Origin of the sequence: Streptomyces sp. NPDC096136 (genome assembly GCF_044763325.1) — a bacterium.
Lineage (GTDB): Bacteria > Actinomycetota > Actinomycetes > Streptomycetales > Streptomycetaceae > Streptomyces.
This window is the reverse complement of sequence record NZ_JBIWFZ010000005.1, coordinates 112,336-167,468: the sequence shown is the minus strand read 5'-3', so window position 1 is coordinate 167,468 and position 55,133 is coordinate 112,336. Positions and strand designations below refer to the sequence as shown.

55 protein-coding genes and 1 tRNA gene (2 of these 56 only partly in view) are annotated in these 55,133 nt (G+C 73.1%); 28 read left to right on the top strand and 28 right to left on the bottom strand.

Features of this window, described 5'->3' with window-relative positions; genetic code table 11:
* The 15 genes from ACIRBY_RS12655 to ACIRBY_RS12585 form a co-directional block, all read right to left on the bottom strand.
* On the bottom strand, positions 1-819 hold the 5' portion of the coding sequence (locus ACIRBY_RS12655) for a M16 family metallopeptidase (RefSeq protein WP_403899950.1). 585 nt of this gene lie to the left of the window's left edge; the window shows 819 of its 1,404 coding nt (coding positions 1-819); its start codon is at positions 817-819; the stop codon falls past the left edge of the window.
* The gene (locus ACIRBY_RS12650; RefSeq protein WP_403899948.1) at positions 816-2,126 is read right to left on the bottom strand and encodes a M16 family metallopeptidase; all 1,311 of its coding nucleotides are present in this window, start codon (positions 2,124-2,126) and stop codon (positions 816-818) included. The genes ACIRBY_RS12655 and ACIRBY_RS12650 overlap by 4 nt, the downstream gene beginning before the upstream one ends.
* A 24-nt stretch (positions 2,127-2,150) precedes the next feature.
* The gene (locus ACIRBY_RS12645; protein WP_403899946.1) at positions 2,151-3,026 is read right to left on the bottom strand and encodes a thiopeptide-type bacteriocin biosynthesis protein; all 876 of its coding nucleotides are present in this window, start codon (positions 3,024-3,026) and stop codon (positions 2,151-2,153) included.
* Entirely contained in the window at positions 3,023-5,680 is a 2,658-nt protein-coding gene (locus ACIRBY_RS12640) for a hypothetical protein (RefSeq protein ID WP_403899944.1), read from the bottom strand. Before ACIRBY_RS12640 ends, ACIRBY_RS12645 begins: the two co-directional genes overlap by 4 nt.
* Positions 5,677-7,209 carry a SagB family peptide dehydrogenase gene (locus ACIRBY_RS12635; protein ID WP_403899942.1) on the bottom strand — a complete coding sequence of 511 codons (1,533 nt, stop codon included), beginning with the start codon at positions 7,207-7,209 and terminating at the stop codon, positions 5,677-5,679. The genes ACIRBY_RS12640 and ACIRBY_RS12635 overlap by 4 nt, the downstream gene beginning before the upstream one ends.
* Before the next feature lie 17 nt (positions 7,210-7,226).
* Positions 7,227-9,476, bottom strand: a complete 2,250-nt coding sequence (locus tag ACIRBY_RS12630) for a TOMM precursor leader peptide-binding protein (RefSeq protein ID WP_403899940.1) — start codon at positions 9,474-9,476, stop codon at positions 7,227-7,229.
* 356 nt (positions 9,477-9,832) lie between these two features.
* Entirely contained in the window at positions 9,833-9,964 is a 132-nt protein-coding gene (locus tag ACIRBY_RS12625; RefSeq protein WP_403899938.1) for a hypothetical protein, read from the bottom strand.
* A 198-nt stretch (positions 9,965-10,162) separates the two neighbouring features.
* Entirely contained in the window at positions 10,163-10,294 is a 132-nt protein-coding gene (locus tag ACIRBY_RS12620; RefSeq protein WP_403899938.1) for a hypothetical protein, read from the bottom strand.
* An 80-nt stretch (positions 10,295-10,374) separates the two neighbouring features.
* Entirely contained in the window at positions 10,375-10,515 is a 141-nt protein-coding gene (locus ACIRBY_RS12615; RefSeq protein ID WP_403899936.1) for a hypothetical protein, read from the bottom strand.
* 3 nt (positions 10,516-10,518) lie between these two features.
* The gene (locus ACIRBY_RS12610; protein ID WP_403899935.1) at positions 10,519-10,653 is read right to left on the bottom strand and encodes a hypothetical protein; all 135 of its coding nucleotides are present in this window, start codon (positions 10,651-10,653) and stop codon (positions 10,519-10,521) included.
* Positions 10,653-10,784 carry a thiocillin family RiPP gene (locus tag ACIRBY_RS12605; protein ID WP_403899933.1) on the bottom strand — a complete coding sequence of 44 codons (132 nt, stop codon included), beginning with the start codon at positions 10,782-10,784 and terminating at the stop codon, positions 10,653-10,655. The genes ACIRBY_RS12610 and ACIRBY_RS12605 overlap by 1 nt, the downstream gene beginning before the upstream one ends.
* A 57-nt stretch (positions 10,785-10,841) precedes the next feature.
* Entirely contained in the window at positions 10,842-10,988 is a 147-nt protein-coding gene (locus ACIRBY_RS12600; protein WP_403899931.1) for a hypothetical protein, read from the bottom strand.
* Positions 10,989-11,030: 42 nt separating this feature from the next.
* On the bottom strand, positions 11,031-11,174 hold the full coding sequence (locus tag ACIRBY_RS12595; RefSeq protein WP_366449882.1) for a hypothetical protein: 144 nt from the start codon (positions 11,172-11,174) through the stop codon (positions 11,031-11,033).
* A 237-nt stretch (positions 11,175-11,411) separates the two neighbouring features.
* Positions 11,412-11,603 carry a hypothetical protein gene (locus ACIRBY_RS12590; protein WP_403899929.1) on the bottom strand — a complete coding sequence of 64 codons (192 nt, stop codon included), beginning with the start codon at positions 11,601-11,603 and terminating at the stop codon, positions 11,412-11,414.
* 135 nt (positions 11,604-11,738) lie between these two features.
* On the bottom strand, positions 11,739-12,101 hold the full coding sequence (locus ACIRBY_RS12585) for a hypothetical protein (protein WP_403899927.1): 363 nt from the start codon (positions 12,099-12,101) through the stop codon (positions 11,739-11,741).
* Positions 12,102-12,249: 148 nt separating this feature from the next.
* On the opposite strand from ACIRBY_RS12585, the gene ACIRBY_RS12580 reads away from it, so the two are divergent.
* Complete coding sequence (locus ACIRBY_RS12580) at positions 12,250-13,221, top strand: LuxR C-terminal-related transcriptional regulator (protein WP_403899925.1); 972 nt, start codon at positions 12,250-12,252, stop codon at positions 13,219-13,221.
* Positions 13,222-13,324: 103 nt separating this feature from the next.
* Here the strand turns inward: ACIRBY_RS12580 and ACIRBY_RS12575 are convergent, their stop codons facing one another.
* Positions 13,325-14,263 (bottom strand): alpha/beta fold hydrolase, encoded by a 939-nt coding sequence (locus tag ACIRBY_RS12575; RefSeq protein ID WP_403899923.1) that lies wholly within the window; start codon positions 14,261-14,263, stop codon positions 13,325-13,327.
* 125 nt (positions 14,264-14,388) lie between these two features.
* On the opposite strand from ACIRBY_RS12575, the gene ACIRBY_RS12570 reads away from it, so the two are divergent.
* Positions 14,389-15,009 carry a TetR/AcrR family transcriptional regulator gene (locus tag ACIRBY_RS12570; RefSeq protein WP_403899921.1) on the top strand — a complete coding sequence of 207 codons (621 nt, stop codon included), beginning with the start codon at positions 14,389-14,391 and terminating at the stop codon, positions 15,007-15,009.
* 59 nt (positions 15,010-15,068) lie between these two features.
* Here the strand turns inward: ACIRBY_RS12570 and ACIRBY_RS12565 are convergent.
* Positions 15,069-15,139 (bottom strand) — tRNA-Gly (locus ACIRBY_RS12565).
* A 470-nt stretch (positions 15,140-15,609) separates the two neighbouring features.
* Here ACIRBY_RS12565 and dcd point away from each other — a divergent pair.
* Both dcd and ACIRBY_RS12555 read left to right on the top strand, forming a co-directional pair.
* Positions 15,610-16,197 (top strand): dCTP deaminase, encoded by a 588-nt coding sequence (dcd, locus tag ACIRBY_RS12560; protein ID WP_007265045.1) that lies wholly within the window; start codon positions 15,610-15,612, stop codon positions 16,195-16,197.
* A complete protein-coding gene (locus ACIRBY_RS12555) occupies positions 16,194-16,691 on the top strand; it encodes a phosphoribosyltransferase (protein WP_344159849.1) in 498 nt (165 codons plus the stop codon). The genes dcd and ACIRBY_RS12555 overlap by 4 nt, the downstream gene beginning before the upstream one ends.
* Positions 16,692-16,793: 102 nt before the next feature.
* Here ACIRBY_RS12555 and ACIRBY_RS12550 read toward each other — a convergent pair whose 3' ends face one another.
* The 3 genes from ACIRBY_RS12550 to ACIRBY_RS12540 all read right to left on the bottom strand — a co-directional run bounded on the left by ACIRBY_RS12550 (position 16,794) and on the right by ACIRBY_RS12540 (position 21,899).
* Entirely contained in the window at positions 16,794-17,717 is a 924-nt protein-coding gene (locus ACIRBY_RS12550; RefSeq protein ID WP_403899918.1) for a Yip1 family protein, read from the bottom strand.
* Between the two features lie 400 nt (positions 17,718-18,117).
* Positions 18,118-21,180 (bottom strand): heterodisulfide reductase-related iron-sulfur binding cluster, encoded by a 3,063-nt coding sequence (locus ACIRBY_RS12545; protein WP_403899916.1) that lies wholly within the window; start codon positions 21,178-21,180, stop codon positions 18,118-18,120.
* A gap of 110 nt (positions 21,181-21,290) precedes the next feature.
* Positions 21,291-21,899, bottom strand: coding sequence for a sugar transferase (locus ACIRBY_RS12540; RefSeq protein WP_403899914.1), 609 nt, complete (start codon positions 21,897-21,899; stop codon positions 21,291-21,293).
* 274 nt (positions 21,900-22,173) lie between these two features.
* Between ACIRBY_RS12540 and dnaK the strand changes: the two genes are divergently transcribed.
* Genes dnaK through ACIRBY_RS12520 form a run of 4 tightly spaced genes read left to right on the top strand, consistent with a single transcriptional unit; the run spans position 22,174 to position 26,358 of the window.
* A complete protein-coding gene (gene dnaK / locus ACIRBY_RS12535; protein WP_366449854.1) occupies positions 22,174-24,018 on the top strand; it encodes a molecular chaperone DnaK in 1,845 nt (614 codons plus the stop codon).
* On the top strand, positions 24,018-24,677 hold the full coding sequence (grpE, locus tag ACIRBY_RS12530) for a nucleotide exchange factor GrpE (RefSeq protein WP_403899912.1): 660 nt from the start codon (positions 24,018-24,020) through the stop codon (positions 24,675-24,677). The genes dnaK and grpE overlap by 1 nt, the downstream gene beginning before the upstream one ends.
* Positions 24,678-24,716: 39 nt before the next feature.
* Entirely contained in the window at positions 24,717-25,892 is a 1,176-nt protein-coding gene (gene dnaJ / locus ACIRBY_RS12525) for a molecular chaperone DnaJ (RefSeq protein ID WP_403899910.1), read from the top strand.
* A 1-nt stretch (position 25,893) separates the two neighbouring features.
* Positions 25,894-26,358 carry a heat shock protein transcriptional repressor HspR gene (locus ACIRBY_RS12520; RefSeq protein ID WP_403899908.1) on the top strand — a complete coding sequence of 155 codons (465 nt, stop codon included), beginning with the start codon at positions 25,894-25,896 and terminating at the stop codon, positions 26,356-26,358.
* An 88-nt stretch (positions 26,359-26,446) separates the two neighbouring features.
* Here the strand turns inward: ACIRBY_RS12520 and ACIRBY_RS12515 are convergent, their stop codons facing one another.
* A complete protein-coding gene (locus tag ACIRBY_RS12515; RefSeq protein WP_403899906.1) occupies positions 26,447-27,514 on the bottom strand; it encodes a helix-turn-helix transcriptional regulator in 1,068 nt (355 codons plus the stop codon).
* 85 nt (positions 27,515-27,599) lie between these two features.
* On the opposite strand from ACIRBY_RS12515, the gene ACIRBY_RS12510 reads away from it, so the two are divergent.
* Both ACIRBY_RS12510 and ACIRBY_RS12505 read left to right on the top strand, forming a co-directional pair.
* Positions 27,600-27,848, top strand: coding sequence for a hypothetical protein (locus ACIRBY_RS12510; protein ID WP_403899904.1), 249 nt, complete (start codon positions 27,600-27,602; stop codon positions 27,846-27,848).
* Positions 27,848-28,162, top strand: a complete 315-nt coding sequence (locus tag ACIRBY_RS12505; RefSeq protein WP_042820115.1) for a (2Fe-2S)-binding protein — start codon at positions 27,848-27,850, stop codon at positions 28,160-28,162. Before ACIRBY_RS12510 ends, ACIRBY_RS12505 begins: the two co-directional genes overlap by 1 nt.
* A gap of 174 nt (positions 28,163-28,336) precedes the next feature.
* Here ACIRBY_RS12505 and ACIRBY_RS12500 read toward each other — a convergent pair whose 3' ends face one another.
* A complete protein-coding gene (locus ACIRBY_RS12500) occupies positions 28,337-28,756 on the bottom strand; it encodes a pyridoxamine 5'-phosphate oxidase family protein (RefSeq protein ID WP_403899902.1) in 420 nt (139 codons plus the stop codon).
* Between the two features lie 124 nt (positions 28,757-28,880).
* Between ACIRBY_RS12500 and clpB the strand changes: the two genes are divergently transcribed.
* Both clpB and ACIRBY_RS12490 read left to right on the top strand, forming a co-directional pair.
* Positions 28,881-31,472: an ATP-dependent chaperone ClpB gene (gene clpB, locus ACIRBY_RS12495; protein ID WP_403899899.1), complete on the top strand. Its 2,592-nt coding sequence runs from the start codon at positions 28,881-28,883 to the stop codon at positions 31,470-31,472.
* A 123-nt stretch (positions 31,473-31,595) separates the two neighbouring features.
* Positions 31,596-32,132, top strand: coding sequence for a YbjN domain-containing protein (locus ACIRBY_RS12490; protein WP_042820112.1), 537 nt, complete (start codon positions 31,596-31,598; stop codon positions 32,130-32,132).
* A 21-nt stretch (positions 32,133-32,153) separates the two neighbouring features.
* On the opposite strand, the gene ACIRBY_RS12485 is transcribed toward ACIRBY_RS12490, so the two are convergent.
* Together ACIRBY_RS12485 and ACIRBY_RS12480 are read right to left on the bottom strand one after the other, a co-directional pair.
* Positions 32,154-33,311, bottom strand: a complete 1,158-nt coding sequence (locus tag ACIRBY_RS12485; protein WP_403899897.1) for a hypothetical protein — start codon at positions 33,309-33,311, stop codon at positions 32,154-32,156.
* Positions 33,312-33,319: 8 nt separating this feature from the next.
* Positions 33,320-34,504 carry a pyridoxal phosphate-dependent aminotransferase gene (locus ACIRBY_RS12480; RefSeq protein WP_403899895.1) on the bottom strand — a complete coding sequence of 395 codons (1,185 nt, stop codon included), beginning with the start codon at positions 34,502-34,504 and terminating at the stop codon, positions 33,320-33,322.
* A gap of 696 nt (positions 34,505-35,200) precedes the next feature.
* On the opposite strand from ACIRBY_RS12480, the gene ACIRBY_RS12475 reads away from it, so the two are divergent.
* The 9 genes from ACIRBY_RS12475 (at position 35,201) to ACIRBY_RS12435 (ending at position 44,980) form a co-directional block, all read left to right on the top strand.
* Positions 35,201-35,719 (top strand): DUF2617 family protein, encoded by a 519-nt coding sequence (locus tag ACIRBY_RS12475; RefSeq protein ID WP_042820105.1) that lies wholly within the window; start codon positions 35,201-35,203, stop codon positions 35,717-35,719.
* Positions 35,720-35,834: 115 nt separating this feature from the next.
* Positions 35,835-37,475: a polyamine aminopropyltransferase gene (locus tag ACIRBY_RS12470; protein ID WP_403899892.1), complete on the top strand. Its 1,641-nt coding sequence runs from the start codon at positions 35,835-35,837 to the stop codon at positions 37,473-37,475.
* Positions 37,476-37,532: 57 nt separating this feature from the next.
* A complete protein-coding gene (locus ACIRBY_RS12465; protein ID WP_403899890.1) occupies positions 37,533-38,399 on the top strand; it encodes an SRPBCC family protein in 867 nt (288 codons plus the stop codon).
* 55 nt (positions 38,400-38,454) lie between these two features.
* Positions 38,455-39,243, top strand: a complete 789-nt coding sequence (locus ACIRBY_RS12460) for an aldose 1-epimerase (RefSeq protein ID WP_403899888.1) — start codon at positions 38,455-38,457, stop codon at positions 39,241-39,243.
* A 21-nt stretch (positions 39,244-39,264) separates the two neighbouring features.
* The gene (pyrE, locus tag ACIRBY_RS12455) at positions 39,265-39,804 is read left to right on the top strand and encodes an orotate phosphoribosyltransferase (protein WP_403899886.1); all 540 of its coding nucleotides are present in this window, start codon (positions 39,265-39,267) and stop codon (positions 39,802-39,804) included.
* A gap of 332 nt (positions 39,805-40,136) precedes the next feature.
* Positions 40,137-41,159 carry a class II fructose-bisphosphate aldolase gene (gene fbaA, locus ACIRBY_RS12450; protein ID WP_403899884.1) on the top strand — a complete coding sequence of 341 codons (1,023 nt, stop codon included), beginning with the start codon at positions 40,137-40,139 and terminating at the stop codon, positions 41,157-41,159.
* A gap of 224 nt (positions 41,160-41,383) precedes the next feature.
* The gene (locus ACIRBY_RS12445) at positions 41,384-42,115 is read left to right on the top strand and encodes a ScbR family autoregulator-binding transcription factor (protein ID WP_403899882.1); all 732 of its coding nucleotides are present in this window, start codon (positions 41,384-41,386) and stop codon (positions 42,113-42,115) included.
* 103 nt (positions 42,116-42,218) lie between these two features.
* Positions 42,219-42,926 carry a BTAD domain-containing putative transcriptional regulator gene (locus tag ACIRBY_RS12440; RefSeq protein ID WP_403899880.1) on the top strand — a complete coding sequence of 236 codons (708 nt, stop codon included), beginning with the start codon at positions 42,219-42,221 and terminating at the stop codon, positions 42,924-42,926.
* 98 nt (positions 42,927-43,024) lie between these two features.
* Positions 43,025-44,980 carry a helix-turn-helix domain-containing protein gene (locus ACIRBY_RS12435; RefSeq protein ID WP_403899878.1) on the top strand — a complete coding sequence of 652 codons (1,956 nt, stop codon included), beginning with the start codon at positions 43,025-43,027 and terminating at the stop codon, positions 44,978-44,980.
* On the opposite strand, the gene ACIRBY_RS12430 is transcribed toward ACIRBY_RS12435, so the two are convergent.
* Positions 44,953-46,185, bottom strand: a complete 1,233-nt coding sequence (locus ACIRBY_RS12430; RefSeq protein WP_403899876.1) for a transposase — start codon at positions 46,183-46,185, stop codon at positions 44,953-44,955. The two genes, ACIRBY_RS12435 and ACIRBY_RS12430, sit on opposite strands and share 28 nt — an antisense overlap.
* A 260-nt stretch (positions 46,186-46,445) precedes the next feature.
* Between ACIRBY_RS12430 and ACIRBY_RS12425 the strand changes: the two genes are divergently transcribed.
* From ACIRBY_RS12425 to ACIRBY_RS12405, 5 genes are all read left to right on the top strand, one after another.
* Positions 46,446-47,675, top strand: a complete 1,230-nt coding sequence (locus ACIRBY_RS12425) for a CE1758 family FMN-dependent luciferase-like monooxygenase (protein WP_403899874.1) — start codon at positions 46,446-46,448, stop codon at positions 47,673-47,675.
* 17 nt (positions 47,676-47,692) lie between these two features.
* Entirely contained in the window at positions 47,693-48,106 is a 414-nt protein-coding gene (locus ACIRBY_RS12420; RefSeq protein ID WP_403899872.1) for a DUF3151 domain-containing protein, read from the top strand.
* 129 nt (positions 48,107-48,235) lie between these two features.
* Entirely contained in the window at positions 48,236-49,084 is an 849-nt protein-coding gene (locus ACIRBY_RS12415) for a tryptophan 2,3-dioxygenase family protein (RefSeq protein ID WP_403899870.1), read from the top strand.
* The gene (kynU, locus tag ACIRBY_RS12410) at positions 49,077-50,279 is read left to right on the top strand and encodes a kynureninase (protein WP_403899868.1); all 1,203 of its coding nucleotides are present in this window, start codon (positions 49,077-49,079) and stop codon (positions 50,277-50,279) included. The genes ACIRBY_RS12415 and kynU overlap by 8 nt, the downstream gene beginning before the upstream one ends.
* 172 nt (positions 50,280-50,451) lie before the next feature.
* On the top strand, positions 50,452-51,327 hold the full coding sequence (locus ACIRBY_RS12405) for an alpha/beta hydrolase (RefSeq protein ID WP_403899866.1): 876 nt from the start codon (positions 50,452-50,454) through the stop codon (positions 51,325-51,327).
* A 21-nt stretch (positions 51,328-51,348) separates the two neighbouring features.
* Here ACIRBY_RS12405 and ACIRBY_RS12400 read toward each other — a convergent pair whose 3' ends face one another.
* Entirely contained in the window at positions 51,349-51,813 is a 465-nt protein-coding gene (locus ACIRBY_RS12400) for a carboxymuconolactone decarboxylase family protein (protein ID WP_403900545.1), read from the bottom strand.
* Between the two features lie 205 nt (positions 51,814-52,018).
* Complete coding sequence (locus ACIRBY_RS12395; protein ID WP_366449829.1) at positions 52,019-52,756, bottom strand: helix-turn-helix domain-containing protein; 738 nt, start codon at positions 52,754-52,756, stop codon at positions 52,019-52,021.
* Positions 52,757-52,996: 240 nt separating this feature from the next.
* On the opposite strand from ACIRBY_RS12395, the gene ACIRBY_RS12390 reads away from it, so the two are divergent.
* Both ACIRBY_RS12390 and ACIRBY_RS12385 read left to right on the top strand, forming a co-directional pair.
* Complete coding sequence (locus ACIRBY_RS12390; RefSeq protein WP_403899864.1) at positions 52,997-53,668, top strand: DUF4097 family beta strand repeat-containing protein; 672 nt, start codon at positions 52,997-52,999, stop codon at positions 53,666-53,668.
* Between the two features lie 86 nt (positions 53,669-53,754).
* Positions 53,755-54,831: a serine hydrolase domain-containing protein gene (locus ACIRBY_RS12385; protein WP_403899862.1), complete on the top strand. Its 1,077-nt coding sequence runs from the start codon at positions 53,755-53,757 to the stop codon at positions 54,829-54,831.
* A gap of 83 nt (positions 54,832-54,914) precedes the next feature.
* Here the strand turns inward: ACIRBY_RS12385 and ACIRBY_RS12380 are convergent, their stop codons facing one another.
* On the bottom strand, positions 54,915-55,133 hold the 3' portion of the coding sequence (locus ACIRBY_RS12380) for an adenylosuccinate synthase (RefSeq protein ID WP_390688174.1). Its footprint extends 1,065 nt past the window's final position; the window shows 219 of its 1,284 coding nt (coding positions 1,066-1,284); the start codon falls outside the window, past its right edge; its stop codon occupies positions 54,915-54,917.

Below are 55,133 nucleotides of genomic sequence, written 5' to 3'. Positions count from 1 at the left end.
CCGGTCGACGAGGACCACGCGCGTGCGGTCGTCGGCGGTGACGGCGGGCACGGCGGTGAGGGGCGCGGCGGGGGCGCGCCAACGGCCCAGGGTGCGCTCCAGGACCCGGGTCAGCTCCGCCTCCGGGAGGTCGGCGGCGACGGCCGCCGAGGCGGTGGCGGGACGGACGTACGCGTCGAAGAAGGCGCGGACGGCGGTGTGGTCGATCCGGGCGACGCTCTCACGGGTGCCCGCGCCGGCCCGGCCCGCCCGCTGTCCGGGGCCGAACAGGGCGGACTGCATGCCCAGGAACCCCCGCACGTGCGGGGCGGCGCTCTCGTGGCCGATCTCGTCCATCCGCTGGGCGCGCAGCCGGGCCACCTCGCCGGCCGGGAAGGCGGGGTCGCACAGGGTGTCGGCCAGCAGGCCCAGCACCGCTTCGAGCCGGGACTGGGGGACCTGGAGGGCGATGGCGATGCCGTGCGGCCCGGCGATGCTGTCGAAGCTCGCCCCGCAGCGCTCGATCTCCTCGGCGAAATGGGCCCCGTGCAGGGCGGCCGAGCCCTCCTGCAAGGCACGGGAGGTGAGTTCGGCGATGCCGTCCAGTCCCTCGGGCTCGGCGTCCAGCGGGGTGTCGAGGAACAGCCCGACGGCGGCCAGCCGGTGGCCGGGCCGGGCGATGTGCCCGACGCGCAGGCCGTTGGCCAGCCGGATGTCCGCGGGAGCGGGGAAGCTCCACGGGCGGGCGGGGGCCGCCAAGGGGCGGTCCGCGACGAGCACGCCGGCCGGGGGCGCGGCCGGTACGGCGGCCGGGGCGGGCGCGAGGGGGGCGATGGTCATCGGGTGGCATCCTCTCCAGGGACGGTGGCGGCGACGCCCGGCTCGAAGACCAGGACCGCCCGGTTGGACGGGTGCAGCCGGGTGGCCGCGAAGGCGTGCACCTCGTCGGCGGTGACGGCGTCGAGCTGCGCCAGGGCCGTCGAGGCGATCCGGCCGCGCTCGACGCGCCCGAAGAAGGTGGCCTGGCGGCAGAGTTCGTCGGCCCGGCCGCCCACGCTCTCCAGCCGCGTCAGCAGCTGCCGTTCCAAGTGGGCCCGCGCCCGCACGAGTTCCTCCTCGGTGGGCCCGGTGATGGCGAAGCGGCCGAGCTCCTCGTCGAGGCTCGCCTCCAGTTCGGCCGTGGTGGTGGCGGCCGAGGCCTTGATGTCGAGCCAGCCCAGGGACGGCGCCCCGGTGAGCCGGATCAGGCCGCTGGAGAGGCTGGAGGCGCTGCGGTCGCGGCGGACCAGCCGCAACTTGAGGCGGCTGTTGCGGCCCGAGCCGAGGACGGCGAGGGCGACGGCCGCCGCCTCCGCCTCGCGGGTGCCGTCCCGCGGCATCCGGTACGCGTGCAGCACCGCCCCGGACGGCACGTCGGCGCGGACCACGGTGCGGCTCCCCGAGCCCATCAGCTCGGGCAGCACGGCCGCGGGTGGCGCCGCGGTGTACGAGGGGCCGGCGATCCCGCCGAAGTACCGCCGGATCCAGCCCAGGGCCTGCTCGGGGTCGAAGTCGCCCACGACGGCCAGGACGGCGTTGTCCGGCGTGTAGTGCCGGACGAAGAAGTCCCGGGCGTCCTGGAGCGAGGCCGCGTCGAGGTCGGCCATGGAGCCGATCGGCAGGTGGTGGTAGGGGTGGCCGGGCGGGTAGGCCATGGCGACCAGGCGCTCCCAGGCGGTGCCGTAGGGCAGGTTGTCGTACCGCTGGCGGCGTTCGTTCTTCACCACGTCGCGCTGGTTGTCCAGGGACTCCTGGGTGAGCGCGTCGAGCAGCCCGCCCATCCGGTCCGCCTCCAGCCACAGGGCCAGTTCGAGGTGGTGGGAGGGGACGGTCTCGGTGAAGTTGGTCCGCTCGAAGTTCGTGGTGCCGTTGGGCCGGCTGCCCGCCTCGTGGAGCAGGGCGAAGTGGCCGTTGCCGGGGACGTTGCGGGACCCCTGGAACATCAGGTGCTCGAAGAGGTGGGCCATGCCGGTGCGGCCGGGCCCCTCGTGCCGGGAGCCGACCCCGTACCAGACGCAGACGGCCGCCACCGGATTCAGGAGGTCGGGGGCCAGGACGATGCGCAGCCCGTTGTCGAGCCGGTGCTCCTTCACGCTGAACGTCTCCATGGGTGCGGCGTCCTTTCCGTCGGGTCAGAGGGCGTCGTGCGACGCGCCGGCTCCGTACTCGGCGCGGATCCAGCGGGCGAGGACGGCCTCCTCCGCGGGTGTGACGCCGAGCCGGTTGTTGGTGAGGTGGATGAGGTGGAACAGGAGGTGGGGGCCGGTCCGGGGGATCCCCGCGGCCCGGTGCCGGGCGAGCAGGTCCCGCAGGCCCAGCCCGTACGCGTCGTGGACGCCCCGGTACGGGCCGCCGCGGACCTGGGCGAGGAGCCGGCGCAGGTCCGGCGCGAGGCGCCGGGCGGCGGCGTCCACCCGGGCGCGCAGGGGCCCGGAGCGGTCGCCGTTCTGCCCGGTCCAGTACCAGGTCATGTGGTAGACGAAGGAAAGGCGTTGGCCGGCGGGCAGCAGGTCCAGGGCCGACAGGGTGGCGGCCAGCGCATGGCCCAGCCGCAGCCGGGGGAAGTCGGGGCCGATGAGCTCCAGGACCGCCTCGCTGGCCGCCTGGGAGGCCCGTTCGGCGAGCCGGACCCCGGCGGCGCCGCCGAACTTGGCGTACTCGGGCTCGTACAGGCTCTTGGCGTGCCCCCGGTAGGCGCGGGCCAGCTCCGGCGGCATCGCCGCGGTGTCGGCGAGGATCCGGTCGGCCGCGGCCTCGACGGCGGCGACCGCGTCCAGCCGGCCGTGCAGGCGCAGCCGGACCTGCGTGCCGCACTCGTCGACGAACCGGAGGAAGAACCAGCCTCCCCGCGGGTCGATCACGTGCGCGGCCGCGACGACGCGGCGCACGGTGTGGTCGACGAGCGGGGTGAGGTCGCGCCGGTCCCGGACGAAGATCCGGTAGTACAGCCAGTCGTGCTCCACGGCCTCGGAGCCCGGGCGGGTGGGGGCGGGGGTCGGCGGGGTCACCTCGGGGTCTCCTGGGGGTCGGGGTGGTCCAGGCGCAGCAGGGCGGCGAGTTCGACGGCCCGGGGGCGGCCGTCGGCGTCGGCGAGCCAGTGCGCACCGGGGCCGGGCAGCAGTTCGGTGAACTCGAGCGCCCCGCCGTCGGGGCCCACGCTCTTGAGCAGGGACGCGACGGCGTGCGGGGAGCCGAGGTGCGTCCAGAACGGCTTCTCCGGAAGGACCCCGGGGGCGGCCTCGGCGCGGACGAAGCCCTGCTGGGGCATGCCGTGCTCCCGCCGCCAGCCGTCGAGCCGGTCGAGGAAGGCGGCGGTGCCCTCGCCGCTCCCGGGGCGCGGCAGGGCGGCGGCCGGCAGCCGCCAGGAGGCGCGGGCGGTCACCAGGCGGCCCTCACGGGTGCGGGGGGTCGCGATGACGCCGTCCGGCGGGGGCCGGGTCGGGTCGTGGGGCAGGCGCTCGCCGTCGGTGAGGTAGCGGGTGCTCCAGGGCTGGGACAGGGTCGCCAGGACCCTGACCGGGCCGTGCAGCACCTGGAGGGGCATCACGCCGAGGTAGGGCAGCGCGACGTTCGCGCCGTCCCGGTCGTACAGCTGGAGGGTGTCGGAGGCGGGGTCGTGGGACAGGACCAGGTCGGCGAGGTCGAGCCCGGGGTGCGGCCCGCCGGGCGCCGCCGGGTCCGGCGCGCGCAGGTCGGAGGGCCAGCGCAGGTACGGGAAGAGGGGGCCGGCGGGGGCCTGGAGGGTGGAGTAGTCGCCCCCGGCGGACAGCTGCCGGACCGCGCACCCGGGGTACAGGTCGCCGATCCAGCGGCGCAGGGGTTCGCGCATCGCCCCGCCGGCGGCGGGCACCGCCCCCCAGCGGGCGAGGAGTCCGCCCGGTCCGGGACTGACCCGGTTGACGGTCATGAGGTACTCGCCCCGGGCCAGTGCGTCGGCGTCCGCGGCGGCCAGCTGGTGGAAGACCGTCACGGCGGCGGCGCCGACGGTACCGTGCGGGGCGGGGACGCACGGGGTGCCGGTGCCCGCGCGGTCGGCCTCCGCGGCCCGGCGGACCAGGCGGTGGTGGTCCTCCCGCCGGCAGAAGCCGTACAGGAAGTCGTAGAGGTCGTGGCAGGTGCCGCCGGTGCCGTAGCGGGCGGTGAAATGGGCGGTCAGCACGTCGTACAGGGCGCTGCGGAAGGTCTGGGCCCGGACGCGGCGGCCCAGGGCGCGCAGGTCGTGCCCGAGCTCCTCGGCGGGCAGCACCGGGACGGGGGTGCCGGTCGCGGGGACGTTCTGGTGGAAGAGCGGCGCCGAGGCGAGCCAGTGGGGCTGCGGGGCCCCGAGCGCGGTGAAGACGTCGGCGGCCGCGGCGCGGGCCCGGCCGTCCAGGCGCAGCCGGGTCGCGGCGTCGGCGGCGGGCAGGGCGCGCTCGGCGCCGGCGAGCACGGCGAGCGCCCCCGCGACACGGGGGCCCTGCGGGCCGGGCGGGGACCCGGTGCGGTCGGCGAGGGCCGCCAGGCAGGCGCGGTCGTGGGGCTGCCAGGGCACGTCGGGGAGCAGCAGGCCCATCGCCGCCCAGCGTCGGACGCGGGCGCGTTCGGCGGGGGTGCCGGAGCCGCTCCAGGCGGCCGGCGGGCCGGAGCGGCCGGCCGCCCCGGCGAGGAACGGCGCGTACAGGTCGGCGGTGGCGAGGAGGTCCGCGTGGTGGGGGAGGGCCTGGTTCAGGTACTGCGGCAGCAGGACCTGCCAGGTGTCCGCGAGCCGGTGCAGGCTCGGGTTGACCCGGAGGTCCACCGTCTGCGACAGGTCGGGGTCGGCGGCGAAGGCGCGCAGCAGTTCGACGGCCAGGTGCCGGGGCGAGACGGTGTCGGCCGCGGGGACCGCGGCGGCTGCGGAGAGACCCGCCGGGGCCGGTCCGAGGGAGGCCGTGCCCAGGGTGACCAGGCTGGCGAACGGACTGGTCTTGACGGCGGTACGGGCCAGGTACGACAGCGCCGTGCGGGCCAGGCGGCTCCCCGGGGCGGGCGGCCGGGCCGGATCGGTGCGCAGCAGCTCCCGGGTGAACGCCGGGCTGGCCAGGGCCAGTCCGGCCGCGAGGTCGGGGCGGCGCAGCAGGGTGAGCATCCACGCGCCGGCGGTACGGGCCTCCTCCTGTACGAGGCGCTCGGCGCGCTCGGCGGCCTCGGCGAACCGTTCGGCCGCCGCGGTCCAGGCGGTGAGGGCGGCCCGCCCGGCCCCGTCCAGGGCGGGGCGGACGGCGGCCGCGGCGTCGGCCGTGTGCCGGCCGCCGCGGGCGCCCCGGGTGTCACGGCGCAGGCGCAGGGCGGCGCGGCGGACGGCCGGCGCGTCGTCGAGGGTGGGGACGAGGGCGTACAGGACGTCGGACAGGACCCGCCCGGCCTCGGCCGCCTCCTCCCTGCCCGCCCGCAGGGAGGCCAGGGCCCCGGCCAGGGCGGGCCCGGCCAGGGGCTCCAGATCGGCGGGGCCGAGGGCCGTCACCCGGGTGGACAGCAGCGGGAACACGGTCGCCGGGCGGCGCGCCGCGGGGGCGGCGGCGCGGGCCGGAGCCGGTACCGCCGCGGGTGCGACGGCCGGGGCCGGTACCGCCGCGGGTGCGACGGGCGGGGCCGGTACCGCTGCGGGTGCGACGGGCGGGGCCGGGGCGGCGGCCGTGGTCACGACGGGGTTCCGGGGCGGCCCGGCGCGGTGGCGGGGTGGAGGTCGCGCTCGCAGCGCAGGTGCCAGTCGGCGTCGTTCACGGGCGTCCAGGAGAGGTGTCCGGCCGGCGGGAGCTCCGCGGGAGCGGGACGCGAGCCGAGGAGGAACTCGCCGACGGAGGACTCCTGGAGGTAGTCCAGGCCCAGCGTCCTGGCCGCGAGGTCCGAGTCGCCGCCGCCCAGGGCGCACGGCGCCAGCCCCATGCCCGTGGCCACCAGGTACATGGTCTGGTAGAGCACGCCGACGTTCTTGAGCGTGGCGGCGTAGGCGAGGCTGCGGTACTTCCACGACAGGCGCTGGAACCGGGAGGTGACGGTGATCAGCACGTCCGGGGCGTCGATCCCGCCCGCCGAGACCCGGGCGATGCCGATCATGGCGTTGCGGTCGTCCTCGTCGGCGTTGACCAGGACCAGCCGGTGCCCGCCGGCGTCGTAGAAGTACATGCCCGGCTCCAGCCCCGCGACGCGGTGCACCGACAGGTACAGCTCCAGGTCGTACGAGGCCCCGCCGGTCGGGTAGGGCCGCGAGGACGCGGGGTAGGGCATCCCCTCCTCGGGGCGGGCCGCGGTGACCGCGCGGACGCGGGCGCAGCGGTAGAGGAACTCGCCCAGCCGGTCGAGGTCCAGCGGCGTCTCGGCGTGCGTGCGGACCGACCGGCGGCCCTCCAGGACGGCGGTCAGCGAGGGGTCGTTCGCCGCGATGTCCTCCAGCCGGGGGCGGGGCAGGGCGACCACGGGGCCGGCGGGCAGGGGCCGGACCGCGGGCCGGGGCTCGATGGTCCCCGTGTACGGGAAGACCCCGCCGAAGGGGTAGTCGTGGCGGCCCATGCGGCTGCGGCTGTGGAACAGCAGGTCGTGGAAGTCCCACTGGCGCAGCACGTCGTCCCGGTCGGCGGCGAAGGAGCCGTCCTCGTCGGCGGTGTCCACCAGCGAGGCCCCGGCCAGGTGGCCCAGCAGCTCCTGGACGACCGTGACGGGCAGGTCCAGGGCGAGGGCCTGCTCGCGCGCCGTGGTGCCCGCGCCGAGGGCCGCGGCCAGCTCCCGCACCGGGTCCGCCTGGAGGCGGGCGCGGCGCGGGGAGAGCGGGGACTCCAGGACGAGGTCGCCCTCGTGGACGCGCAGGAAGGCGAAGCGGTTGAGCCGGACGGGGGTGTCGGCGCCGACGTCGGCCGGGGAGTGGCCGAGGCCCGGGACCAGGGGCTCCAGGCGCAGGGCCACGGTGTCGCCGAGCACGATGTGGTGCTCCAGCAGCCGGATGACGCGGTTCAGGACCGCCTCCAGCTGCTCCTGCGGGGGAGAGGGCACCGGCTCGGGCGCCGCGAGGGAGCCCGTCATGCCCTCCAGGGCCGTGACGACCTCGCGGGACGCGCCGCGGATGCGGAACTGGGTGCGGCCGTCGCGGGTGACGTCGAGGTGGCCCTCGCGGTCGCGGACGCGTACCCCGGCCACGAACGCGAGGCGGGTGAGGGTGCGGCGGGTGGCCGTTTTCATTGCTGCCTCCGGACGGGCTACAGGAACATGCCGATGGGGTTGAGGTCTTCTTCGGGGGTGGGGGCGTCGAGCCAGCCGAGGCGGACGGGGGCGTCGAACAGCCGGCCCGGGGCGTAGCGGGGCCAGAAGTGCCGCAGACCGGGCACGATCACCTTGACGACGGGCAGGCCGACGTCCGGGCGGGTCTGGTTCAGGAGGAGCATCTCCAGGCCCTGGGCCTCCACGGTGCGGCGGGCCCGCTCCAGGTCGTCCAGCAGGTCGTCGCCCTGCTCGTAGGGGTGGTCCGCGTAGGTGTGGACGCGGCCGGGCAGCGGGAGCAGGTAGGGCTGGTTCTCGATGGTGGCGGTGCTCCACCAGCGCTTCTGGTCGGGGTCGTCGAAGGCGTACTCGCCGGACCCGTCGCTCTTCATCGGCAGGACGGCGCCGATGAACTGGTTCATCTCCGTCAGCGCCCGGGAGACCGCGATCTTCATGTCGAAGTGGGCGCCGAACGCGATGAGGATGTCCTCGACGGGCTTGTCGGTGCGCCGGGAGACCGCGGCGGCGACCGGGATGCCCAGGTCGGAGGTGAGGTCGAGGACCCAGGTCTCCCGGTCGAGGTCCCGGTAGGCCTGCTTCCAGCGGCCGAAGTACGGTTCGCCGAAGCTGTCGAGGTCCAGTTCGGGCCGCTGGACGCGGTTGTACCACCACAGGGCGACGCTGTCGCGTTCGACGAGCTCCATGAACCCCTGGACGGCGGCGTCCTCCAGGCTGGACCCGGCGGCGTTCCCGTTGGAGTCCGCGGCGACGTACGCCGGACCGGGACCGCCCTTGTAGTGGTAGTAGAGCTGGCCGGTCGGCAGGTACTTGTGCCGTTTCTCGGTCAGGGACCAGACGGGGGTCCACTCGATCCGGGCGTCCTCGTCGAACGGGTCGGTGACGCGGTGGAAGTGGGAGTCGCGGGCGTTCCAGTCGGCGCGCTCGCGCTGCTGGCGCTCGCTGTAGAGCTGGGTGCTGTCCGGGTGGACGGCCCGGTCGCCCAGTTCGCGGTAGGAGGCGGTGATCCGGGCCTCGTCGCCCTGGAACACGCCCGAGTACCGCTCGATGGACTCGGCGACCGCGCTGGCCCTGGCCTGGAGGTCGCTCATGCCCTTGCCGGCGCTCTGGCTGCGCAGCCCGGCCCGCAGGGCGCCCAGGCCGCCGGAGCCGACCGCGAAGTTGGTCCCGGCGAGGTAGCAGTGCAGGAGGTCGGTGCCGGTGTCGTGCTTGACGAGCTGCGAGATGACGCCGGTGACCGGGCTGATCAGGTGGTCGTACGCGGACAGCAGCGCGGCCGGGTCCTTGGTGCGGTGCCCGCCGTCGTAGACCGCGGCGGCCTTGCGCCGGCTCTGCGGGACGACCGGCTCGTGCGCCTGGCGGGCCTGGATGCCCGGGTCGCCGCAGGCGGGGCACTGGGGGCGGCGGGACAGCTTGTGCCGCCGGCCCTCCATGGTGAGGGTGTGCAGGCCGAACACCTCGGCCAGGGCCTCGCCGCGCAGGCCCGCGAACCACTTCGCGGCCTGTACGGCGGCCAGGTGCGCGGCGGCGGCGACGGTGCCCGGAAGGCCGGCGAGGGCGGTCACGGGGGCGCGGTCGGCGGCGGCGCTCCTCTGGACGAAGGAGGTGACCAGCTGGTTGCCGCTCAGCCTGTGGGCCAGGCAGTCCCAGCAGCCGGTGTCGCCCGGCTGGAACAGCGGACCGACCCACACCTCGGTCCCGACCGGGCGGACCAGGAGCCAGGGGCGGCCGGCCGCGAGGGCCTTCTTGTTGACGTCGGCGAGGTCGGGGTGGAGGTAGTCGTCGGTGAGGACGACGGTCAGCTCCGGTTCGCCGGACTCGGGGGCGAGGCCCATGGCCTCGGCGGCGGTGGCGAACCAGGCGGGGTCCGTGCCGCCCAGGGCGACGATCTCCACCGCACCCCCGGCGACCTGGTGCCGGGCCTCGTCGGCGTCCACGCCGGCCAGCTCCCAGAACCCGCCGGTCCGCGGGTCGGTGCCGGCCTCGGCCTCGACGACCAGGCCCGACGCGACGAGCTTGTCGATGTTGCGGGTGACCCGGTCCTCGCCGAAGGAGGGCGCGAGGGCCTCGACGACGGCTTCTCGGGTGTGCTGTCCGTCCAGGAGCGGGGCGAGCTGCTCGGCGAGAGCGCCCCGCAGGACGGACTGGCGCTGTTCGGAGAGCAGGAACACCCCTTCTCCGGCAACGACTTGGGCGGTTGCTGACCTCTTGAACCGCAGGGTGCGGGACATGCGTCGACTCCTCGGGAAGGGGGACGGGAAGGCGCGCCGGGGCGGCGCTGTGGGTTCCGGGACCTCCCGGGGAGGGGGTTCCGGGCAGGGGAGGGGGACGGCCGGGCCGTACGTGGTGAGGTGTGCGGCCCGGCCGTTCCAGGGCCTCGGGTCGCCGCCCCCGGTCATGGGGCCGCTCAGCGGCCCTGCGGGGTGTCGGGCGATCGGTCGGCGGGCACGACGTGCGCCGTCCGACGGGCGGTTGGGCGCCCTACCCGATGGCATGGGGCCCGGTGATCACGCGGACGGCGGTGCCGGGTCCGCGGACTTCCCCGCAGGAGTGCGGGGGTACTGCGTGGTGCGGTGTGCGGGGTGGTTCAGCTGACGGGGCAGGTGAAGCAGCCCGCGGTGCCGAGGGTGTAGGCGGCGTCGGCCCCCTTGAGGTCCTCGACCTCAACCTCGGTGTTCTCGTCGGCCCGGACGTCGGTGGGGTCGGTCTTGTCGCTCATGATGCTCCTTCGTGTGTGGGTGCGGATGGTGCGGATGGTCGTGCGCGGTGGTTCAGGACGAGTAACAGCCCAGCGAAAGCCAGGTGGGGAATGCTGCGCCCTGTTCGAGCTCTTCGACGTCGACCTCCTCCGCCTCCACGGCGGTGGGGTCGGGGGTGGTGTCGCTCATGGAAGGTCCTCCGTCGGGTGCGGGGTGGTTCAGCTGACGGGGCAGGTGAAGCAGCCCGCGGTGCCGAGGGTGTAGGCGGCGTCGGCCCCCTTGAGGTCCTCGACCTCGACCTCGGTGTTCTCGTCGGCCCGGACGTCGGTGGGGTCGGTCTTGTCGCTCATGGCGCTCCTTCGTGTGGTGGGTGCCGTGCGGTGCGGTCCGGGGCCGGTGGGGCCGTCGGACGCGCCGGGTGGCGGACTGCTCAGGCGGCCCAGCAGGGCAGACCGGAGCCGACCGTGTAGCCGGCGGCGGCCGTGGAGCCGCCGTCGAGCTCCTCGATCTCGATCTCGATTCCGGTGCCCTCGGCGTGCAGGGTGACCGGGTCGGGTGCGAAGTGGTTCATCGCTCAGCTCTCGAAGCAGAATCGGGTGCCGATGGTCCCGGCACAGGCGGCGCCGCAGGACTCGGCCAGGTCTTCGACCTCGACCTCGATCCCCGGCTCGGGGCGGTCGACGGTGTCGGCGTTCAGACGGCCGTCCATCAGCTGTTCAGCGAGCTGATGGTGCCGATGGTGCTCGCGCAGCCGAGCGCGGCGGACGCTTCCAGGTCCTCGACCTCGACCTCGGGCTCGTCGGCCCGGACGGTCAGCTTGTCGGCGGTCTTGTCGCTCATGGTGGTGCCTTCCTTCGTGGGGAGCGGGTGGGGGGAGCGGGCGCGGACGCGCGGTGCTCAGGCCTCGGTGTTGGAGAAGCTGCCGGAGCAGCCGATGGTGAAGACGGTGGCGGTGGCCGCCTGGCTGCTGGCCTTGAGGTCCTCGACCTGGACGTCGGAGTCGCGGTCCTCGGCGCCGTTGGAGACGGTCTCGGGAGTGGTCATCGTTCTCTCCTTCTGGTGTGTGGAACGTGGGGTGGCGAGGTGTCAGGAAGCGTTGGTGCTGGAGCAGCCGAAGGTGCCGAAGGTGCTCACGGCGGTGGTGCCCTGCTCGCCGTTCAGCTCCTCGATGGCGAGGTCCTGGGCCAGGTCCACGGGGTTCTGCTCGGCGTTCTCGATGTTCTCGGACATGTCCGTCTCCTGTCGGTTGCGGGCCTGGTCCGGGTCAGACCAGGACCCATTCGGATTCGTCGGGACCCGCCGGCCATTGACCGGAACCCAGGGGAAGGTCCTCGGAGAGCGGGTCGGAATCATCGTGAAAACGCGGGGCCGACCATGCCTCAATACTGTTCACGTCCGGATTCCTTTCCACAGATTCGGTGCGGACGGCGGGCGGTGCGGTGCGGGACCGGGGCCGGTCCCGCCGGCTCAGTGACCCCAGGTCACGTCGTCGCTCAGGATGGGGTCCTCGAGCCGGGTCGAAGGGCCCGAAGAGTCCGTGATGGTCGTACCCGCCACGATGACCGGCAGGGTGTCGGCGCTGGCCTGGCCGGCGGTGAGCGTCGCCGCCACCACCGTGGACAGCGTCGCGACGGCCATGAGGAAACGGGTGCGAGTCACGAGTGGTACCTCTTCTTCTCGAAATCTTTGAAAACTTGGGGCAACGTGCGCGGCCGATTTCCCGTCCGCGCTTCTTCGACTCGGTGCCGGTGGGTTTGTCGCCCCCCGGCTGATGTCCCCAACTCTGTCCGCCGGTCAGAACGGATGGAAGAGGTTTCCCGTGGACGGATTTCCCGCTGGCATAAGTTGTCCACGGACCGCGGCGCCGTCGTAGTACGGCGCCGCGGTCTCCGCCTTCCAGCGCAGGAGCGTGAGGCCCCGCAGCTTCGCCGAGGTCGCGAGGGCCCGGCGGCACAGCAGGCCGGCCATCACCTCGGCCTGGTCCGGCCGTTCGGCGGTCAGGAACATCCCCAGTACGGGGCCGCCGGGGGCGTCGGCGTGCACGGTGACGTGCTCCAGGCCCTCGCCCGGGCGCGCGGCCGAGCGGATGAGGTCCCCGAGTTCCGGGGGAACCAACCGGTATGCGGGCAGGCCGAGTTTGAGGTGGATTAGGTACATGGATCAGATCGTGTGCCTGCGCTATATTGCCTCGCCAGGGGATAGCCGGGGCGTTTTATGCATTTGCATGAAACGGCCACGACCAGGGCGTGACAACACAGCGGGCGGCAAGGTAGGCCTCCGCGCACTCGGGGAGAACGTGCAACTGATGCTGCAGACATTGGGCCTGGATCCCATAGCCGAGCAGGTCTACCGGGGGATGCTGACCCGCCCCCAGGACGGCGTGGCGGAGCTGGCGCGGAGCCTCGGACTGCAGGAGTCGGACCTCCGCGGGGCCCTGGACCGGCTCAGCGCCATGGCGCTCATCCGCTCCGCCGACCACGCGCCGAGCGGCTTCGCCCCGCTGGGGGCGGAAGCGGCCATGAACCTGCTGCTGGCACGCCAGCAGGAACGTCTCGCCCTGTCGCAGGCCGCGGCGGCCCAGCTGATCGCCGACTGCGCCTCCTCCCAGCCGCAGTCCCCCAGCGAGAGCGAGTCCCTGTCAGGGATCGAGGCGATCCGCAACCGGCTGGCACAGCTCAGCGACGAAGTCACCAGCGAGGTCCTGACGTTCGCCCCGGGCGGCGCCCATCCGGAGGCCGATCTGCGGGCCAGCCGCGGCCCGAACGAGGAGATGCTCGACCGGGGCGTGCGGATGCGCACCATCTACCTGGACAGCGTGCGCAACGACGCGGCGACCCAGGAGCACGTCGACTGGCTGAGCCGCCGCGGCGGCCTGGTCAGGACGGCCGCGTCGCTCCCGGTCCGCATGATCATCATGGACCGGCGGCTCGCCGTGCTCCCCGTGAACACCGCCGACGCCCATGTCGGCGCGATCGTCCTGCACGGCACCGGGACCGTCACCGCGCTGTGCGCGCTGTTCGAGTCGGTGTGGGCCTCCGCCGTCCCCCTGGGGGCCGTCCCGGTGCGGGACGCCGCCGGGCGCACCCGGCAGGAGAAGGAGGTCGTCCAGCTGCTGGCGGAGGGGCTGACCGACGAGTCCATCGCCAAGCGGCTGGGCGTCTCCCCCCGGACCGCCCGGCGCATCGCCGCCGAGCTGATGGAGCGCCTGGACGGCCGCAGCCGCTTCGAGGCCGGCGTCCACGCCGTCCAGGACGGCTGGCTCCCGGCCACCCGCTGACCCGGACCGCCACCCGGCACGACGACGCGGGCCCGGTCGATGACCTGGGCCCGCGTTCACGAGGGCGCCGCCGGCACCCGCTCCTCTCCCTCCTGCCGCGGCCCTATGCGCGGACCGCGGCCGGGTCGAGGGTGTCGACGTCCTCCATGAAGGACAGCATCCGGGCGTTGACCACGTCGGGGTGGTCGATCTGCGGGCCGTGCCCCGTCGCGGTGATGATCTCGGCGCGGGCCCCGGGGACGAGGCGCGGCACCCGCTCCAGCTGCCGCCGGGGGTGCACGAGCAGGCTGTGCTTGCCCATGACCAGGTAGAGCGGGGTCCGGATGGACCGCAGCTCGTCCTCGGCCAGCGGCAGCGGCGCGGGGCGGCGGACCCGGTACGCGCGGGCGCCGAGCTGGATCCACGTGCGCATCTCGGGGACGGCGATCACCGGCTGGTCCAGCCACTTGGCGAGCCGGGGGCGCAGTGCCTTCGGGGCGAAGGTGGCGAACAGGCTGATGAAGACCCAGGCGAAGAAGCGCAGGCCGACCCTCTCCAGGCCTCCGGGGTCGAGGGCGGTGACCGAGGCGAGCCGTCCGGGCCGCCGGTGGGCCTGGTTGAGCACGAGCCAGCCGCCGTAGGAGGAGCCGACGAGGTGGACCCGGTCCAGGCCGAGCGCGTCGAGGGCCTCGTCCATCCACTGGGCGGCCCGCTCCGGCTGCCACATCGGCTCGCGGTGGACGCTGCGGTTCGCGTCGCCGGGGGTGTCGAGGGCGTAGACGGGGCGGTCGAGGCTGAGCCCGGGGGTGTTGGGGTACCACATCGCCGAGCTGTACCCGGCGCCGTGGATCAGGACGATCGGGGTCCGGGACTCGGCGGCGGGGTCCGCGGGGCCGTACCGGTAGACGTGGGTGGTGCCGAAGCTCGTCTCGACGTCCGTCTCGGAGCGGGCGGGTGCCCCCATCGCGTAGAGCACGTCGGCGGCGGCGAAGTAGCGGTCCCGCAGGGCGTCGTTGACGTAGCGGCCGACGTCGCGGCGCGGTCGGGTCGTGTTCTGGGGCACGGGGCACCTCCGGGGAGATCGCTTCTTCGTGATACGACCGTACCATGATGTTGGTACAGCGGTACCATGAACGGGTCCGGGGAAAACCGGACCACGATCTCGACCGACGAGCGGAGGCGCGGCGGATGCCCAGGCGCGTGGACCACGAGGAGCGGCGGACCCAGATCGCCGAGGCGCTCATCCGGGTCGCGGGGCGGCGCGGGCTGCACGCCGTGGGCATGCGCGACGTGGCCGCGGAGGCCGGCGTATCGCTCCGGCTCGTGCAGTACTACTTCGAGACCAAGGAGAAGCTGCTCTTCTACGGACTCCAGCACCTGACCGACCGCTTCACCGCGCGGGTGGGCGCCCGCCTGGCCGCCGCCGGCCCCGACCCGGGTCCGCGCGCCACGGTGGAGGCGCTGCTGTCGGCCTCGCTGCCGACCGACGGGGAGAGCCGTACGTTCCACCTGCTCTACAGCTCCTACGCGATCCTGTCCGTCACCGACGAGGCCCTGGCCGCCCAGCCGTTCATCGACAACCCCGACGCCGCGGAGAACGCCGTGGCCGCACTCCTGGAGCAGGCGCAGGAGGCCGGCCGGGCCGACCCGCACGCCGACGCGCGCACGGAGGCGATCAGCCTGCTCGCGATGGCGGCGACCCTGGGCACCAGCATCCTCGTGGGCCAGCGCAGCCCGGAGTCGGCGATCGCGGTGCTCCACCACCACCTGGACCGCATCTTCACGCCGTCCCGTCCGTCCGGGACCTAGGGGGCGAGGGATCGGGGAACGACGAAGGCCCAGGTCGCTGACCTGGGCCTTCGTTCAAGAGCGGATGACGGGAATCGAACCCGCGCTATAAGCTTGGGAAGCTCATGTTCTACCATTAAACTACATCCGCAGAGTGGTCCAGTTGCCTGGATCCCTACCGTTGCACACTGTACCCCATGATCGACCCCCGGTGAATCCGCCCGCGGGGCGGCCGTCTTCCGGACGGGGCACCAGGCGTCACGGGTGCGGGAGTTGGGGCGTACCTTTGGGGTGCGGAGCGGCGGCTGGAGTGGGTCCCGATCATCCCCTAATGTGGCGATTCATCGCAGTACGGCTCGTTGGGGAAAGGGACTCGATGGAGCGCACAGTCGTCCGTTGTGCCGAAGGGCACGTTTTCAGCACCGCCTCCTTCCCGCTGCAGCACCTCGGTGCCGGCCGGATCGGACCGGGGCGGCTGCTGCGGTGTCCGCGGTGCGCGCGGCTGAGGCACGCGGTGCCCGTGGGCGGCGTCAAGCGGTAGGGCCGTCACACCCGGCTCCGGAGGCGCGCGGGTCCGCTCTCGATTGGGGGCGGCCCGCGCGCTCTGCGTATCCTCGGGACGTGCTTCTCTCCGACAAAGACATCCGGGCCGAGATCGACAGCGGACGGGTTCGCATTGACCCCTTCGACGAGTCGATGGTGCAGCCCTCCAGCATCGACGTGCGCCTCGACCGGTTCTTCCGGGTCTTCGAGAACCACCGTTACGCACACATCGACCCCGCGATCGAGCAGCCCGACCTGACCCGCATGGTCGAGCCGGAGGGGGACGAGGCCTTCATCCTGCATCCGGGTGAGTTCGTCCTCGCCTCGACGTACGAGGTCATCTCCCTCCCCGAGGACATCGCCTCCAGACTGGAGGGGAAGTCCAGCCTGGGCCGCCTGGGCCTGGTGACGCATTCGACGGCCGGGTTCATCGACCCCGGGTTCTCGGGCCACGTGACCCTGGAGCTGTCGAACCTCGCCACCCTGCCGATCAAGCTCTGGCCGGGCATGAAGATCGGGCAGCTGTGCATGTTCCGCCTCAGCTCGCCCGCGGAGTTCCCGTACGGCAGCGAGCGGTACGGGTCCAGGTACCAGGGGCAGCGCGGGCCGACCGCCTCGCGCTCCTTCCAGAACTTCCACCGCACCCAGGTGAGGCACGAGGCATGAGCGACGTACGCGAGACCCTGACCTACGAGGCGTTCGGCAGCGCCGTCCGAGAGCTGGCGCAGACCATCGCCGCCGACGGCTACGAGCCGGACATCATCCTCAGCATCGCCCGGGGCGGGGTGTTCGTCGCCGGCGGTCTGGCCTACGCGCTGGACTGCAAGAACATCCACCTCGTGAACGTGGAGTTCTACACCGGTGTGGGCACCACCCTGGAGATGCCGGTCATGCTGGCGCCCGTGCCCGAGGCGATCGACTTCACCGACAAGAAGGTCCTCATCGCCGATGACGTGGCCGACACCGGGAAGACGCTCAAGCTCGTCCACGACTTCTGCCTCGGCCACGTCGCCGAGGTGCGCTCGGCCGTGATCTACGAGAAGTCGCACTCGCTGGTGAAGTGCGAGTACGTGTGGAAGAAGACCGACGACTGGATCGAGTTCCCGTGGTCCACGGAGCCGCCGGTGGTCAAGCGCGAGGGCCAGATCCTCGACGCCTGACGTCGTAGGACGCCTCGTAGGGCATACGGGAAGGGGCCCGCCGCGCACCGTGCGCGGCGGGCCCCTTCCCGTGTTCGGGAGGCCGGCTGTCCGGCCGTGCGGTCAGAGCATGCCCAGCTTGATCATCGACAGCAGGGCGACCAGCTGGATCGCGGACGCGCCCAGCGCCTTCTGCCAGGGCAGGTCGTGCGACTTGCTGACCATCGAGGTGAACAGCGCGGCGGCCGCGAGCCAGGTCGCCCATCCCAGGACCTGCACGACCATGTTGTCGCCGCTGAGGAAGACCGCCACCAGCAGGCGCGGGGCGTCCGTGATCGACATGACCAGCATCGACAGGCCCACGGTCGGCTGCCATGCCCCGTCGCCGCCCAGCTGGCGGGCCAGGGTGTGGGTGACCGCGCCCAGGATGAGGCCGCAGACGACGAAGGCCGCGCCGGTGCTCAGGACGATCGGGATCGCCTGGGTGAGGGTCGCCTTGATCGCGTCCTCGCGGGCCTTGTCGAACCCGAAGACGGCGAGCAGGCCGTAGATGAAGGTCACGGTGAGCGCCGGACCCCAGACGGCGTAGTCGCGCATCTGGAGGAACGTCGGGCCGGGCCTCAGCACGATGCCGCGCAGCAGGTCCTTCCAGTGCAGGCGCGGCCCGGCCGGGGCGGCGGCGGCCGCTCCGGCGTGGTAGGTCGCGGCCTGGCCGTACGGGTCCTCGCCGAGGGAGAAGGCCTGGGTGTGGCCCGGGTTGTCCGCGTACGCGGGCTCGTGCGGGGGCGCGTGGTGCGGCTGCTGGTGGTGGCCGCCGCCGTACGGGTCGAAGTACTCGGGCTCCCCGTGGCCGCCGCCGCCCGGCTGGGGCCAGTGCTGCTGCGGCGGCGGGCCGCCGGCGGGCGGGTACGGCTGATGGCCGTACGGCGCCTGCGCCTGCGCCTGGGGCGCCTGCTGCTGGCCGTACGGCTGCTGCCGCGGGGCGTGCGGGGGTTGTTGCGGGGGGCGGTTGTCGTCCCGGCCCCGTCCGATCCTGAATCCAGCCACGTGATCGAAAGTACCTGCTCCGGCGGGCGGTCGTGGCCGGGCCGGTGGAAACGGGGCCTTTGCGGCTGAGCTGTGACATCCCCTAGGGGGCGTGGGGGTGGGGGGTTCGTGGGGGTGCGTGGCTTTTTGTGGCTGTTGGCCACCTTGTCGGCGGAATGTTGGCGGGTGGGGGTGGGCGCGGCGGATGCGGCGGGCCCGGGCCGGGCCATGCGGTCCTCCGGGTGCCTCTGCCGCTGCCGCTGCCGCTGCGCGGAGCCGTCTCCCCGCCCCGCCCTTTCTCCGTTTCCACCTCAGGCGCCGGTGGGGCTGTGGGAAGCCCCGCCGTGCCCGGCCCGGCATGCGGGAACGGCCGGTCCCCCTCCACGGGGACCGGCCGTTCCTGTCGATCGTGCCGCCGGCGCTACTTGGCGCCCTCGGTCTTCACCTCGGACTCCGCCTCGGCGGGCGCCACCTGCGCGTCACCCTCGGCCTCGGCGTCGGCCTCCGGCTTAGCCTCGGCGTCGGCGTCGGCCTTGGCGTCGGCCTCCGGCTTAGCCTGGGCGTCAGCCTCGGTCTTGCCGTCGGCGTCCGCCTGGGCGTCGGCCTCCGGCTTCGCCTGGGCGTCGGCCTCGGTCTTGGCGTCGGCCTCCGGCTTCGCCTTGGCGTCGGCGTCGGTCTCGGCTTCCGCCTTCGCTTCGGCCTTCGGCTCGGTGTCGGTCTTGGCTTCCGGAGCGGCTTCCGCCTTCGGCTCGCTGTCGGCCTTGGCCGCCGCTTCTGCGTCCGCCTCGGCTTCCGGCTTCGCCTCGGTGTCGGCCTCGGCCTCGGTCTTCGGTTCGGCCGGCGTCTCGGCTTCGGCCTTCGCCTCGGCGGCTTCCGCCTTCTCCTCCGCTGCGGGAGCGGCCTCGGCGTCCGCGTCGGCCTTCGCCTCGGTGTCGCCCGCGTCCGCCTCCGGCTCGGCCTCCGCCTTGGCCTTGGCTTCCGCCTCGGCCTTGGCCTCGGTGTCGGCCGCAGCGGCCTCCGCCTCCGCGTTCACCTCGGCTTCAGCCTCCGCCTTGGCCTTCGCCTCCGCGTCGGCCTTGGCCTTGGCTTCCGCGTCGGCCTTCGCCTTCGCATCCGCCTTGGCCTTGGCTTCCGCGTCGGCCTTCGCCTTCGCGTCCGCCTTGGCCTTGGCTTCCGCCTCGGCCTTCGCCTTCGCTTCGGCGGCGGCCTTCGCCTCGGCCTCCGCGGCGGCTTCGGCTTCGGCGGCGGCCTGGGCCAGTTCCTCCTCCGTCGGCTCCGGGGCCTTCACCGACTCCAGCAGGAGCTGCGCCACGTCCACGACCTGGACGGATTCCTTCGCCTGGCCGTCGTTCTTCTTGCCGTTGACCGAGTCCGTCAGCATGACCAGGCAGAACGGGCACGCCGTCGAGACGATGTCCGGGTTGAGGGACAGGGCCTCGTCCACGCGCTCGTTGTTGATGCGCTTGCCGATGCGCTCTTCCATCCACATCCGCGCGCCACCGGCGCCACAGCAGAAGCCCCGCTCCTTGTGGCGGTGCATCTCCTGCTGGCGCAGGCCCGGGACGGCCGACATGATCTCGCGCGGCGGCGTGTAGACCTTGTTGTGGCGGCCCAGGTAGCAGGGGTCGTGGTACGTGATCAGGCCCTCGACCGGGGTGACCGGGGTGAGGCGGCCCTCGTCGATCAGGTGCTGGAGCAGCTGCGTGTGGTGGATGACCTCGTACTCGCCGCCCAGCTGCGGGTACTCGTTCGCGATGGTGTTGAAGCAGTGCGGGCAGGTCGAGACGATCCGCTTCGCCGACTTCGGCTTCTTCGTCGACGGGTCCTCGTCGTCCTCGCCGAACGCCATGTTCAGCATCGCGACGTTCTCCTGGCCCAGCTGCTGGAACAGCGGCTCGTTGCCCAGGCGGCGCGGCGAGTCACCGGTGCACTTCTCCTCGCCGCCCATGATCGCGAACTTGACGCCCGCGATGTTCAGCAGCTCGGCGAAGGCCTTCGTGGTCTTCTTCGCCCGGTCCTCCAGCGCGCCGGCGCAGCCGACCCAGTACAGGTAGTCGAACTCCGAGAGGTCCTCCGCGTCCTTCCCGATGATCGGGACCTCGAAGTCGACCTCCTTCGTCCACTCCACCCGCTGCTTCTTGGCCAGGCCCCAGGGGTTGCCCTTCTTCTCCAGGTTCTTGAGCATCGTGCCCGCCTCCGACGGGAACGCGCTCTCGATCATCACCTGGTAGCGGCGCATGTCGACGATGTGGTCGATGTGCTCGATGTCGACCGGGCACTGCTCCACGCACGCACCGCAGGTGGTGCAGGACCACAGCACGTCCGGGTCGATGACGCCGTTCTCCTCGGCGGTGCCGATGAGCGGGCGCTCCGCCTCCGCGAGGGCCGCGGCGGGGACGCCGGCGAGCTGCTCGGCCGAGGCCTTCTCCTCGCCCTCCATCGTCTTGCCGCCGCCCGCGAGCAGGTACGGGGCCTTGGCGTGCGCGTGGTCGCGCAGCGACATGATGAGGAGCTTGGGGGACAGCGGCTTGCCGGTGTTCCAGGCGGGGCACTGCGACTGGCAGCGGCCGCACTCGGTGCAGGTGGAGAAGTCGAGGATGCCCTTCCAGGAGAACTGCTCGACCTGGGAGACGCCGAAGACGTCGTCCTCGCCCGGGTCCTCGAAGTCGATCTCCTTGCCGCCGCTCGTCATCGGCTGGAGGGCGCCGAGCGCCGTCGCGCCGTCGGCGTTCCGCTTGAACCAGATGTTCGGGAAGCCGAGGAAGCGGTGCCAGGCGACACCCATGTTGGTGTTGAGCGAGACCGTGATCATCCAGATGAACGAGACGCTGATCTTCACCATCGCGGTGAAGTAGATCGCGTTCTGGATGCCGCTGGGCGAGAGCTCCTGGAAGGCCATGACCAGCGGGTACGAGGCGAAGTACGCCGGCTCGTAGGTGTCCACGCCGTGGATCGCGCCCTCGAGGCCGCGCAGGCACAGGATGGCGACGCCGATGGTGAGGATGACCCACTCGACGAAGTACGCCTGCCAGGCCTTCGAGCCCGCGAAGCGCGACTTTCGACCGGCGCGCGAGGGAAGGTTGAGCAGGCGGATCACCATCAGGACGGCGATGCCGACGACCGTCATCACGCCGATGAACTCGGTGTAGAGCTCGAAGGGCAGCCAGTCGCCGACGATCGGCAGCAGCCAGTCGGCCTGGAAGAGCTGGCCGAAGGCCTGCACCAGGGTCGGCGGCAGCGTCAGGAAGCCGATCGCGACGAACCAGTGCGCGAAGCCGACGATGCCCCAGCGGTTCATCCGGGAGTGCCCGAGGAACTCCCTGACCAGGGTGATCGTTCGTTCCTTCGGGCGGTCCGTACGACTGCCCGCGGGTACGGGTTGGCCGAGTTTCACGAACCGGTAGATCTGCGCCACGGCTCGGGCGAGCAGCGCGACGCCGACCACGGTCAGGACCAGCGACACGATGATCGCGGCGAGTTGCATGGGAGGGCTCCTCGGGCGGGACTTACTAAGCGGTAACTTATTGAGTCAAGGCTTGAGGTTACCCATTTCCCGCGCCGCACTGTAGGTGAGTGAGCGGTGATCTGTGTCGCTCAGGCCCGCCTCTGTCGGAAGGCGGCCCGAGGGGTCTTCGCGAGGATCGCGAGGTCCATCCCCAGCCAATGGCTCTCCACATAGTGCCGGTCCAGCAGGGCCATCTCCTCCCAGGGGAGGTCGGAACGTGCGCTGACCTGCCACAATCCGGTCATTCCGGGACGTACGAGCAGGCGTTCGGGGTGCTCGGCGCCCGCCCCGGGGCGCGGCCCGACCAGCGACATCTCGCCACGCAGCACGTTCAGCAGCTGCGGCAGTCCGTCCAGGGCGCACCGCCGCACCCACGCCCCCGGCCGCCCCGCGCCCCCGGTCCGCAGCCGCCAGGTGCGGAAGGGCCGCCCGGCCAGGCCGAGGGCGGGCTCCCGTACGAGGACGCCCGCGCGCCGGGCCCCGTACAGCACGGCGGCCGCCAGCAGGACCGGGCCGGCGCACACCGCCAGCAGGGCCGCCGCGCCGATCAGGTCGCAGACGCGCTTCGCGGGGGGTCCGGCCGGCCACCGGAGCGGGGCGCGGGCCGGCATCCGGAGCCGGATCCGCAGGGGCCGGATCCGCGGGAGCCGGATCCGCGGGGGCCGCGGCCGGGCGGGGAGGGGCGGCATCAGGGGCATGCCCGCACGCTGCCGGACCCCGGCCCGCCCCCCGGTGCGCCGCGCGGCCGCACGGCGCGCCGGGAACCCGTTCGGGTGCCGGGCGGGAGGCCGGGGCCCGGGTGCCGCGTCCCCCGCCGCGGGCCCCGCAGGGGCGGATCGCGGGCGATCCGGGCGGACCGTGAGTGTAGGGGTGACCTAAAGGTTGAGCCCCCTCGGCTCAGCTCTGTTGACGCGGGCGCGGCCGCCGTGCATCCTTGAGTCTGTTCCACTCAAGTCAGCTGGAGGAATCGAAATGGCACGTGCGGTCGGCATCGACCTGGGCACCACTAACTCCGTCGTCAGCGTTCTCGAAGGCGGCGAGCCCACCGTCATCACCAACGCCGAGGGTGCCAGGACCACGCCGTCCGTCGTCGCCTTCGCCAAGAACGGCGAGGTCCTCGTCGGCGAGGTGGCCAAGCGCCAGGCGGTCACGAACGTGGACCGGACCATCCGCTCCGTCAAGCGCCACATGGGCACTGACTGGAAGATCAACCTGGATGGCAAGGACTTCAACCCGCAGCAGATGAGCGCCTTCATCCTGCAGAAGCTGAAGCGCGACGCCGAGGCGTACCTGGGCGAGAAGGTCACGGACGCGGTCATCACCGTCCCGGCCTACTTCAACGACTCCGAGCGCCAGGCGACGAAGGAGGCCGGCGAGATCGCGGGCCTCAACGTCCTGCGCATCGTCAACGAGCCGACGGCCGCCGCCCTGGCCTACGGCCTCGACAAGGACGACCAGACCATCCTCGTCTTCGACCTCGGCGGCGGCACCTTCGACGTGTCCCTCCTGGAGATCGGTGACGGCGTCGTCGAGGTCAAGGCCACCAACGGTGACAACCACCTCGGTGGCGACGACTGGGACCAGCGCGTCGTCGACTACCTGGTGAAGCAGTTCGCCAACGGCCACGGCGTCGACCTCTCCAAGGACAAGATGGCGCTCCAGCGCCTGCGCGAGGCCGCCGAGAAGGCGAAGATCGAGCTGTCCTCCTCCACGGAGACCACGATCAACCTGCCGTACATCACGGCCTCCGCCGAGGGCCCGCTGCACCTGGACGAGAAGCTCACGCGCTCGCAGTTCCAGCAGCTGACCGCGGACCTGCTCGACCGCTGCAAGACCCCGTTCCACAACGTCATCAAGGACGCGGGCATCAACCTGTCCGAGATCGACCACGTGGTCCTGGTCGGCGGCTCCACCCGCATGCCGGCCGTCGCCGAGCTCGTCAAGGAGCTCACCGGCGGTCAGGACGCCAACAAGGGCGTCAACCCGGACGAGGTCGTCGCCATCGGCGCCACCCTCCAGGCCGGTGTGCTCAAGGGTGAGGTCAAGGACGTCCTGCTCCTCGACGTGACCCCGCTGTCCCTCGGCATCGAGACCAAGGGCGGCATCATGACCAAGCTCATCGAGCGCAACACGACCATCCCGACCAAGCGGTCGGAGATCTTCACGACGGCCGAGGACAACCAGCCGTCCGTGCAGATCCAGGTCTACCAGGGCGAGCGCGAGATCGCGGCGTACAACAAGAAGCTCGGCATGTTCGAGCTGACGGGCCTGCCGCCGGCCCCGCGCGGCGTCCCGCAGATCGAGGTCTCCTTCGACATCGACGCGAACGGCATCATGCACGTGACCGCGAAGGACCTCGGCACGGGCAAGGAGCAGAAGATGACCGTCACCGGCGGCTCTTCGCTCGGCAAGGACGAGGTCGACCGCATGCGCCAGGAGGCGGAGCAGTACGCGGAGGAGGACCACCGCCGCCGCGAGGCCGCCGAGTCCCGCAACCAGGGCGAGCAGCTCGTCTACCAGACGGAGAAGTTCCTCGCGGACAACGCGGAGAAGGTCCCGGCCGAGGTCAAGACCGAGGTCGAGACGGCCGTCACCGAGCTGAAGGACAAGCTCAAGGGCGAGGACACCGCCGAGATCCGCACGGCCACGGAGAAGCTCGCCGCGGTCAGCCAGAAGCTGGGCCAGGCCATCTACGCCGACGCGCAGGCCGCCCAGGCCGCCGGCGGCGCCGGTGACGCGGGCCAGGCCAAGGCCGACGACGACGTCGTCGACGCCGAGATCGTCGACGAGGACAAGCCGAAGGGCGGCCAGGCCTGATGTCGGAGGAGACCCCGGGCTTCGACGAGAAGCCCGAAGTCCCCAACGGCTCGGCCGCTGACGACGCCGGGGCGAAGGCCGCCGACTCCTCCGAGAAGGAGGAGGCGGCCCCCGCCGGGGACGCTCAGGACGTTGCTCTCCTGGCGCAGCTGGACCAGGCCCGCACCGCGCTCGGCGAGCGCACCGCGGACCTCCAGCGGCTCCAGGCGGAGTACCAGAACTACCGCCGCCGCGTGGAGCGGGACCGGGTCGCCGTCAAGGAGATCGCGGTCGCGAACCTGCTGTCGGAGCTCCTGCCGACCCTGGACGACATCGGCCGGGCCCGGGAGCACGGCGAGGTGGTCGGCGGCTTCAAGTCGGTGGCCGAGGGTCTGGAGACGGCCGCGGCCAAGATGGGGCTGCAGCAGTTCGGCAAGGAGGGCGAGCCCTTCGACCCGACGATCCACGAGGCCCTGATGCACTCGTACGCGCCGGACGTCACCGAGACGACCTGCGTGGCGATCCTGCAGCCGGGGTACCGGATCGGCGAGCGCACGATCCGCCCCGCGCGGGTCGCGGTGGCCGAGCCCCAGCCGGGCGCGGCACCCGCCGCGAAGTCCGAGTCCGCCGACGGCGACACGCCGTCCGACAAGGACACGGATGCCCCCGACAAGGGCTGACGCACACCATGTAGGTAGCCGAGAGGAGGGTCACCGGGGATGAGCACGAAGGACTTCGTCGAGAAGGACTACTACAAGGTCCTCGGTGTCCCGAAGGACGCCACCGAGGCCGAGATCAAGAAGGCGTACCGGAAGCTCGCCCGCGAGTTCCACCCGGACGCCAACAAGGGCGACGCCTCGGCCGAGGAGCGCTTCAAGGAGATCTCCGAGGCGAACGACGTCCTCGGCGACGCCAAGAAGCGCAAGGAGTACGACGAGGCCCGCGCCCTGTTCGGCAACGGGGGCTTCCGCCCCGGTCCGGGCGGGGGCGGCTCGTTCAACTTCGACCTGGGCGACCTCTTCGGGGGTACCCAGGGCGCCGGCCAGGGCGGCTTCGGCGGCGGCCTGGGCGACGTCTTCGGCGGCCTGTTCAACCGCGGCGCCGGCGCCGGTGCGGGCACCCGCACCCAGCCGCGCCGCGGGCAGGACATCGAGTCCGAGGTCACGCTCTCCTTCACGGAGGCCGTGGACGGGGCGACGGTCCCGCTGCGGATGTCCTCGCAGGCTCCCTGCAAGGCCTGCTCGGGCACCGGCGACCAGAACGGCACGCCCCGGGTGTGCCCGACCTGCGTCGGCACCGGACAGGTGTCCCGGGGCAGCGGCGGCGGCTTCTCGCTGACCGACCCCTGCGCGGACTGCAAGGGCCGCGGCCTGATCGCGGAGAACCCCTGCGAGGTCTGCAAGGGCAGCGGGCGCGCCAAGTCCTCCCGGACCATGCAGGTCCGGATTCCGGCGGGCGTCTCCGACGGCCAGCGGATCCGGCTGCGCGGCAAGGGCGCCCCGGGCGAGCGCGGCGGCCCGGCCGGCGACCTCTACGTCGTCGTGCACGTCGGCACCCACCCGGTGTTCGGCCGCAAGGGCGACAACCTCACCGTGACCGTGCCCGTCACGATCGCCGAGGCGGCCCTGGGCGCCGACATCAAGGTCCCCACCCTGGGCGGCCCCCCGGTGACCCTGAAGCTCCCCCCGGGCACCCCCACGGGCCGTACGATGCGGGCCCGCGGCAAGGGCGCGGTCCGCAAGGACGGCACCCGCGGCGACCTGCTCGTCACGGTGGAGGTCGCGGTACCGGCGGAACTGTCCGACAAGGCCCGCGAGGCCCTGGAGATGTACCGGGACGCCACCGGGTCCGACGATCCGCGCGCCCTGCTGTTCGAGTCCGCGAAGGGAGCTTGACATGGAAGGCCGCCGACGACAGTCCCGCTTCGGTGACGGGGCGTACCAGCTGACCGACGAGACCCCGGTCTACGTGATCTCGGTGGCCGCCCAGCTCTCGGGACTGCATCCGCAGACCCTCCGCCAGTACGACCGCCTCGGCCTGGTCTCCCCGGACCGCACGGCCGGGCGCGGCCGGCGCTACTCGGCCCGGGACATCGAGCTGCTCCGCACGGTGCAGCAGCTGTCCCAGGACGAGGGCATCAACCTGGCGGGCATCAAGCGGATCATCGAACTGGAGAACCAGGTGGCCGCGCTCCAGCAGCGCGTCGCCGAGCTCTCCACGGCGGTGGACGGAGCGGCCGCCGCCCTCCGGGCCCGCGAGGCCGCGGTGCACGCCTCGTACCGGCGCGACCTGGTCCCGTACCAGCCGCCGCAGCCGGGCAGCGCCCTGGTCGTCTGGCGCCCCAAGCGCCCGATGGACTGACGCCCGGGCCCGCAGCGCGTACGAAGGCCCCGTCCGGCCCCTCCAGGGGGCGGGACGGGGCCTTCGGCATATTCCCCCGGCCCGTTCCTCAGCGGGGCGCCGTGAGCCCCTCAGCGGGCCCCTGGCAGCCCGGGCCGCCCTCCGCGTCGCCCTCGCTGTGCAGGATGCCGGACTGGGCGATGAGGTAGCCCAGCTGGGCCCGGCTGCCGCTGCCGAGGGCGGTGGCCAGCTTCGCGATGTGGGCGCGGCAGGTGCGGACGTTCATCCCCAGGCGGCGGGCGATCGCCTCGTCGACGTGCCCCTCGATGAGGAGCTGGGCGATGGAGCGCTGGACGCCCGAGATGCCGTCGGGGCTGTGCGTGTAGGTGACCTCGTCGGTCAGCGGCACGGCCCTGCGCCACAGCTGCTCGAAGACCCGGATCAGATAGTCGATCAGCCCCGGGTGCCGCAACTCCAGGGCCACTTTTCGGTCATCGCTCGCCGGGATGAACGCCACCGTGCGGTCGAAGATCATGAGACGCTCTATGAGCTCCTCCAGCGTGCGGATCTCCACCTTGCCCGTGGATATCCGGTCCACGTAGGCGAGCGTGCCCTGGCTGTGGCGCACCGTGTGCTGGTAGAGCGTGCGGATGCTCACGCCGCGGTCGATCAGCGGCCTGGCCCGCTCCAGTGCCTCGGTGAGGATGAACGACGGCCGTGCGCCGCCGGGCTGGACGGTCAGGGCCTCGGTGTGGCACTCGGCGGTGGCCAGGTCGAGGGCGGCGTTGATCTGGTCGAACCCCTCCAGCACCGTGATGGCGTGGGTGTTGGCGGGGCTCTGGGCGCTGATGGTGAGGAACGGCTCGAACGCGTCGGTCAGTTCCACGGCGGTGCGCCGGCGGTCCTGGATCTCCCGTTCGAGCGGGTGGAGCCGCTGGGCGAGTGCGACGGAGGGGGGAACCGCGCGCAGTTGGTTCGCGTCGTCCGGGTCGGGTCGCAGGAGGGCGAATTCGAGCAGGCAGGGGGCGTTCCTGACCTCTCCGCGGGCGATGCGCCCGGTGCTCAGGGCTGCCGCGTAGACGCGCGCTCCCTCGGCACACAACTCCGTGACGGGGTGGTGATGTGTCGGGTTTGTCTCGCTTCTTGCCAAATCTCCACCCCCCAGGGTCCTGAACATGTAAGAACATGATGCATCGTCCCTGTGGCACTGACGTGCCTGAATGAGCCATCGTCTGACAGTGCGGGGGAGAGGATTCCATCAAGTGAGGACGAAGCCGACCATGTATAAGAGAATGCTTCGCTCGGCGCTTGCCGTTGTTTTCTCCGCCGTTGCGGTCTTCGGGGCAGCAGCAGCCGTTCACGGTGACGCGGACGGCGTGCCGGCGGTTGCCGGTGCGACCGCCGAGCCGGCGGGCAAGACCGATCTCGGCTGGAACGTCGCCCCCGGCGCGCGGACCAACGACCTCGGTGCCGACCTGGGCTGGAACAGCACTCCTGCGACGGCCGCCTGATGACCCCCGACGACCGCGACTTTCGGCGCGAGATGGCCTCGGCATACCGCTCTGGCTGGCAGTTCATCGATCTCGCCACGGCGATCCCCTACGCCGGCGACTCGCTGATGGTCACCCTGTTCGGCCAGCCGATCGTCATCGTGCGCGAGGAGGACGAGGACGTCCGTGCCTACCGCTGCCTGCGCCGCCCCCGGGGCGCACCGCAGCCCGTCCGCTGCGAAGTGCGGTACGGCATGGTCTTCGTCAACCTCGATCAGCGCGATCACCAGCTCTTCGAACCCGATATCACCACCGCCACCCCCCGCAGTGCCTGAGGCGATTCCCCCGTCGTTGCAGATCGCTCCAGGTGCTTCCCCCACACAACGGCGCCATCGTGGACCTGACCACGATGGCGCCGTTGTGCTGTCCGCGTCCAGTGCCCGAACCGGACATCCGGCTGAGGATCCCCTGAGAATCTCTGGAGGACCGCTCGAATCCGGCCGTTTTCCTCAGGCGCGCCCCATGGCGCGGTCCAGGGTGATCTCCAGGACCACCCGGTCCGGGTTCGGCGAGGGCGTCCGCCCGTACCGCTCGGCGTAGCGCTCCACCGCGTCCGCGACCGACGCCTCGTCCGTGCGGACCACCGCCCGCCCCTCCAGCGTCGCCCAGCGCCGGCCCTCCATCTGGCACACCGCCACCCGCGCGCCGCCGTCCGGCGCCGCCAGCACGTTGCGCACCTTCCTGCTGTGCTTGTTGCTGATCACCCGCGCCAGCCCGGCCTCCGGGTCGTACGTCACCCCCACCGGGACCACGTGCGGGGTGCCGTCGGGCCGCGGGGTGGTCAGGGTGCAGATGTGCCGCTCCCGCCAGAAGGCGAGGTAGGCGGGGGTCGGGTTGAGTACGTCGTGGACCGGCTTGGAATCAGGCATGGTCCGAAGCATATGTCCGGCCCGGATCCGGCCTTGAGTGGAATAGACTCAACTTTGCAGACGCTGAAGCAGTCAGAGTTCTGCACCTGGAGAGTCGTAGCCCGCCGGAGAGGAGAAACCGAGAGTGGACGCCGAGCTGACCAACAAGAGCCGTGACGCGCTGAACGCGGCCACCAGCAGGGCCGTCAAGGACGGCCACGCCGACCTGACCCCCGCACACCTGCTGCTGGCCCTGCTCGCCGGCGAGGACAACGAGAACATCACCGACCTGCTCGCCGCGACCGAGGCCGACCAGGCCGCCGTCCGCTCCGGCGCCGAGCGGCTGCTCGCCGCCCTGCCCAGCGTCACCGGCTCCACGGTCGCGCCGCCGCAGCCCAGCCGCGACCTGCTCGCCGTGCTCGCCGAAGCCGACTCCGAGGCCAAGGCGCTCGGCGACGACTACCTCTCCACCGAACACCTCCTCATCGCCGTCGCCGCCAAGGGCGGCGCGGCCGGTGAGGTCCTTTCCGCCCAGGGCGCGACCGCGAAGAAGCTGCTGGCCGCCTTCGAGAACGCACGAGGAGGACGGCGGGTGACCACCCCCGACCCCGAGGGCCAGTACAAGGCCCTGGAGAAGTTCGGCACCGACTTCACGGCAGCCGCCCGCGAGGGCAAGCTCGACCCCGTCATCGGCCGCGACCACGAGATCCGGCGCGTCGTCCAGGTCCTCTCGCGCCGCACCAAGAACAACCCGGTGCTCATCGGCGAGCCCGGCGTCGGCAAGACCGCCGTCGTCGAGGGCCTGGCCCAGCGCATCGTCAAGGGCGACGTCCCCGAGTCGCTCAAGAACAAGCGCCTCGTCTCCCTCGACCTCGGCGCCATGGTCGCCGGCGCGAAGTACCGCGGCGAGTTCGAGGAGCGCCTCAAGACCGTCCTCGCCGAGATCAAGTCGAGCGAGGGCCAGATCATCACCTTCATCGACGAGCTGCACACCGTCGTCGGCGCCGGCGCCGGCGGGGACTCCGCCATGGACGCGGGCAACATGCTCAAGCCCATGCTGGCCCGCGGCGAGCTGAGGATGGTCGGCGCCACCACCCTCGACGAGTACCGCGAGCGCATCGAGAAGGACCCGGCGCTGGAGCGCCGCTTCCAGCAGGTGCTGGTCGCGGAGCCCACCGTCGAGGACACCATCGCCATCCTGCGCGGCCTCAAGGGCCGCTACGAGGCCCACCACAAGGTGGTCATCAACGACAGCGCCCTCGTCGCCGCCGCCACCCTCTCCGACCGGTACATCACCTCCCGCTTCCTCCCCGACAAGGCCATCGACCTCGTCGACGAGGCCGCCTCCCGGCTGCGCATGGAGATCGACTCCTCGCCGCTGGAGATCGACGAGCTCCAGCGCTCCGTCGACCGCCTGCGCATGGAGGAGCTGGCGCTGAAGAACGAGTCCGACCCGGCCTCGATCGAGCGCCTGGAGAAGCTGCGCAAGGACCTCGCCGACAAGGAGGAGGAGCTGCGCGGCCTCACCGCACGCTGGGAGAAGGAGAAGCAGTCCCTCAACCGCGTCGGCGAGCTCAAGGAGCGCCTGGACGACCTGCGCGGCCAGGCCGAGCGTGCCCAGCGCGACGGGGACTTCGACTCCGCCTCCAAGCTGCTCTACGGGGAGATCCCCGCGCTGGAGCGCGAGCTGGCCGAGGCCACGGAGGAGGAGGCGCAGGCCGGTCCCTCCAAGGACGCCATGGTCAAGGACGAGGTCGGCCCGGACGACATCGCGGACGTGGTCGGCGCCTGGACCGGCATCCCGGCCGGCCGCCTCCTGGAGGGGGAGACCCAGAAGCTCCTGCGCATGGAGGACGAGCTGGGCCGCCGCCTGATCGGGCAGACCGAGGCCGTGCGGGCCGTCGCCGACGCCGTGCGCCGCACCCGCGCCGGCATCGCCGACCCGGACCGGCCGACCGGCTCGTTCCTCTTCCTGGGCCCCACGGGCGTGGGCAAGACCGAGCTGGCCAAGGCCCTCGCGGACTTCCTCTTCGACGACGAGCGGGCCATGGTCCGCATCGACATGTCGGAGTACTCCGAGAAGCACAGCGTGGCCCGCCTCGTCGGCGCCCCGCCCGGCTACGTCGGCTACGAGGAGGGCGGCCAGCTCACCGAGGCCGTCCGCCGCCGCCCGTACAGCGTGGTGCTGCTGGACGAGGTCGAGAAGGCCCACCCCGAGGTCTTCGACATCCTGCTCCAGGTCCTCGACGACGGCCGCCTCACCGACGGCCAGGGCCGCACGGTCGACTTCCGCAACACCATCCTGATCCTCACCTCCAACCTGGGCAGCCAGTTCCTGGTCGACCCGGTCACCTCCGCCGAGGACAAGAAGGCGCGCGTCCTGGACGTGGTCCGGGCGAGCTTCAAGCCGGAGTTCCTCAACCGCCTCGACGACCTCGTCGTCTTCTCGGCCCTCACCCGGGACGAGCTGGCGCACATCGCCGAGCTCCAGATCTCCCGCCTGGCCAAGCGCCTCGCCGACCGCCGCCTGGCCCTGGACGTCACGCCCGAGGCCCTGGCCTGGCTGGCCGACAAGGGCAACGACCCGGCGTACGGCGCGCGCCCGCTGCGCCGCCTGATCCAGACGGCGGTCGGCGACCGGCTGGCGAAGGAGATCCTGTCCGGCGAGGTCCGCGACGGCGACACAGTTCGGGTCGACGTGGCCGGGGACGACCTGCTGGTCGGGCGGGCCCTGTAGCCCCGCATCCGTAAGGACCGCCGCGCTCCCGTGTCCGCCCGGAGCGGATCGCGGGTGCGGGGCTGGACACGGGGTGGGCGCGATGGTGGAGGATGGCTGTATCCGCACGAAGGGAAGTACACGGTGAGCATCGACCCGGCCTCGATTCCGAACTTCGGGGGTCAGCCCGAACCGCAGGCCACAGGACCGGCGGGCCCCGTCGTCCCCGACCAGGATCTGGTGAAGCAGCTCCTGGAGCAGATGGAGCTCAAGTACGTAGTCGACGACGAGGGAGACCTCGCGGCGCCGTGGGAGGACTTCCGCACGTACTTCATGTTCCGCGGTGAGGGCGAGCAGCAGGTTTTCTCCGTCCGCACCTTCTACGACCGTCCGCACGCGATCGACGACAAGCCGCAGCTGCTCGAGTCGATCGACGACTGGAACCGCCGCACCCTGTGGCCCAAGGTCTACAGCCACACCCACGACGACGGCTCCGTCCGGCTGATCGGCGAAGCGCAGATGCTGATCGGCACCGGCGTCAGCCTGGAGCACTTCGTGTCCTCCACGGTCAGCTGGGTCCGTGCGTCGATCGAGTTCGACAAGTGGCTCATCGAGCAGCTCGGCCTGGAGAAGGAGGTCGACTCCGCAGAGGGCGACTCCGAGGACGGGGACGACGCCTAGCCGTCCCCGCCCCACGGCCCGCTAGAGGGGTACCTTCGCCATGAGCGTGAGGTACGCCCCGTAGCCGTACGAGAGCCCGGCCATGCAGGCGGTCACCACGACCGCCGTGCGGGGCCGGGCTCTCGCCATCGCGGCGGCCAGGGGCAGCAGCAGCGGGAACGCGGGCAGCAGGAACCGCGGCTTGGACTCGAAGAACCCCGCCCCGCCGAGGGTGATCACCAGCAGGGTGGCGGTGTAGACGAGCAGCGCCAGCGGTGCCCGGTCCAGCAGCAGGAGCACGGCGAGCAGCACCGCCGCGGCCAGCGTGGCCACCGTCACGGCCACCGGGATCGTGACGTCGCCGCCGGTCAGGACCTTGTCCACGACGCCGACCGTTCCGGCCCCGAAGTCGAAGCGCGAGCCCCACTGCCGCTGGACGGTGAAGTAGCCCAGCCACTCGTGCCGGCGTATCCCGACGGCCGCCACGTACCCGGCCCAGCCCGCGGGCGCGAGCAGTCCGGCCGCCCACACCGCGGGCGCGCGGCTGCCCCGCAGCAGCTCCCGCAGGGCCACCACGCTCACGGCGGCGGCCACGGCGATCCCGGTGGGCCGGGTCAGCCCGGCGAGCACCGCCAGGGAGGCCGCCCACAGCCAGCGCTCCCGCAGCAGCGCGTACAGGGCCCAGGAGGCCAGCGCGCACAGCAGCGGCTCGGTGTAGGCGAGGCCCAGCACCACCGCGTGCGGCAGCGAGGCCCACAGCGCGACGAGCAGCACCGCGGCCCGCGGCCCGAGCAGCCGTTCCCCGACCCGGTACACCCCGACGGCGGCGGCGGCCGCCGCCGTCCAGGCCACCACCAGCCCGGCGACGGGGCCGCCGCCGAGGAGGTGCACCAGCAGCGGGAACAGCGGGAAGAAGGCGGAGTCGCTCTGGATGGAGTCCGAGGCAGGCCACATCTGGGTGCGGCCGTAGCCGTGGGCGGCGATGGAGAGGTACCAGTAGGAGTCCCAGGAGCCGCCGAGGACCCGCACCGGGTTCCGCCCGGCCCACCAGGCCCCGACGGCGATCACCAGCGCCCCGGCCCCGCGGACGGCGGCGAACACCGCGAGCGCGAGCCCGGCCGACCAGACCGTCTCCTGTCTTCGTGGGGCCCGCGGGGCCCGCGCGGGGGCGGGCGGGGTCTGTCTCGTCGTCACGTCCATATCGAGCCCTAGAGTGCCCTAAGCCGGTCCACGGCTTCGCGGAGGACCTCCGTCTTCTTGCAGAAGGCCCAGCGCACCTGGGTGGCGCCGGCCTCGCGGTCGTCGTAGAAGACCTGGTTCGGGATGGCGACGACCCCGCAGCGCTCGGGCAGGGCGCGGCAGAAGGCCAGGCCGTCCTTCTCGCCCAGGGGCGAGACGTCGGTGGTGATGAAGTAGGTGCCCTGGGGGCGGAAGACCCGGAACCCGGCGGCGTCGAGCCCCTCGGCGAGCAGGTCGCGCTTGGCGGCGAGGTCGGCGCGGAAGGCGTCGTAGTAGGTGTCGGGCAGGGAGAGGGCCTCGGCGACGGCGTACTGGAAGGGGCCGGAGGAGACGTAGGTGAGGAACTGCTTCGCCGAGCGGACGGCCGAGACCAGCGCGGGCGGGGCGGTGATCCAGCCGACCTTCCAGCCGGTGAAGGAGAAGGTCTTGCCGGCGGAGGAGATGGTGACGGTGCGCTCGCGCATCCCGGGCAGGGAGGCGAGCGGGGTGTGGCCGCCCTCGAAGACCAGGTGCTCGTAGACCTCGTCGGTGACGACGAGCAGGTCGCGCTCGACGGCCAGTTCGGCGACGGCGGCGAGCTCCTCGCGGGTGAGGACGGTGCCCGTCGGGTTGTGCGGGGTGTTGAGCAGCAGCAGGCGGGTGCGCGGGGTGACCGCGTCGCGCAGGGCGTCGAGGTCGGGGCGGAAGTGCGGGGCGCGCAGGGTGAGCGGGACGCGGACGGCGCCGGCCATGGCGATGCAGGCGGCGTAGGAGTCGTAGAACGGCTCCAGGGCGATGACCTCGTCGCCCGGTTCGAGGAGGGCGAGGAGGGCGGCGGCGATGGCCTCGGTGGCGCCCGCGGTGACCAGCACCTCGGTGTCGGGGTCGTAGGACAGGCCGTAGAAGCGCTGCTGGTGGGCGGCGACGGCCTGGCGGAGCTCGGGGACGCCCGGGCCCGGCGGGTACTGGTTGCCCCGGCCGTCGCGGATCGCCCGGACGGCCGCCTCGGCGATCTCGGCGGGGCCGTCGGTGTCGGGGAAGCCCTGCCCCAGGTTGATCGATCCGGTGCGGGCGGCCAGGGCCGACATCTCCGCGAAGATCGTGGTGCCGAAGGAGGCCAGGCGGCGGTTCAGGAAGGGGCGGTCGCCGCCCACGGGTGCGCTCATGGGCGCCATCCTGCGGGGAACCTCTGGAGTTGCTCAAGTGTGCTTTGGCGCATCTGGCCGGGGGGCATCCCCCCTGCACGCGGGACGCGGGGATCCCGCACCCCGGGGGACCGGGGCGTCAGAAGGGGGCGAGGACATGGTCGTCGTCGTGCTGGTCGTCGCGGCGGTCGCGGGAGCGGTCGTCTGGGTCGTGAAGAAGGTCTCCGGCGGGGGAGGATCCGGCAGCGGAGGGAGCTCCGGCGGCAGCTGGTGGGCGGGCGGCGGGGGCTCTTCCTCCTCCTGCGGATCCTCGTCCTCCTGCGGATCCTCGTCCTCCTGCGGTTCGTCGTCCTCCTGCGGCTCGTCCTGCGGTGGCGGAGGGTGCGGGGGCAGCTGACACTGGACCGGGGCGGCCGCGGCCGCGTGGACGGGGCGCCCGGTGGGGACAACTTCCCTCGGGCGTCTTCTTGTTCGGGTGCGTACGAGGGCCCGGGGAGGGGCCGTTCTTGAACACGTGAACCGGGTAGCCCCCCAGGGGATGTAAACCCCGTCAAGTTGGGTAAAAACGCTGTGAGTGCCGTGCCTTTCATGATTCCCTCGGTTGAGTAGACCAGTCCTCGGAGGACCTCCCTGGACTTCCTGTGGACCCGTGCCGGTGTCCCCCCACCCGTTGCATACCGCTGGCGGGCCCGGCTCCTCTCCCTCGCGCGTTTGCGGAGCCGACTCATGCTCACGACCCTCCAGACCACTTACACCGACACGCGTGCCGCCGATCTCGCCTGGGCGCTGGGACGGGACCGGCTGCCCGCCCTGGCCGTACTGAACCTCCAGCTCGCGGACGCGAAGGTGGAGTTGCGCCTGCTCGGCGCCTCCCATCAGGTGCTCCTGGAGGAGGGCGAGGTGCACTGCTCGGAGACGGTCGCCTGCATGCCCGGCAGCCGCACGCCGCTGCCGCTGGGCGTGGCGAAGCGGGTGGGGGACTGGGAGTACGAGTTCGCCGCGCGGGTCGAGACCCTCTCGCGGGGCTCCTTCGCGGGGCGGGCGCAGGAGCTGCTCGCCCTGGTCGCGGACCACCCGAACGGACTGGCGGGGACCTTTCCGGGCGACCCGCACGCCTTCACCGCCATGCTCGCGCAGCGGCACGAGGGGCAGGTGCGCTGGCGGACCTGGCACGCCTACCCGCAGGAGGGCCAGCTGGTGGCCACCCGCACCCGGGTCGGGGTCCGGATGGGGGCCCCCGTCTAGGCCCCGTCCCCTACGCCAGGTTGCGTACGGATTACGCCAACTGGCGGGACAGTTGCGGTACTTACACCCATGTGGGTGACAGGGTGCCAGTGGGCGGTGACGTACGGTTCGCTGCATGATCGACCGTTCCGCCCCCCGCGGGGTGCTCCCGGCGGCGGAGCCGCGGGGCGTGCAGACCGTCCCGGCCGCCCTGCCCGTACAGCCCCGGACCGGCCGACTCCTCGTCCTGGCCACGGTGTTCGTCTGCGCCGCCTGCGGGCTCGTGTACGAACTGGAGCTGCTCGCCCTCGGCTCCTACCTCATCGGCGACTCCGTCACCCAGGCGTCCGTCGTGCTGTCGGTGATGGTCTTCGCCATGGGCGTCGGCTCCCTCCTCGCGAAACGGCTCCGCACCCGGCCCGCCTTCGGTTTCGCCGTCATCGAGGCCGGGCTCGCACTGCTCGGCGGCTTCTCCGCGATGGCCCTCTACGCGAGCTTCGCCTGGCTGGGCGAGTCCCGGCCCGCGCTCGTCGCGTTCTCCTTCGCCATCGGGGTGCTCATCGGCGCCGAGATCCCGCTGCTGATGGTCCTCATCCAGCGCATCCGCCGACAGGACGCCGGCGGGGCCGTCGCCGACCTGTTCGCCGCCGACTACGTGGGCGCCCTGGTCGGCGGCCTCGCCTTCCCCTTCCTGCTGCTGCCCGTCCTCGGCCAGCTCACCGGCGCCATGCTCACCGGCACCGTCAACGCCGTCGTCGGCGGCGGACTCGTCCTGTGGCTCTTCCGCCGCGACCTCAGCCGCCGCTGCCGCCTGCTGCTCCTCGCGGTCAACGCCGCCGTGCTCGCCGGGCTCGCCTGCGCGACCCTGCTCGCCGACGACTTCGAGCGCGTGGCGCGCACCGCCGTCTACGGCGAGGAGGTGCGGGTCGCCGTGCAGACCGGGGTGCAGGAGCTGGTGCTGACCGGCCCCTCCAGCGGCTCCCCGCGCTCCCTCGACCTCTACCTCGACGGGCGGCTGCGGGTCAGCGGCTACGACGAGTACCGCTACCACGAGGCCCTGGTCCACCCCGCGATGACCGGCCCGCACGCCCGCGTCCTGGTCCTCGGCGGCGGCGACGGGCTCGCCGCCCGCGAGGTGCTGCGCTACCCGGACGTCGCCGCCGTCACCGTCGTCGACCTCGACCCCGGGGTGGTCCGGCTCGCCCGCACCGACCCGATGCTCTCCGCCCTCAACGGCCGCGCCTACGAGGACCCGCGCCTGGCCGTCGTCTCCCAGGACGCCTTCCGCTGGCTGCGCGGACCCGCCGCCCGCGACCGGTTCGACGTGATCGTCTCCGACCTCCCCGACCCGGGCATCACCCCCAGCACCAAGCTCTACTCCGAGGAGTTCTACGGGCTGGCCGCGCGGGCCCTCACCCCCGGCGGGCGCATCGCCGTGCACGCGGGACCGCTGACCACGCGGCCCCGTACGTACTGGACCGTCGAGTCCACCCTGCGCGCCGCCGGCCTGCGCACCACCCCCTACAGCACGGGCGGCCGCCTCTCGGGTTTCGCCGCCGGGCCCGACCGCACCCTGGGCACCGCCGACGCCCCGCCGCAGGACTGGGGCTTCGTCCTGGCCGCCCGCGACCGGGCCCCCGAGCTGAGGGTGGACCGCGACACGCCCGCCCTGCGCGCGGTGTCCACCCGGGGCCTCCAGGAGGCGGCCCGGGACGCCGCCCGCACCCGGCTGTCCGGACTGCCCCCCTCCACGCTTCCGCACCCGCGCTACTCCTGAGCGGCGGGGACGCCGCGTCCGTGTGCACGGGCGGCTCTCGTCGGTAGGCTCGACCGCATGGAGCATCAGGTGTTCGTCCCGGTACCGGCAGACGATCTGCGCACCGTCCTGCGCGACCCCGTCCGGGTGGCCCGCTGCGTGCCCGGGCTCCAGCAGGACGCCGGGGGCGGCGCCGCCCCCGGGCCGCTCGCCGGGCGGCTCAGGCTGCGGGTCGGCTCCAGCACCGTCACCTACCGCGGGACGCTGGAGCTGGCCGAGCGGGACCCGGAGCACTTCACCGCGCAGTGCGAGGGCTCCGAGGTGCGCGGCGACGGCACCGTCAGGCTCTCGGCAGCGCTGCGGCTCATCCCGCACGAGGGCGGGACACGGCTGGAGTTCACCGGGCGGGCCACCGTCGACGGGCGGGCCGCCGCCTTCGACCCCGGGTCCCTGGCCACGGCCGTCCGGCGGCTGCTCGACCGGTTCTGCGCCGACCTGGCCGAGGAGGCCGGGCCGGGGGCGCCGGGGCAGGACGCGGAGACCGGCGGGCCCGGGACCGCCGCGGCGTCCGTGTTCGACACCGAGGTGCCGCCGCCCGGCTCCTTCCCGGACGACGACTTCTCCGACCTCCCCGACCTCCCCGACTTCTCCGGGCTCCCCGAGCTCGGCGGGCTCCCGCAGGCCGCCGGGGCCGGGGACGCCGCGGCCCCCGCCGACCCCACCGCGCCCCCGAACCCCCCGGCCGAGGCCGCCCACGCCCGCCGCACGATGATCGGCCGCAGCGCCGAGGAGGTCGACCACGCACCGCCGCGCGGCCGCTACGCCCCGGTCCCGGCCCCCTCGGCGGGCGGGGGCGGCCCCGCCATGCGCTGGATCGCCCCGGCGGCCGCGCTGGCGCTGGCCTCGGCGGTGGTCGTCGGCAGGGCGCTGCGCCGTCGCCGCTGAACCGGCGAGCCGGAGTTGAGCGGCCGCCGACCCCGATCGCCGTAGGGTCGGCCGTATGAGTACGCAACTGAGCGCCGGCGGCGCCGACATCACCATCGACCAGGAGAACGGCTGCCGGATCGGCAGCCTGCGCGTCGACGGCACGGAGCTGCTGCGCCAGGGCCCGCGCTACGGGTCCTTCCCGATGGTCCCCTGGTGCGGCCGCACCGCCGAGGGGCGGTTCCGCGACGGCGGCACCGTCCACCAGCTGCCCGTCAACCACCCCCCGCACGCCATCCACGGCCTCGGCCGCGACCTGGCCTGGCGGACCGCGTCCGTGACCGGGACCGGGGCGGCCTTCTACTTCGACCTCGCCGACCCGTGGCCGCGCGCCGGCCGGGTCACGCAGACCTTCGAGCTGGGCGCGGACTCCCTGACGATCACCCTGGGCGTGGAGACGTACCAGGACTCCTTCCCGGCCCAGGCGGGCTGGCACCCCTGGTTCAACCGCACGCTGACCCCCGGCGGGGCCGCGGCGCAGATCGCCTTCGCTCCGGCCTGGCAGGAGGAGCGCGGCGAGGACCACCTGCCGACCGGCCGCCGGATCGAACCCGTCCCCGGCCCCTGGGACGACTGCTTCGGGACGCCCTACGGGGTCGACGTCACCCTGACCTGGCCCGGCGAGCTGGAGCTGAAGGTCGCGAGCCCGGCCGAATGGGTGGTCGTGTACGACGAGCAGCCCGAGGCCGTCTGCGTGGAGCCGCAGTCCGGCCCGCCGAACGGCCTGAACACCCTTCCGCGCCTGGTCACGCCGGTGGACCCGCTGGAGGTCTCCACGACCTGGACCTGGCGCCGGCTCGGCTAGCGCCCAACTAAGCTCGACGCCATGAGTGACGTACGTGATGCGCTTCTGCAGCAGATCAAGGACAAGGCCGTCGTGCACGGCAAGGTGACCCTCTCCTCCGGCAAGGAGGCCGACTACTACATCGACCTCCGCCGCATCACCCTCGACGGCGAGGCCGCCCCGCTCGTCGGCCAGGTCATGCTCGACCTGACCGCCGACCTCGACTTCGACTGCGTCGGCGGCCTGACCCTGGGCGCCGACCCGGTGGCGACCTCGATGCTGCACGCCTCCGCCGCGCGCGGGCAGCGCCTGGACGCCTTCGTCGTGCGCAAGGCGCAGAAGGCGCACGGCATGCAGCGCCGGATCGAGGGCACCGACGTCAAGGGCAAGCGCTGCCTGGTCGTCGAGGACACCTCCACCACGGGCGGCTCCCCGCTGACCGCCGTCGAGGCGGTCCGGGAGGCCGGCGGCGAGGTCGTCGCCGTCGCCACCATCGTGGACCGCGGCGCGGCCGACGCCATCGCCGGCGCGGGCCTGCCCTACCTCACCGGCTACCAGCTCGGCGACCTGGGCCTGGCCTGACCCGCGCGCCCCGGATCCCGTCCGCCCCGGATCCTGCCGCGGACCCGTCCGTCTCGGATCGTGGGCGGGAAGAGGTGTCGCCGGGGCCTTGGAACGGGGTCGCCCCGACGGGTGACGAAGGTTTTCGGAAGCCCTCGTTCCGCTCCTGACCTGCGTCTTTCCTGAAGGGCGGGGTGTTTCACGTGAAACACCCCGCCCTTCTCGGTGTATCAGGCCGGTCACGCGGGGTGGAGTGTCGCGCCGAGTCTGGAAAGATAGGCGCGACGTCTGACGTCGCCCCCAGGTCAGGGCCCGCAATAAGCACACTCCCCGCACATCCAAGGAGCGGACAGATGCCCATCGCAACCCCCGAGGTCTACAACGAGATGCTCGACCGGGCGAAGGCAGGCAAGTTCGCCTACCCGGCGATCAACGTGACCTCGACCCAGACCCTGCACGCTGCGCTGCGCGGCTTCGCGGAGGCCGAGAGCGACGGCATCATCCAGATCTCCACCGGTGGCGCCGAATTCCTGGGCGGCCAGTACAACAAGGACATGGTCACCGGCGCCGTCGCCCTGGCCGAGTTCGCGCACGTCGTCGCCGCCAAGTACGACATCACGGTCGCGCTGCACACCGACCACTGCCCCAAGGACAAGCTGGACGGCTACGTCCGCCCGCTGCTCGACATCTCCGCCGAGCGCGTGGCCAAGGGCCTGAACCCGCTCTTCCAGTCGCACATGTGGGACGGCTCCGCCGAGACCCTGGCCGACAACCTGGCCATCGGCCAGGAGCTGCTCGCCAAGGCCGCCGCCGCGAAGATCATCCTTGAGGTCGAGATCACCCCGACCGGCGGCGAGGAGGACGGCGTCAGCCACGAGATCAACGACGAGCTGTACACCACCGTCGAGGACGCCATCCGCACCGCCGAGGCCCTGGGCCTGGGCGAGAAGGGCCGCTACCTGCTGGCCGCCTCCTTCGGCAACGTGCACGGCGTCTACAAGCCGGGCAACGTCGTCCTGCGCCCCGAGCTGCTCAAGGACCTCCAGCAGGGCGTCGGCGAGAAGTACGGCAAGAGCAGCCCGTTCGACTTCGTCTTCCACGGCGGCTCCGGCTCCACCGAGCAGGAGATCGCGACCGCGCTGGAGAACGGCGTCGTGAAGATGAACCTCGACACCGACACCCAGTACGCCTTCACCCGCCCGGTCGCGGACCACATGTTCCGCAACTACGACGGCGTCCTGAAGGTCGACGGCGAGGTCGGCAAGAAGTCCACCTACGACCCGCGCACCTGGGGCAAGCTGGCCGAGGCGAGCATGGCCAAGCGCGTCCTCCAGGCCTGTGGCGACCTGCGCTCCACGGGCACCAAGCTGAAGTAGCCCCCGGCTGCTCCCAGCGCCACGGGTTCCGAAAAGGGGTCCGCCGGTCCGGAAACGGGCAGGCGGGCCCCTTTTCCATGTGCCTTTCGTATGCCTTCGTACCGGGTTCGGGTGAGGCGGCCTACGCCGGTGGACGTGCGCCCGCGCGATGGTGTGGAATCTACCGAGAGAAAACGTACCCGTGGGAATGTGAAGCCGGCGGGCCAGGAGAGGCGACGCCACATATGAGGACAGAGCGACCCCAGGTGAAGCAGGACCGGGCGGTGCGCACCCGCCGCGCCATCCTGGAGGCGGCGGCCGTGGTCTTCGAGGGGAACGGCTACGACGCGGCCAAGCTCTCGGACATCGTCAACATCGCGAAGGTCACCAAGGGTGCGCTCTACTTCCACTTCGAGTCGAAGGAGGGCCTGGCCCAGGCCGTCATCGACGCCCAGAACGAAGCCCGGCCTCAGGCCCTGCCGCAGCAGTACAAGGCGCAGGAGTTCATCGACATCGGCATGGTCTTCTCGCACCAGATGCGCCACGAGGTGCTGATCCGGGCGAGCGCCCGGCTGACCCTGGACCAGACGGGCCACGAACTGGACCGGGTGACGCCGTACCAGACCTGGATCGACCTGTGCGCCGACGTGCTGTCCGAGGCCGAGCGGCGCGGGGAGCTGCTGCCGGGAGTGGACCCGGTCGTCCCGTCCCGGCTGATCGTCGGCGCGTACGCGGGGTTGAACACCATGTCCCACACCCTCGGCCTCGACCTGGACGCGCAGGTCGCGGAGCTCTACACGCACGTGATGCCGAACGTGGTGGTCCCGGCGGTGGCGATCCGCCTGGACACCGCCCCGGGGCGCGGGGCGCGGGCGCTGTACGGGCCGCAGGGCCTGCACCCCTGCCGGGTCGGCTGCGCCGGCGGCGTGGTCCCGGCCGCCGGCGGGTACGGGGAGGACGAGGCTCCGGACGCCTGACGCGCCGCGCCCGCCCCGCCTCGTCTCGCCCCACCCCTCTCCCTCTTCCCAAAAAGATCCTTCCGGGTATTATTTTTTTGCTCGCCTGCCCAGGGAGAACACTGTGGACATTGAGGTACTCGGCGCACCACGGGTCACCGAGAACGGTGTGCCCATCACCGCCCCCACACCGGAGTCCCGGCACGTCCTGGCGGTCCTCGCGGCCTGTCCCGACCGACTCGTCCCGGTCTCCGTGCTCGCCGACGAGCTCACCCGCCACACCCCGCCCGAACACTCCCGGGCAGCCCTGGACACCGCCGTGCGGCGGCTGCGCGAGCGGTTGGCGGAGGCGCTCGGGGCCGGTTCGGTCCGTACCCCGGAGACCGTTCTCCGCGCCCGCCCCGGCGGCTACCTGCTCGACACCGGAGGCGGCCGCTGCGACGTCCGCACGTTCGAACGCGAGGCGGGCGCCGGCTACCGGGCCATGGGACGCGGCGACTTCGAGCAGGCCGCGTTACGGCTGCGCCGGGCCCTCGGCCTGTGGACCGGACCCGCCCTGGACGGCATCGACGCCGGGACCTGGCTCCGGCGCCGCACCGCCGCCCTCGACGCCGACCGGCTCTCCGTCCTCGGCCAGTGGGTCGAGGCCGAACTCGCCCTCGGACACCACCGCGGACTGCTCCTGGAACTCGCCGGCCTGCGCGGCGCGGGCGGCCAGGGCCCCGACGGGGCCTACCCGGCGGCGCTGCGCCGGGCCGAGGCCCGCGTCACGTCCCTGCGCGCCGCCCTCCCCGCGCCCGGAACGACCCTGGCGGGCGCCGCACGCCGCTGACCGCCCACCCCTCGGGCCCTTGCTTGACCCTTCGCCGCCCGGAACCTAGGTTCGGGACGGGACGCGGGGAAAACGGCTGGTCGGAGGGGGTCGCCAGGATGCGCGGGGACGACGCGGGCGCACGGGCCGTGCTGGAACTGCTCGCGGAGGACGCCCCGCCGGGCCGCTTCCAGGCACTGCTCACCGAGGCGCGCGCCGCCGGCGCCGACGACGCCGCCCTCGACGGGCTCACCCGGGCCCTGGAACTGGCCCGCTCGGTCCAGGCCCGCGCGAGCCGCAGCCGCCAGCGCGAAGCCGCCCTCACCGCGCTCGTCGACACCGCCCACGACCTCACCTCCCCCTACGACATCGACGGCCTGCTGCGCCTGATCACCCGCCGCGCCCGGCGCCTCCTCGGCTTCGACATGGCCTGGCTCTCCCTGAGCCGCCCCGACGGATCGGCGTACGTCCGCACCTCCGAGGGCGAGACCACCGCCTTCAACGTCGGCCTCGAACTCGGCACCGGCCGCGGGCTCGGCAGCATCGCGCAGGCCCGCCGCTCCCCGGTGTGGACCCCCGACTACCTCGCCGACCCCGCCATCGCCCACGCCCCCGGCATCGACGCCGTCGTCGAGGCGGAGGGACTCCACGCGATCATCGCCGTCCCGCTGCGCCGCGGGGACTCCACGCTCGGCGCCCTCTACGGCTCCGACCGCGCCGTACGGCAGTTCACCCCGGACGAGATCGGCATCATGCTCTCCCTCGCCGACCTGGCCGCCGTGGCCATCGAGAAGGCCCGGCTGCTGGAGCAGACCCGCGACCAGGTGACCGAGCTGGAGGCCTTCGGCTCCCGCACCAACACCGCCCTCACGCGCGTCCGCTACCTGTGGGAGTGCCACGCCCGCCTCGCCGGCCTGGTCCTGGACGGCGCCGGGCTGCCCACCCTCGCCCGGGCCACCGCCGACGCGCTGGACGGCGTGCTCCAGGTCCGGGACCCGGGCGGGCGCCCGCTCACCGCCACCGGCGAACTGCCCGGCCTGGACGAGGAGGCCGTCACCAAGGCGGCCCTCCAGGCGCTCACCGACCGGCGTCCCGTCCGGCTGCCCGGCGACCTGTGGCTGGCCCCCGTCCTGGCCGGCGCGGAGGACCTCGGGGTGCTCCTGCTCAGCGCCTCCGACCCGCTCGCCGACGAGGACGTACGGCTGCTCCAGCTCGCCGCCCAGTCCGTGGCCTGCCTGATGCTGATCCAGCGGGGAACCGCCGCCGCCGAGGGACCCGTCCACGACGAACTCCTCGCCGACCTCCTCGACCGGCCCCACTCCGTCGACCTGCACCTGCTCGAACGCACCCGCCGGCTCGGCATCGACCTCGACCGCCCGCACGTGGTGGTCGTCGCCCGGCCCGAGGGCGGCGAGCTCGGCAAGGCCGTGGCCTGGGCCAGCTCGTACGCGTACCGGATGGGCGGCCTCAAGGGCGTCCGACGGGGCTGCATCGTCCTCGTGCTGCCCGGTACCGACGCCTCCGCCGCCGCCCACCGGGCCTCGGGCGAGCTGTCGCCGCTGCTCGGCCACGCGGTGTCCACCGGGGCGGCGGGGCCCTCCGGCGGCCCCGGCGAAGTGGCCCGCGTCTACGCCGAGGCGGTGCGCTGCCTCGACGCGCTGACCGCCCTCGACGGGGCCGGCGGCACCGCCTCCCTGCGCGAACTGGGCTTCCTCGGCCTGCTGCTGTCCGCCGACCACGACGTGGAGTCGTACATCGCCGGCACCATCGGCCCCGTCCTGGAGTACGACACGGGCCGGCCGACCGAGCTCACCCGCACCCTGGAGGCCTACTTCGCCTCCGGCGCCAGCCCGACCCACGCCGCCGAGGCCCTGCACGTCCACCCCAACACGGTCTCCCGCCGCCTGGAGCGGATCGCCGAACTGCTCGGCCCCGACTGGCAGAAGCCCGGCCGGGCCCTGGAGATCCAGATGGCGCTGCGGCTGCGCAGGACCCGCACGGTCCTCCACGACCGCCGCGCCGCCGCCGACCGGTCGGCGGCCTCCCCCTACGCGGTCCCGTACGAGACCCCGTAGCCCTCCGTCCCCGTCAGCGCGCGGGCGGCGTGCGCCACCGAGGCCAGCGTCACGTGCCGGTGCCAGCCCGGCAGCGCGCGCCCCGCGAAGTCCCGCAGCCCCGCCTCCTGCCCGCTGTGCCCGGCGGCGAAGGCCACCCGCCGGCCCTGCTTCGTCAGCCGCAGCAGCGGGCCCACGGGCAGCCGCACCAGGTCGGTCACCCACAGCTCCGACGGGGCGCGGCGCGGATCCGCCCACTCGCCGACCAGCAGCAGGTGGCGGCGGCGGGCCGGCGAGGGGTCGGGCATCATCACCCGCACCGCGACCGCGAGGGTGCTGCGGTGCCGGCCGCCCCCGGCCCGCGGGTCCGGGTCGGTCCACTCCACCGGCGTGCACAGCCCCTTCACCGACTGCAGGACGTCCCGCGCGCAGCGCGCCCCCGCGCCGTGCCCGGGCAGCGCCGGATCGGTGACGAGCAGCGGGGTGGAGGGGCCGATCCGGGCGATGACGGGCAGTCCCGCCTCGGCGAAGCGGTTCATCGTGGAGCGCGTCCCGATCTGCCGGATGTCCAGCACCACCGGCCGCACCGGGCTGCCGCTGCGCCGCACCGCCGAGATCACGGAGGCCGCGGCGGCCTCCTCGTACGCGGCCCGCGCCGCGTGCTCCCCCGCCGGCCCCGCCGCGGCCTCCTCCGCCTCCGGCAGGAACATCTCCCAGCCCACCGGCGTGGCCAGCGCGGCCGAGGCGAACCAGGTCCCGAACGCCTGCTGCCCCCGGAACATCTGCCCCTGGTGCGGGTCGAAGCGGTGCGCCACGCCCACCGAGTGCTCCCCGCCCTTCGGGATGGCCATCGGCTGCGCCACCCACGCCGTCAGCGGACTGGCCGCCTCCAGGAACCGGGACAGGGAGGCGCGGATCGGCTGCCACTCCCAGGTGGAGCTGGAGATGAAGTGGTGCATGCTCTGCTCGGCGGCCCCGCCGCCGATCCGGCCCGCGATCCCGCGCATCGACTTGCGGCCGGGGAGGGCGAGCAGCCCCTGGACGTAGCGGCGGCCCTTCTCCCGCTGGTCCTTGCGGCGCAGGGAGGAGAGGACGACGGCGCACAGGTCGTCGGCCGCCTCCACGGCCGGATCCGGCCGTCCGCCCCCCGTCCCCGCGGACGTCCCCGTCTGCGTCCCCGTTCCCGTCTGCGTCCCCGTGATGGTGCTGATGGTGCTGTTGCTCATGACCGCTTTCACGACATGCCCCCTCGGCGTGCGTCCACTGCCCCTCTACCGTCCGACGAGGAGGCCCCGTTGGGGGAGGTGCGCCGGTCACCGCGCTCGGGCCGGAGGTGGTGGGATCCCCACCACCCCGGCGACTTGACGGACTGTCGGCCCGGACCTGGCCGGATCACCGCAGATCGGGCACGGTCGGGACCCCCGGGACCGGGAGCCGGGAGGCGGGAGGCGGGAGCCGGGAGGCGCGAGAAGGCGGGAGCGGCGGCGTGCAGTTCGGCATCTTCTCGGTCGGCGAGCTCGCACCCGACCCCCGGACCGGACGCATGCCGACCGAGCACGAGCGGATCCGGGCCATGACCGCCCTCGCCGTCCGCGCCGAGGAGGCGGGCCTCGACGTCTTCGCCACCGGCGAGCACCACAACCCGCCCTACGTCTGCTCCTCGCCGTCCACCCTGCTCGCGTACGTCGCCGCCCGCACCCGGCGGCTGATCCTCTCCACCGCCACCACCCTGATCACCACCAACGACCCGGTGCGCGTCGCCGAGGAGTACGCGCTGCTCCAGCACCTGGCCGGCGGCCGCCTCGACCTGATCGCCGGCCGCGGCAACACCCCCGACGTCTACCCCTGGTTCGGCCAGGACCTCCGCGAGGCCCTCGCGCTCGCCGGCGAGAACTACGCCCTGCTGCACCGGCTCTGGCGCGAGACCGACGTCCACTGGCGGGGCCGCTCCCGCGCCCGCCTGGACGGCTTCACCTCCACGCCCCGCCCGCTGGACGGCGTACCGCCCTTCGTCTGGCACGCCTCGGTGCGCTCCCCGGAGGCCGCCGAGCGGGCCGCGTACTACGGCGACGGCTTCTTCGCCGACAACCTCCACGCCCCCGTCGGGCACTACGCCCGCCTGGTCGAGCTCTACCGCGCCCGCTACGCGGAGCACGGCCACGGCACCCCCGAGCAGGCCGTCGTGGGGCTCGGCGGGCAGCTGTTCGTACGGACCCGCTCGCAGGACGCGCTGAGCGAGTTCCGCCCCTACTTCGACCGCTCGCCGGCGTACGCGGGGCACTGGTCGCTGGAGGAGTGCGCGGCCCGGACCCCGCTGACCGTGGGCAGCCCGGACGAGGCCATCGAGAAGATCCTCGGCTTCCGGGAGGCGTACGGGCACTGCCAGCGCCAGCTCTTCGCCGTCGACCACGCCGGGATCCCGCTGGAGACCGCGCTGGAGCAGATCGACCTCCTCGGCGAGCGCATCGTCCCGGTGCTGCGCCGGGAGCTCGCCGCCGGCCGCCCGGCCGCCGTCCCCCCGGGCCCCCGCCACCCGGCCGCCGCGGACCGGCCCGCGGCCGCGGAGCCCCTGGAGGGCCACCGCCCCGCCGCCACCCCGACGGACCCCGTCCGGCGGCCCGCCGTCCCCCGGACGGCGGCACCCTCCCGCAGCGCGCCGGCGCAGGAGGAGACGGGGCGGGACAGGTCTGCCGCCCGGCCGCGCCGGACCCGGTGATCGGACACACTGAACGCATGTCGATTCACCAGAACCTGCTCGGGGGCCCCGCCCCCACCCACCTGCCCGACGAGCCCGCGCCCCGCGAGGCCCTCGCCGCCGGCACCGCCCCGGCCGAGGTGGCCGCCGCCCACCCGACCTCCTCCCTCGCCTGGGCCGCCCTCGCCGACGAGGCCTACGACGCCGGCCGGACCGTCGAGTCGTACGCGTACGCCCGTACCGGCTACCACCGCGGCCTGGACGCCCTGCGCCGCGCCGGCTGGAAGGGCCACGGCCCGGTGCCGTGGGAGCACGAGCCGAACCGCGGCTTCCTGCGCGCCCTGCACGCCCTGGCCCGGGCCGCCGGGGCCATCGGGGAGAAGGACGAGTACGAGCGCTGCTCGACCTTCCTGCGCGACTCGTCCCCGACCGCGGCGGACACGCTCGCGTAACGGCCGGGCCGAGTGCCCTAGAGGCGCCCCGGATCTCCTGTTTATGATGCGATGCAGGGGACCGGGGCTCCACTTACCCACTCGGAAGGAGCGGACCGCTACCCGGAAGCACGTGTCGAGGAGACAGCGATGTCGCACGCCCTTGATGCCTCCGGAGCCGGTTCGGACACCCCGAACCTCGACTTCGACGGCACCACCCCGTACGAGGACTACGTCCAGGCGGACGTCCTCACCCACCTCCAGCACCTGCGCTCGGACGACCCCGGCGAGATGGTGTTCCTGGTCACGACCCAGGTCATGGAGCTGTGGTTCACCGTCATCGTCCACGAGTGGGAGACCGCCGCCCGCGCCCTGCGCGAGGACGACATCCCGGTCGCGATGGACGCGCTGAAACGATCCCTCCGGGAGCTGGAGGCGCTCAACCACTCCTGGCGGCCGCTGGCCCAGCTCACCCCCGCGCAGTTCAACGCCTACCGCAGCGCCCTCGGCGAGGGTTCCGGTTTCCAGTCCGCGATGTACCGCCGGATGGAGTTCCTCCTCGGCGAGAAGTCGGCGTCCATGCTGGTCCCGCACCGCGGCGCCCCGCGCGTCCACGCCGAGCTGGAGAAGGCCCTCCAGGAGCCGAGCCTCTACGACGAGACCCTGCGCCTGCTCTCCCGCCGCGGCCTGCCCGTCCCGCAGTCGGTGCTCGACCGGGACCTCTCCCGGCGCTACGAGCCCTCCGCCGCGGTCGAGGCCGTCTGGACCGACCTCTACGCCGACCCCGCCGGCGCTCACGCCGACCTGCACCGGCTCGGCGAGGTCCTCACCGACGTGGCCGAGCTGGTCTGGCGCTGGCGCAACGACCACCTGGTCGCCACCCGCCGCGCGATGGGCGCCAAGACCGGCACGGGCGGCTCCGCCGGCGTGACCTGGCTGGAGAAGCGCGCCTCGAAGAACGTCTTCCCCGAGCTCTGGACGGCCCGCAGCCATGTCTGACGCGATACTCAAGGACCTCCAGGCCCGCGCCGCCCGCCTCGACGCCGAGGACCCCCTCGCCAAGCTCCGCGAGCGCTTCACCCTCCCCGACGGCGTCGTCTACCTCGACGGCAACTCCCTCGGCGCCCTCCCGGCGGGCGTCCCCGGCGCGGTGGCCGACGCGGTCCACCGCCAGTGGGGCGAGCTGCTCATCCGCTCCTGGGACGAGAGCGGCTGGTGGACCGCGCCCGAGCGGATCGGCGACCGCATCGCCCCGCTCGTCGGCGCCGCCCCCGGCCAGGTCACCGTCGGCGACTCCACCAGCGTCAACCTCTTCAAGGCCCTCGTCGGCGCGGCCCGGCTGGCCGCGCCCGGCCGCACCAGGATGCTGGTGGACGCCACCACCTTCCCGACGGACGGCTACATCGCCGCCTCCGCCGCCCGGATGACCGGCCTGGAGCTCGTCCCCGTCGACCCGTCCGACGCGGCGGGCGCGATGGACGCGACCACGGCCGTGGTCCTCCTCAACCACGTCGACTACCGCACCGGCCGGCTCCACGACCTGCCCGGCCTCACCGCCGCCGCCCACGCGGCGGGCGCGCTGATCGTCTGGGACCTCTGCCACAGCGCCGGGGCCCTTCCCGTCGGCCTCGACGCGCACGCCGTCGACCTCGCGGTCGGCTGCACGTACAAGTACCTCAACGGCGGCCCCGGTTCCCCGGCCTACGTCTACGTGGCCGAGCGCCACCAGGGCGCCTTCGACTCCCCGCTCCCCGGCTGGAACAGCCACGCCGAGCCCTTCGCGATGACCCCGCACTACACGCCCGCCCAGGGCGCCGCCCGGGCGCGCGTCGGGACCCCGGACATCCTGTCCATGCTGGCCCTGGAGTCGGCCCTGGACGCCTGGGAGGACGTGGACGTCGAGGCGGTCCGCGCCAAGTCCCTGGCCCTGACCGACTTCTTCCTCGACTGCGTGGCGGCGTACGTCCCGCCGGGCCTGGTCGAGGTGGTCACCCCGGAGGCGCACGCCGAGCGCGGCAGCCAGGTCTCCCTGCGCACGGCGGACGCCCGCGCGGTGATGGCCGAGCTGATCTCGCGGGGCATCGTGGGCGACTTCCGCGCCCCCGACGTCCTGCGCTTCGGGTTCACCCCGCTGTACGTCGGTTTCGCCGATGCCGAGCGCGCGGCGCGCACGCTGGGTCACATTTTCGGGTGACGCGGTAGCGAAACGTCACGCCGCAGGGCGGGCGGGGCTGTGGCTCCGCCCGCCTCCGCGCGCGCTCGTCCCGGAGGCCAGGGGCGCGTGGCAGCCTGATACGGTCCCGCTCTGCCGGAAACACCGGAACATCTGTCCCCGGTGTCACACGCGTTACCGAGAGGTCGAGCCGATGACGGACCCCGCAGTCGAACGGGACGCCGCCGAGGCCGCCTCGGCCTTCGCGCACCTCCCGGTCGCACCGGACGCGAGCGCCGCGTACGGGGAACACCCCGACCAGGTCGTCGACTTCTACGCCCCGCGCGGGGACGCCCCGGGGCCGGCTCCGCTCGTCGTCGTCCTGCACGGCGGCGCCTGGCGCGCCCCGTACGACCGGCAGCACATCACCCCGTTCGCGGACCTCCTGGCCCGGCGCGGTTTCGCCGTGGCCAACGTCGAGTACCGGCGGGGCAGTTCCCTGCCCCACCAGGGCTCCGAGGGTCCGGTGGCGGGCCGTTGGCCGGAGACCTTCGACGACGTCGCCGCCGCCATGGACGCCCTGCCCGGCCTCGTCGAGGCGGCCCTGCCCTCCGCCGACCCCCGCCGGACGGTGGTCACGGGCCACTCGGCGGGCGGCCAGCTCGCCCTGTGGGCGGCGGCGCGCCACGTCCTCCCGGCCGGCTCCCCGTGGCGCCTGCCCGCCCCGCCGGAACTGCGCGGGGTGGTGGCCCTGGCCCCCATCGCGGACTTCGAGGTCGCGGAGGAGCTCGGCGTGTGCGGCGGCGCCTCCTCCCAGCTCCTCGGCGGGCCGGCCCACTGGGACGCCCGCCGGCCCTCGGCGGACCCCGCCTCCCTCCTCCCGACGGGCATCGCCACGACGGTCGTCCAGGGCCGCGAGGACATCGTGGTCCCGCCGGCGGTGGCGGAGTCGTACGCGGCCGCGGCGGCGAAGGCCGGCGAGATGGTCGGCCTCACCCTGGTCGAGGGGGTCGGCCACTTCCCCCTGATCGACCCGGCGGCCGGCGCCTGCGCGGTGGTGGCCGAGGAGATCGCGCAGCTCGCCTGGTAGGGCCCGGCGGGGGCGCGACCCTCAGTCCCACTGCCGGGCCGCGAGCGACTCCACCGGCTGCGGCTTGCCGATGACGGCCAGGGCGATGAAGAAGGAGATCTGGCCGATCGCGATGGTCAGGGTGGCCAGCGCCTTCTCGTCGTAGTGCCGCGCGGCCTCCGCGTACAGCGCGTCCGGGACGCGCTCCCGGCCCGGTGCGGCCGGCTGGAGGGTGGCCTCCACCAGGGCGAGGGCGGCGCGCTCGGCGTCGTCGAAGTAGGGGGCGTCCTGCCACGAGGCGACGGCGGTGATCCGCTCCTCGGACACCCCGGCCTTCCGGAGGAAGCCGGTGTTCAGGACGGTCAGGTAGGTGTTGCCCACGATCTGCCCCGCCCGCAGGTGCACGAGGCTCATCGTGCTGCGCGGCACCGACCGGTTGCCCGTGGCGCGGAAGAGGGCGGCGCTGACCTCGGCCAGCTCCGGCACGAACCTGCCCGGGTCGGGCATGCGGGAGACCGGGGCGGTCGAGGAGGAGGCGGAGGAGGCGGAGGGGGTGGAGGGGGTGGAGGGGGTGGAGGGGGTGGAGGGGGTGGATGCGGAGGGGGTCGTCATGGCGGCTGTCTCCCGGGGCTGCGGCCGCCGCCCGGTGCGGCGGCCTTCACTGCACTGACCCCCGGGAGGGCCCCGGTGTGACGGCCCGCGGAGGATTTCCTCAGGCGTCGTCGTCCGGCCGGGCCGGATCCGGCTTCGTGTGCAGGATCTCGCGCGCCTGCTCCGCAGCCCGGGTGATGCTCTCGGAGACGAAGTCGACGAACCGCGCGATGTTCTCCAGGCGGACTCCGGCGGGGGTCTGGGGGCCGAAGACGCCGACGCCCTGACGCGCGGTCTCGGCGAGGTGGGCGGTGCCCCGGGCGCTGGCGATCATCGACTGGTACCAGACGTCGTTGTCGGCGACGTACCGCTCGCGGCGGCGCTCGTCGCGCTCCCGGCGGACGAGCCCCTGGGTCTCCAGGAAGGCGATCGCCTTGGAGATGGACGCCGGGCTCACCTGGAGCCGCTGGACGAGTTCCGCCGCGGTGAGGCTGCCGGAGTCGCTCGTGTAGAGGCAGGTCATCACGCGGGCCATCATCTTGGGCGTGCCCGTCGCGATCAGGACCGTCGTGAAGGTCTCCTCGTACGCGGCCACCGCCTCGGCGTCGCGGCCGTGGGCCAGCGGCGGGGCCTGGGGCCCGCGGGGCGCGGCCGGCTTGCGGCGGTGGGCGCGGTGCTCGGTGGCGCGGTGGGCCAGGTCGGCGCGGTAGGAGGCGGGGCCCCCGTTGCGCATGACCTCGCGGGTGACGGTCGAGGTCGGACGGTCGAGCCGCCGGGCGATCTCGGCGTAGGCGAGTCCGTCGGCCAGCCCCAGCGCGATCTGCTGGCGTTCGGGCTGGGTGAGTCTGCCTCCGGGCATTGCGGCCTCCTCGGCGGTGGGCGGGCGGTGGGGTCGCCAGCATAGCGTTCACCCTCATTCCATTGCAACGTTGATGGAGGTTTCATTGCGTTAGATTCCGAACCGATGCAACGATTTCAACGCTCTGAACTGCATAAATGAAGGTTGTATGCAACGACTGCGTTGCCTCATCTCCGAACGCAACTTAGCGTTTCTCCTGTCGGAAACACCGACGGGCGCAGCCGGACAGAGGAGACCGCCATGCAGACGTTCGCCACCACCACCGCCGTCCCGACCGTCCTCGACATCCCGGCCGGACGGGTCCGCTTCATCGCCTCCGACCGGTCCGACGCCACCGTCGAGGTCCGCCCGGCGGACGCCTCGAAGAGCCGGGACGTGAAGGCGGCCGAGGAGACCGGGGTCGAGTTCCGCGACGGGGTCCTGCGGATCGCGGCCGCACCGGCCAAGAACCGGATCACGGGCAACTCCGGCCGCGTCGACGTGACCGTCCAGGTGCCCGCCGGCTCGCACGTCACGGCGACCCTGGCCGCCGCCGAGTTCCGGGGCGTCGGGCGCCTGGGCGACGTCGTCCTCGACGCCGCGCAGGCCCGGGTCGAGCTGGACGAGGCCGCGTCCGTCCGGCTCACCGTCCAGGACGGCGACGTCGCGCTCGGCCGCCTGAACGGCCCCGCGGAGGTCAGCACCCAGAAGGGCGACATCACCGTCTCCGAGGCCTTCCGGGGCGCGCTCACCCTGACCACCCGGCACGGCTCCATCTCGGTCGCCGCCGCCCGCGGGGTCTCCGCCACCCTCGACGCCGGCACCGACTCCGGCCGGATCCACAACGCGCTGAACAACACCGACGGCTCCGCCGCCGCCCTGACCATCCGCGCGACCACCTCCTACGGCGACATCACCGCCCGCAGCATCTGACCGTCCCGCATGGACAGACGCAGCGGCGACGGAGACCGCACCGCCCGTACGACGTTCCCACCCCACTTACCGAGGAGCACACCACCATGTCCGAGCAGAACCGCCCCGAGCTCCAGACCGCCCTCCAGGACATCGTCGACTCCGGCTGGGCCGGTGCGCAGCTGCGCGTGAACGACCCGCGCGGCGAGTGGGTCGGCAGCGCCGGAGTGGCCGAGCCGGGCGGCAGCGCCCAGCCGCCGACCGACGGGCACTTCCGGATCGGCAGCAACACCAAGACCTTCACCGCGACCCTCGTCCTCCTCCTGGTGGCCGACGGCCTGCTCGAACTCGACGGCCCGGTCGCCGACCGCCTCCCCGCGTACGACCTGGACCCGCGGATCACCCTGCGGATGGTGCTCCAGCACACCAGCGGGCTGTTCAACTTCACCGGCGAGTACTACGAGGACGGGACGACCGCCCCGGGGATCGCCTGGGAGGGCCGGGAATGGGTGGACAACCTCTTCCGCACCTACCGCCCCGAGGAACTGGTCCGGCTGGCCCTGTCCAAGCCGGCCCGGTTCGAGCCGGGAACGGACTGGAGCTACTCCAACACCAACTACGTGCTGGCCCGGCTGCTCGTCGAGGAGGTCACCGGCCGCCCGTACGCCGAGGAGATGCAGCGGCGGATCCTGACCCCGCTGGGCCTGACGGGCACCGTGGTGCCGGACGCCTCGCCGGAGATCCCCGAGCCGCACGCCCGTGCGACGTACACCTACCAGGACGGGGGTGAGTGGAAGTCGCTCGACGTCACCCGCTCGAACCCCTCCTGGATCTCCGCCGCCGGTGACATGATCTCGACCACCCGCGACCTGCACGTCTTCTTCTCCGCCCTGATGGGCGGCAGGATCCTGCCCGCCGGGCTGCTGGACGCGATGCGCACCCCGCACCCCACGATGGGCTACGGCCTCGGGCTGTTCGTGCAGGAGACGGAGGACGGCCGCACCGTCTACACCCACAACGGCGGCATGTGGGGCTGGGGCGCCCTGATGTTCGGCTCGCCCGACGGCAGCACGACCTTCACCGCCTCGCTGACCTGCGGAGAAGCCCGGCTCGACATGGCGGGCGTGGGCGGGCTGTTCGCCGGGGCCCAGAAGCGGCTGCTCGCGGAGGTGTTCGGGGCGTAGGGGCTCCCGGACGACGGGGGGACGGCGGAGGGGCGGGGCACGCGTCGCGTGCCCCGCCCCTCCGCCGTGTACCGCCCTGTGGACTACAGGAAGGAGTTGATCTCGATCGTCTCGGTGCGGCCGGGGCCGACGCCGATCGCGGAGATCGGGGCGCCCGACATCTCCTCCAGCGCCTTCACGTAGTTCTGCGCGTTCTTCGGCAGGTCGGCGAAGGTCTTGGCCTTGGTGATGTCCTCGGACCAGCCCGGCAGGGTTTCGTAGATCGGCTTCGCGTGGTGGAAGTCGGTCTGCGAGTAGGGCAG

Coding starts and splice junctions, on each gene's coding strand:
- ACIRBY_RS12650 (WP_403899948.1), bottom strand. CDS start 2,126: ATGGAGACGTTCAGCGTGAAGGAGCACCGGCTCGACAACGGGCTGCGC.
- ACIRBY_RS12635 (WP_403899942.1), bottom strand. CDS start 7,209: ATGAAAACGGCCACCCGCCGCACCCTCACCCGCCTCGCGTTCGTGGCC.
- ACIRBY_RS12630 (WP_403899940.1), bottom strand. CDS start 9,476: ATGTCCCGCACCCTGCGGTTCAAGAGGTCAGCAACCGCCCAAGTCGTT.
- ACIRBY_RS12625 (WP_403899938.1), bottom strand. CDS start 9,964: ATGAGCGACAAGACCGACCCCACCGACGTCCGGGCCGACGAGAACACC.
- ACIRBY_RS12620 (WP_403899938.1), bottom strand. CDS start 10,294: ATGAGCGACAAGACCGACCCCACCGACGTCCGGGCCGACGAGAACACC.
- ACIRBY_RS12615 (WP_403899936.1), bottom strand. CDS start 10,515: ATGAACCACTTCGCACCCGACCCGGTCACCCTGCACGCCGAGGGCACC.
- ACIRBY_RS12610 (WP_403899935.1), bottom strand. CDS start 10,653: ATGGACGGCCGTCTGAACGCCGACACCGTCGACCGCCCCGAGCCGGGG.
- ACIRBY_RS12605 (WP_403899933.1), bottom strand. CDS start 10,784: ATGAGCGACAAGACCGCCGACAAGCTGACCGTCCGGGCCGACGAGCCC.
- ACIRBY_RS12600 (WP_403899931.1), bottom strand. CDS start 10,988: ATGACCACTCCCGAGACCGTCTCCAACGGCGCCGAGGACCGCGACTCC.
- ACIRBY_RS12595 (WP_366449882.1), bottom strand. CDS start 11,174: ATGTCCGAGAACATCGAGAACGCCGAGCAGAACCCCGTGGACCTGGCC.
- ACIRBY_RS12585 (WP_403899927.1), bottom strand. CDS start 12,101: ATGTACCTAATCCACCTCAAACTCGGCCTGCCCGCATACCGGTTGGTT.
- ACIRBY_RS12580 (WP_403899925.1), top strand. CDS start 12,250: ATGCTGCAGACATTGGGCCTGGATCCCATAGCCGAGCAGGTCTACCGG.
- ACIRBY_RS12570 (WP_403899921.1), top strand. CDS start 14,389: ATGCCCAGGCGCGTGGACCACGAGGAGCGGCGGACCCAGATCGCCGAG.
- ACIRBY_RS12555 (WP_344159849.1), top strand. CDS start 16,194: ATGAGCGACGTACGCGAGACCCTGACCTACGAGGCGTTCGGCAGCGCC.
- ACIRBY_RS12545 (WP_403899916.1), bottom strand. CDS start 21,180: ATGCAACTCGCCGCGATCATCGTGTCGCTGGTCCTGACCGTGGTCGGC.
- ACIRBY_RS12540 (WP_403899914.1), bottom strand. CDS start 21,899: ATGCCCCTGATGCCGCCCCTCCCCGCCCGGCCGCGGCCCCCGCGGATC.
- dnaK (WP_366449854.1), top strand. CDS start 22,174: ATGGCACGTGCGGTCGGCATCGACCTGGGCACCACTAACTCCGTCGTC.
- grpE (WP_403899912.1), top strand. CDS start 24,018: ATGTCGGAGGAGACCCCGGGCTTCGACGAGAAGCCCGAAGTCCCCAAC.
- dnaJ (WP_403899910.1), top strand. CDS start 24,717: ATGAGCACGAAGGACTTCGTCGAGAAGGACTACTACAAGGTCCTCGGT.
- ACIRBY_RS12520 (WP_403899908.1), top strand. CDS start 25,894: ATGGAAGGCCGCCGACGACAGTCCCGCTTCGGTGACGGGGCGTACCAG.
- ACIRBY_RS12515 (WP_403899906.1), bottom strand. CDS start 27,514: ATGTTCAGGACCCTGGGGGGTGGAGATTTGGCAAGAAGCGAGACAAAC.
- ACIRBY_RS12505 (WP_042820115.1), top strand. CDS start 27,848: ATGACCCCCGACGACCGCGACTTTCGGCGCGAGATGGCCTCGGCATAC.
- ACIRBY_RS12500 (WP_403899902.1), bottom strand. CDS start 28,756: ATGCCTGATTCCAAGCCGGTCCACGACGTACTCAACCCGACCCCCGCC.
- ACIRBY_RS12485 (WP_403899897.1), bottom strand. CDS start 33,311: ATGGACGTGACGACGAGACAGACCCCGCCCGCCCCCGCGCGGGCCCCG.
- ACIRBY_RS12480 (WP_403899895.1), bottom strand. CDS start 34,504: ATGGCGCCCATGAGCGCACCCGTGGGCGGCGACCGCCCCTTCCTGAAC.
- ACIRBY_RS12475 (WP_042820105.1), top strand. CDS start 35,201: ATGCTCACGACCCTCCAGACCACTTACACCGACACGCGTGCCGCCGAT.
- ACIRBY_RS12470 (WP_403899892.1), top strand. CDS start 35,835: ATGATCGACCGTTCCGCCCCCCGCGGGGTGCTCCCGGCGGCGGAGCCG.
- ACIRBY_RS12465 (WP_403899890.1), top strand. CDS start 37,533: ATGGAGCATCAGGTGTTCGTCCCGGTACCGGCAGACGATCTGCGCACC.
- ACIRBY_RS12460 (WP_403899888.1), top strand. CDS start 38,455: ATGAGTACGCAACTGAGCGCCGGCGGCGCCGACATCACCATCGACCAG.
- pyrE (WP_403899886.1), top strand. CDS start 39,265: ATGAGTGACGTACGTGATGCGCTTCTGCAGCAGATCAAGGACAAGGCC.
- fbaA (WP_403899884.1), top strand. CDS start 40,137: ATGCCCATCGCAACCCCCGAGGTCTACAACGAGATGCTCGACCGGGCG.
- ACIRBY_RS12445 (WP_403899882.1), top strand. CDS start 41,384: ATGAGGACAGAGCGACCCCAGGTGAAGCAGGACCGGGCGGTGCGCACC.
- ACIRBY_RS12435 (WP_403899878.1), top strand. CDS start 43,025: ATGCGCGGGGACGACGCGGGCGCACGGGCCGTGCTGGAACTGCTCGCG.
- ACIRBY_RS12430 (WP_403899876.1), bottom strand. CDS start 46,185: ATGAGCAACAGCACCATCAGCACCATCACGGGGACGCAGACGGGAACG.
- ACIRBY_RS12420 (WP_403899872.1), top strand. CDS start 47,693: ATGTCGATTCACCAGAACCTGCTCGGGGGCCCCGCCCCCACCCACCTG.
- ACIRBY_RS12415 (WP_403899870.1), top strand. CDS start 48,236: ATGTCGCACGCCCTTGATGCCTCCGGAGCCGGTTCGGACACCCCGAAC.
- kynU (WP_403899868.1), top strand. CDS start 49,077: ATGTCTGACGCGATACTCAAGGACCTCCAGGCCCGCGCCGCCCGCCTC.
- ACIRBY_RS12405 (WP_403899866.1), top strand. CDS start 50,452: ATGACGGACCCCGCAGTCGAACGGGACGCCGCCGAGGCCGCCTCGGCC.
- ACIRBY_RS12400 (WP_403900545.1), bottom strand. CDS start 51,813: ATGCCCGACCCGGGCAGGTTCGTGCCGGAGCTGGCCGAGGTCAGCGCC.
- ACIRBY_RS12395 (WP_366449829.1), bottom strand. CDS start 52,756: ATGCCCGGAGGCAGACTCACCCAGCCCGAACGCCAGCAGATCGCGCTG.
- ACIRBY_RS12390 (WP_403899864.1), top strand. CDS start 52,997: ATGCAGACGTTCGCCACCACCACCGCCGTCCCGACCGTCCTCGACATC.
- ACIRBY_RS12385 (WP_403899862.1), top strand. CDS start 53,755: ATGTCCGAGCAGAACCGCCCCGAGCTCCAGACCGCCCTCCAGGACATC.